The organism is Corynebacterium sp. 2571A, from assembly GCF_055700935.1.
In genome coordinates this window covers 1-56,020 of the sequence record NZ_JASTTE010000003.1, presented here as the reverse complement: position 1 = coordinate 56,020, position 56,020 = coordinate 1, and the positions used below count along the sequence as shown (strand labels likewise).

At 66.4% G+C, this 56,020-nt stretch carries 55 protein-coding genes and 1 tRNA gene (1 of these 56 cut by a window edge); 29 read left to right on the top strand and 27 right to left on the bottom strand.

The window, feature by feature from the left end; genetic code table 11:
- The 4 genes from QQS53_RS06725 to QQS53_RS06710 form a co-directional block, all read right to left on the bottom strand.
- Positions 1-185 carry the 5' portion of a HAMP domain-containing sensor histidine kinase gene (locus tag QQS53_RS06725; protein ID WP_472775111.1) on the bottom strand. The gene continues 1,366 nt to the left of window position 1, outside the view, so the window shows 185 of its 1,551 coding nt (coding positions 1-185); the start codon lies at positions 183-185; the stop codon falls past the left edge of the window.
- Entirely contained in the window at positions 182-880 is a 699-nt protein-coding gene (locus tag QQS53_RS06720) for a response regulator transcription factor (RefSeq protein WP_472775110.1), read from the bottom strand. The genes QQS53_RS06725 and QQS53_RS06720 overlap by 4 nt, the downstream gene beginning before the upstream one ends.
- A 241-nt stretch (positions 881-1,121) precedes the next feature.
- The gene (gene rpmF, locus QQS53_RS06715; RefSeq protein ID WP_070767890.1) at positions 1,122-1,295 is read right to left on the bottom strand and encodes a 50S ribosomal protein L32; all 174 of its coding nucleotides are present in this window, start codon (positions 1,293-1,295) and stop codon (positions 1,122-1,124) included.
- A 15-nt stretch (positions 1,296-1,310) separates the two neighbouring features.
- Positions 1,311-1,580: a type B 50S ribosomal protein L31 gene (locus QQS53_RS06710; RefSeq protein WP_070767891.1), complete on the bottom strand. Its 270-nt coding sequence runs from the start codon at positions 1,578-1,580 to the stop codon at positions 1,311-1,313.
- A 647-nt stretch (positions 1,581-2,227) separates the two neighbouring features.
- Here QQS53_RS06710 and rpmB point away from each other — a divergent pair.
- The 6 genes from rpmB (at position 2,228) to QQS53_RS06680 (ending at position 5,009) form a co-directional block, all read left to right on the top strand.
- Entirely contained in the window at positions 2,228-2,464 is a 237-nt protein-coding gene (gene rpmB, locus QQS53_RS06705) for a 50S ribosomal protein L28 (protein WP_070767892.1), read from the top strand.
- A gap of 2 nt (positions 2,465-2,466) precedes the next feature.
- The gene (gene rpmG, locus QQS53_RS06700; RefSeq protein WP_005279910.1) at positions 2,467-2,631 is read left to right on the top strand and encodes a 50S ribosomal protein L33; all 165 of its coding nucleotides are present in this window, start codon (positions 2,467-2,469) and stop codon (positions 2,629-2,631) included.
- A gap of 3 nt (positions 2,632-2,634) precedes the next feature.
- Entirely contained in the window at positions 2,635-2,940 is a 306-nt protein-coding gene (rpsN, locus tag QQS53_RS06695; protein WP_070767893.1) for a 30S ribosomal protein S14, read from the top strand.
- Positions 2,941-2,955: 15 nt separating this feature from the next.
- Positions 2,956-3,204 (top strand): 30S ribosomal protein S18, encoded by a 249-nt coding sequence (rpsR, locus tag QQS53_RS06690; protein ID WP_070767894.1) that lies wholly within the window; start codon positions 2,956-2,958, stop codon positions 3,202-3,204.
- 218 nt (positions 3,205-3,422) lie between these two features.
- Complete coding sequence (locus QQS53_RS06685) at positions 3,423-4,196, top strand: hypothetical protein (protein ID WP_472775109.1); 774 nt, start codon at positions 3,423-3,425, stop codon at positions 4,194-4,196.
- Between the two features lie 87 nt (positions 4,197-4,283).
- Positions 4,284-5,009, top strand: a complete 726-nt coding sequence (locus tag QQS53_RS06680) for a TetR/AcrR family transcriptional regulator (protein WP_296204451.1) — start codon at positions 4,284-4,286, stop codon at positions 5,007-5,009.
- Here QQS53_RS06680 and QQS53_RS06675 read toward each other — a convergent pair.
- The 6 genes from QQS53_RS06675 to QQS53_RS06650 form a co-directional block, all read right to left on the bottom strand.
- The gene (locus QQS53_RS06675) at positions 5,006-5,860 is read right to left on the bottom strand and encodes a hypothetical protein (protein WP_472775108.1); all 855 of its coding nucleotides are present in this window, start codon (positions 5,858-5,860) and stop codon (positions 5,006-5,008) included. The genes QQS53_RS06680 and QQS53_RS06675 overlap by 4 nt on opposite strands.
- An 82-nt stretch (positions 5,861-5,942) precedes the next feature.
- Positions 5,943-6,782: a serine hydrolase gene (locus QQS53_RS06670; RefSeq protein WP_472775107.1), complete on the bottom strand. Its 840-nt coding sequence runs from the start codon at positions 6,780-6,782 to the stop codon at positions 5,943-5,945.
- Positions 6,779-7,471: a hypothetical protein gene (locus QQS53_RS06665; RefSeq protein ID WP_472775106.1), complete on the bottom strand. Its 693-nt coding sequence runs from the start codon at positions 7,469-7,471 to the stop codon at positions 6,779-6,781. The genes QQS53_RS06670 and QQS53_RS06665 overlap by 4 nt, the downstream gene beginning before the upstream one ends.
- A gap of 101 nt (positions 7,472-7,572) precedes the next feature.
- Positions 7,573-9,114: a bifunctional phosphoribosylaminoimidazolecarboxamide formyltransferase/IMP cyclohydrolase gene (gene purH / locus QQS53_RS06660; RefSeq protein WP_472775105.1), complete on the bottom strand. Its 1,542-nt coding sequence runs from the start codon at positions 9,112-9,114 to the stop codon at positions 7,573-7,575.
- 42 nt (positions 9,115-9,156) lie between these two features.
- Positions 9,157-9,825, bottom strand: a complete 669-nt coding sequence (gene purN, locus QQS53_RS06655; protein WP_472775104.1) for a phosphoribosylglycinamide formyltransferase — start codon at positions 9,823-9,825, stop codon at positions 9,157-9,159.
- Positions 9,826-9,865: 40 nt separating this feature from the next.
- Positions 9,866-11,521, bottom strand: coding sequence for a cell division protein PerM (locus tag QQS53_RS06650; RefSeq protein ID WP_472775103.1), 1,656 nt, complete (start codon positions 11,519-11,521; stop codon positions 9,866-9,868).
- Positions 11,522-12,015: 494 nt separating this feature from the next.
- Between QQS53_RS06650 and QQS53_RS06645 the strand changes: the two genes are divergently transcribed.
- On the top strand, positions 12,016-12,774 hold the full coding sequence (locus QQS53_RS06645; RefSeq protein WP_448872565.1) for a M23 family metallopeptidase: 759 nt from the start codon (positions 12,016-12,018) through the stop codon (positions 12,772-12,774).
- A gap of 345 nt (positions 12,775-13,119) precedes the next feature.
- Positions 13,120-13,881: a M23 family metallopeptidase gene (locus QQS53_RS06640; RefSeq protein WP_448872567.1), complete on the top strand. Its 762-nt coding sequence runs from the start codon at positions 13,120-13,122 to the stop codon at positions 13,879-13,881.
- On the opposite strand, the gene pcrA is transcribed toward QQS53_RS06640, so the two are convergent.
- Positions 13,878-16,415 (bottom strand): DNA helicase PcrA, encoded by a 2,538-nt coding sequence (gene pcrA, locus QQS53_RS06635; protein WP_472775102.1) that lies wholly within the window; start codon positions 16,413-16,415, stop codon positions 13,878-13,880. The genes QQS53_RS06640 and pcrA overlap by 4 nt on opposite strands.
- Positions 16,416-16,497: 82 nt before the next feature.
- Here pcrA and QQS53_RS06630 point away from each other — a divergent pair, with 82 nt between their 5' ends.
- The 3 genes from QQS53_RS06630 (at position 16,498) to pgi (ending at position 19,980) form a co-directional block, all read left to right on the top strand.
- Positions 16,498-16,815 (top strand): chorismate mutase, encoded by a 318-nt coding sequence (locus QQS53_RS06630; RefSeq protein ID WP_296204472.1) that lies wholly within the window; start codon positions 16,498-16,500, stop codon positions 16,813-16,815.
- Positions 16,816-16,867: 52 nt separating this feature from the next.
- Complete coding sequence (locus tag QQS53_RS06625; protein WP_472775101.1) at positions 16,868-18,220, top strand: Na+/H+ antiporter family protein; 1,353 nt, start codon at positions 16,868-16,870, stop codon at positions 18,218-18,220.
- A gap of 89 nt (positions 18,221-18,309) precedes the next feature.
- A complete protein-coding gene (pgi, locus tag QQS53_RS06620; protein ID WP_472775100.1) occupies positions 18,310-19,980 on the top strand; it encodes a glucose-6-phosphate isomerase in 1,671 nt (556 codons plus the stop codon).
- 8 nt (positions 19,981-19,988) lie between these two features.
- Here the strand turns inward: pgi and QQS53_RS06615 are convergent, their stop codons facing one another.
- The 3 genes from QQS53_RS06615 to QQS53_RS06605 are packed head-to-tail and all read right to left on the bottom strand — an operon-like array spanning position 19,989 to position 26,092.
- Positions 19,989-20,402, bottom strand: a complete 414-nt coding sequence (locus tag QQS53_RS06615) for a YccF domain-containing protein (protein ID WP_472775099.1) — start codon at positions 20,400-20,402, stop codon at positions 19,989-19,991.
- A 60-nt stretch (positions 20,403-20,462) separates the two neighbouring features.
- Positions 20,463-21,284 carry a DNA-formamidopyrimidine glycosylase family protein gene (locus QQS53_RS06610; RefSeq protein WP_472775098.1) on the bottom strand — a complete coding sequence of 274 codons (822 nt, stop codon included), beginning with the start codon at positions 21,282-21,284 and terminating at the stop codon, positions 20,463-20,465.
- Between the two features lie 14 nt (positions 21,285-21,298).
- Positions 21,299-26,092, bottom strand: coding sequence for an ATP-dependent helicase (locus QQS53_RS06605; RefSeq protein WP_472775097.1), 4,794 nt, complete (start codon positions 26,090-26,092; stop codon positions 21,299-21,301).
- Positions 26,093-26,127: 35 nt separating this feature from the next.
- Here QQS53_RS06605 and QQS53_RS06600 point away from each other — a divergent pair, with 35 nt between their 5' ends.
- The 4 genes from QQS53_RS06600 to QQS53_RS06585 are packed head-to-tail and all read left to right on the top strand — an operon-like array spanning position 26,128 to position 28,528.
- Positions 26,128-26,886 carry a 3'(2'),5'-bisphosphate nucleotidase CysQ gene (locus QQS53_RS06600; protein ID WP_472775096.1) on the top strand — a complete coding sequence of 253 codons (759 nt, stop codon included), beginning with the start codon at positions 26,128-26,130 and terminating at the stop codon, positions 26,884-26,886.
- A gap of 9 nt (positions 26,887-26,895) precedes the next feature.
- Positions 26,896-27,693, top strand: coding sequence for a thymidylate synthase (locus tag QQS53_RS06595; protein ID WP_472775095.1), 798 nt, complete (start codon positions 26,896-26,898; stop codon positions 27,691-27,693).
- Positions 27,694-28,239: a dihydrofolate reductase gene (locus QQS53_RS06590; protein WP_472775094.1), complete on the top strand. Its 546-nt coding sequence runs from the start codon at positions 27,694-27,696 to the stop codon at positions 28,237-28,239.
- 1 nt (position 28,240) lies between these two features.
- Positions 28,241-28,528 (top strand): glutaredoxin domain-containing protein, encoded by a 288-nt coding sequence (locus QQS53_RS06585; protein ID WP_296204492.1) that lies wholly within the window; start codon positions 28,241-28,243, stop codon positions 28,526-28,528.
- Between the two features lie 10 nt (positions 28,529-28,538).
- Here the strand turns inward: QQS53_RS06585 and QQS53_RS06580 are convergent, their stop codons facing one another.
- Complete coding sequence (locus QQS53_RS06580; protein ID WP_472775093.1) at positions 28,539-28,856, bottom strand: cg0963 family protein; 318 nt, start codon at positions 28,854-28,856, stop codon at positions 28,539-28,541.
- 59 nt (positions 28,857-28,915) lie between these two features.
- Between QQS53_RS06580 and QQS53_RS06575 the strand changes: the two genes are divergently transcribed.
- The 3 genes from QQS53_RS06575 (at position 28,916) to QQS53_RS06565 (ending at position 31,171) form a co-directional block, all read left to right on the top strand.
- Positions 28,916-28,988 (top strand) — tRNA-Arg (locus QQS53_RS06575).
- 192 nt (positions 28,989-29,180) lie between these two features.
- A complete protein-coding gene (locus QQS53_RS06570; RefSeq protein ID WP_472775092.1) occupies positions 29,181-30,086 on the top strand; it encodes an ornithine cyclodeaminase family protein in 906 nt (301 codons plus the stop codon).
- A gap of 86 nt (positions 30,087-30,172) precedes the next feature.
- A complete protein-coding gene (locus QQS53_RS06565; RefSeq protein WP_472775091.1) occupies positions 30,173-31,171 on the top strand; it encodes a DUF1906 domain-containing protein in 999 nt (332 codons plus the stop codon).
- 71 nt (positions 31,172-31,242) lie between these two features.
- Here the strand turns inward: QQS53_RS06565 and QQS53_RS06560 are convergent, their stop codons facing one another.
- The 6 genes from QQS53_RS06560 to QQS53_RS06535 all read right to left on the bottom strand — a co-directional run bounded on the left by QQS53_RS06560 (position 31,243) and on the right by QQS53_RS06535 (position 37,744).
- Positions 31,243-32,589, bottom strand: a complete 1,347-nt coding sequence (locus QQS53_RS06560; RefSeq protein ID WP_472775090.1) for a hypothetical protein — start codon at positions 32,587-32,589, stop codon at positions 31,243-31,245.
- A gap of 75 nt (positions 32,590-32,664) precedes the next feature.
- The gene (locus QQS53_RS06555; protein WP_472775454.1) at positions 32,665-34,299 is read right to left on the bottom strand and encodes a solute symporter family protein; all 1,635 of its coding nucleotides are present in this window, start codon (positions 34,297-34,299) and stop codon (positions 32,665-32,667) included.
- 15 nt (positions 34,300-34,314) lie between these two features.
- Positions 34,315-34,602 carry a DUF485 domain-containing protein gene (locus QQS53_RS06550; RefSeq protein WP_448872638.1) on the bottom strand — a complete coding sequence of 96 codons (288 nt, stop codon included), beginning with the start codon at positions 34,600-34,602 and terminating at the stop codon, positions 34,315-34,317.
- Between the two features lie 351 nt (positions 34,603-34,953).
- Positions 34,954-35,817 (bottom strand): aldo/keto reductase, encoded by an 864-nt coding sequence (locus tag QQS53_RS06545; protein WP_472775089.1) that lies wholly within the window; start codon positions 35,815-35,817, stop codon positions 34,954-34,956.
- Positions 35,818-35,929: 112 nt separating this feature from the next.
- Positions 35,930-36,289: an FKBP-type peptidyl-prolyl cis-trans isomerase gene (locus QQS53_RS06540; RefSeq protein WP_070769354.1), complete on the bottom strand. Its 360-nt coding sequence runs from the start codon at positions 36,287-36,289 to the stop codon at positions 35,930-35,932.
- A 138-nt stretch (positions 36,290-36,427) separates the two neighbouring features.
- On the bottom strand, positions 36,428-37,744 hold the full coding sequence (locus QQS53_RS06535; RefSeq protein ID WP_472775088.1) for a citrate synthase: 1,317 nt from the start codon (positions 37,742-37,744) through the stop codon (positions 36,428-36,430).
- A 237-nt stretch (positions 37,745-37,981) separates the two neighbouring features.
- Between QQS53_RS06535 and serC the strand changes: the two genes are divergently transcribed.
- The 3 genes from serC (at position 37,982) to QQS53_RS06520 (ending at position 41,242) form a co-directional block, all read left to right on the top strand.
- Complete coding sequence (serC, locus tag QQS53_RS06530; RefSeq protein ID WP_472775087.1) at positions 37,982-39,136, top strand: phosphoserine transaminase; 1,155 nt, start codon at positions 37,982-37,984, stop codon at positions 39,134-39,136.
- A 72-nt stretch (positions 39,137-39,208) separates the two neighbouring features.
- A complete protein-coding gene (gene sepH, locus QQS53_RS06525) occupies positions 39,209-40,354 on the top strand; it encodes a septation protein SepH (RefSeq protein ID WP_472775086.1) in 1,146 nt (381 codons plus the stop codon).
- Positions 40,355-40,369: 15 nt separating this feature from the next.
- The gene (locus tag QQS53_RS06520) at positions 40,370-41,242 is read left to right on the top strand and encodes a DUF6928 family protein (protein ID WP_472775085.1); all 873 of its coding nucleotides are present in this window, start codon (positions 40,370-40,372) and stop codon (positions 41,240-41,242) included.
- Here the strand turns inward: QQS53_RS06520 and QQS53_RS06515 are convergent.
- From QQS53_RS06515 to QQS53_RS06505, 3 genes are all read right to left on the bottom strand, one after another.
- The gene (locus QQS53_RS06515; RefSeq protein WP_472775084.1) at positions 41,212-42,015 is read right to left on the bottom strand and encodes a TrmH family RNA methyltransferase; all 804 of its coding nucleotides are present in this window, start codon (positions 42,013-42,015) and stop codon (positions 41,212-41,214) included. The two genes, QQS53_RS06520 and QQS53_RS06515, sit on opposite strands and share 31 nt — an antisense overlap.
- 20 nt (positions 42,016-42,035) lie before the next feature.
- Positions 42,036-43,460 carry an NCS2 family permease gene (locus tag QQS53_RS06510; protein WP_472775083.1) on the bottom strand — a complete coding sequence of 475 codons (1,425 nt, stop codon included), beginning with the start codon at positions 43,458-43,460 and terminating at the stop codon, positions 42,036-42,038.
- A gap of 191 nt (positions 43,461-43,651) precedes the next feature.
- The gene (locus QQS53_RS06505; protein WP_472775082.1) at positions 43,652-44,314 is read right to left on the bottom strand and encodes a DUF3027 domain-containing protein; all 663 of its coding nucleotides are present in this window, start codon (positions 44,312-44,314) and stop codon (positions 43,652-43,654) included.
- A 39-nt stretch (positions 44,315-44,353) separates the two neighbouring features.
- On the opposite strand from QQS53_RS06505, the gene QQS53_RS06500 reads away from it, so the two are divergent.
- Both QQS53_RS06500 and QQS53_RS06495 read left to right on the top strand, forming a co-directional pair.
- Positions 44,354-45,235: a glutaminyl-peptide cyclotransferase gene (locus tag QQS53_RS06500; protein WP_472775081.1), complete on the top strand. Its 882-nt coding sequence runs from the start codon at positions 44,354-44,356 to the stop codon at positions 45,233-45,235.
- 11 nt (positions 45,236-45,246) lie between these two features.
- Positions 45,247-45,822: a DUF2771 domain-containing protein gene (locus QQS53_RS06495; RefSeq protein WP_448872604.1), complete on the top strand. Its 576-nt coding sequence runs from the start codon at positions 45,247-45,249 to the stop codon at positions 45,820-45,822.
- Positions 45,823-45,878: 56 nt separating this feature from the next.
- On the opposite strand, the gene QQS53_RS06490 is transcribed toward QQS53_RS06495, so the two are convergent.
- A complete protein-coding gene (locus QQS53_RS06490; protein ID WP_472775080.1) occupies positions 45,879-46,262 on the bottom strand; it encodes a cold-shock protein in 384 nt (127 codons plus the stop codon).
- Positions 46,263-46,642: 380 nt separating this feature from the next.
- Here QQS53_RS06490 and QQS53_RS06485 point away from each other — a divergent pair, with 380 nt between their 5' ends.
- A complete protein-coding gene (locus tag QQS53_RS06485) occupies positions 46,643-47,263 on the top strand; it encodes a resuscitation-promoting factor Rpf1 domain-containing protein (protein WP_472775079.1) in 621 nt (206 codons plus the stop codon).
- Positions 47,264-47,479: 216 nt separating this feature from the next.
- Here the strand turns inward: QQS53_RS06485 and QQS53_RS06480 are convergent, their stop codons facing one another.
- The gene (locus QQS53_RS06480; RefSeq protein ID WP_070769344.1) at positions 47,480-47,671 is read right to left on the bottom strand and encodes a hypothetical protein; all 192 of its coding nucleotides are present in this window, start codon (positions 47,669-47,671) and stop codon (positions 47,480-47,482) included.
- Between the two features lie 65 nt (positions 47,672-47,736).
- Between QQS53_RS06480 and QQS53_RS06475 the strand changes: the two genes are divergently transcribed.
- The 5 genes from QQS53_RS06475 (at position 47,737) to QQS53_RS06455 (ending at position 54,393) form a co-directional block, all read left to right on the top strand.
- Positions 47,737-49,821 (top strand): helicase-associated domain-containing protein, encoded by a 2,085-nt coding sequence (locus QQS53_RS06475; RefSeq protein WP_472775078.1) that lies wholly within the window; start codon positions 47,737-47,739, stop codon positions 49,819-49,821.
- 135 nt (positions 49,822-49,956) lie between these two features.
- Positions 49,957-50,850, top strand: coding sequence for an ABC transporter ATP-binding protein (locus tag QQS53_RS06470; RefSeq protein WP_472775077.1), 894 nt, complete (start codon positions 49,957-49,959; stop codon positions 50,848-50,850).
- 4 nt (positions 50,851-50,854) lie between these two features.
- On the top strand, positions 50,855-52,033 hold the full coding sequence (locus QQS53_RS06465; RefSeq protein WP_472775076.1) for an ABC transporter permease: 1,179 nt from the start codon (positions 50,855-50,857) through the stop codon (positions 52,031-52,033).
- An 85-nt stretch (positions 52,034-52,118) separates the two neighbouring features.
- Positions 52,119-53,768, top strand: coding sequence for a DNA repair helicase XPB (locus QQS53_RS06460; RefSeq protein WP_472775075.1), 1,650 nt, complete (start codon positions 52,119-52,121; stop codon positions 53,766-53,768).
- The gene (locus tag QQS53_RS06455) at positions 53,755-54,393 is read left to right on the top strand and encodes a DUF3239 domain-containing protein (RefSeq protein WP_472775074.1); all 639 of its coding nucleotides are present in this window, start codon (positions 53,755-53,757) and stop codon (positions 54,391-54,393) included. Before QQS53_RS06460 ends, QQS53_RS06455 begins: the two co-directional genes overlap by 14 nt.
- 30 nt (positions 54,394-54,423) lie before the next feature.
- On the opposite strand, the gene QQS53_RS06450 is transcribed toward QQS53_RS06455, so the two are convergent.
- Positions 54,424-55,674: a lyase family protein gene (locus tag QQS53_RS06450; RefSeq protein WP_472775073.1), complete on the bottom strand. Its 1,251-nt coding sequence runs from the start codon at positions 55,672-55,674 to the stop codon at positions 54,424-54,426.
- Between the last annotated feature and the right edge of the window lie 346 nt (positions 55,675-56,020).

Here is a 56,020-nt window from a genome sequence, read left to right as displayed (position 1 = left end):
GAACCGGCGCAAATGATCGCCGAAGCCACCGCGACGATGAGCCCAGTCAGGATCGCTAGTCGCCAGCGCAGGGAGGCGCGAGAGGCCCACGGGCGTGAGCTTCCCGTGTAGACGGTCGGCTCATCGGAGGATTTGTCGGGCGGAGCGGAAGCCTGCGCCCGAGACACCGGCTTCCGAGAACTCACGGGGTGTTCTCTCGCAGGACGTAGCCGACGCCGCGGACGGTGTGGATGAGCCGTGACTCGCCTTCAGCTTCGGTCTTTTTGCGCAGGTAGCCGATGTAGACCTCCAGCGCGTTGCCCGAGGTGGGGAAATCATATCCCCACACGCTTTCTAAGATCACGTCACGGGAGAGCACCTTGCGCGGGTTTTCTAACAGCAGCTGCAGAAGAGCGAACTCGGTGCGAGTCAGCGAGATTATGCGCTTGCCGCGCCAGACCTCGCGGGTATCGACGTTGAGGTAAAGATCCTCGAAGGCCAGCTTCGACTCCTTTTCCGGCATGTCCTGGATGGGCTCGGCCGCCGCGCGCCGCGCCAGTGAGCGCACGCGGGCTAGCAGCTCCTCAAGCGCGAAGGGCTTAGGCAGGTAATCATCCGCGCCGGCGTCCAGCCCTGCCACCCGGTCGGAAACGCCGTCGCGGGCGGTCAGCACGAGGATCGGGCGCTCCCAACCTTCACTGCGAAGTGAACGGCACACTTCCAGGCCGTCCATGTTCGGCATCATCACATCAAGGATCATCAAATCCGGGGATTCCCGGTGCACCGTCTCGACCGCCTCAACGCCGTCCGCGGCCAAGATGACCTGGTAGCCGTTGAAGCTCAGCGAACGGCGAAGCGATTCACGCACCGGCTGTTCGTCGTCCACCACGAGAATTTTCATGACTCAATTATGTCCTAAGATAAGTCTTTCCAGAAACCCAGAAAGTAAAAGTAATTTTATTAAGGTTCAGAGCCTAATTAAGGATCGAACAGGGGTACATTTAGCTGCAAAAACAACGCAACGCCCCCACAAACCTGAGGGAAAGATAATAAAGAAAGCGCCCCGGCTACCCTTATTCGGGGTAACTCGGGGCGCGAGGGGCCGGGTAGCTACCGGCCCGGTCTTAACGACCTAGAAACTCTTAGAACTGCTCCACGTCGACTAGGCCGAGCTTAGCGGCCTTGACCAGGCGGCGCGGGATACGCACGGTCTGGCCGTCGATGGTGACTTCCTGGAGGTCAACGTTGTCGGCCTTCCACTGGGAGCGGCGCGAGCGGGTGTTCGCGCGGGACATCTTGAACTTAGGAGTTGCCATTTTCTTCTATCCTCCTTACGCGTTCTTCTTCTTGCGGCGAGCCATGCCACCGAAGCGCTGGTTGAAGCGCTCGACACGGCCGGCGGTGTCCATCACGCGCTGTGCACCGGTCCAGAACGGGTGCGACTCGGCGGTAACGTCGACCACGATGAGCGGGTACTCGTTGCCGTCCTCCCACTCAACGGTGCGCTCGGAGGAGGCGGTGGACTTGGTCAGGAAGCGGGTACCAGTACCGGCGTCCTGGAAGACCACCGGGTGGTAATCCGGGTGGATATCTTTCTTCATGCGAATTCCCTCAGGGTTGAAACTTCGGGTCGGTTCCCCACTATCGCCGGAGCCTAAAAACTAGGCCTAGGCGGCGGGGATCGTGCCCGAGTTGGGTTTTCTAACGGACAAACAGCTACCGGCGGAGCCAGCCCGCGCGATAGCAACTCGAATTATCATACAGCCGACCTGCCCTTTTCCCAAATCTCCCCCGGCGCCAAACAACATGCCGCCACAGCAATCACAATCACCCCGCCCACCACCGCCGTACAGCAGGCTTGTGCAGCTGGCCCATGCAACTGGCCTCACCGGGCGACAGGACCCGCGAGCAGCCGTGCGACGAAAAAGGGCACGGAACCGTCGGCAAACTAATGTCGGAGAAGAGATAAAAAGAAATAGAGGTATAGCGGGAACGTCTAAGCCCCGAACACGCATTAATCTGGAGCCGGAGGAAGGCTCGCACGAGGCGATTAGGAAATTCGGGCGCTAGGAGGTAAGGTTTTCCCTTGCTGTTGTCACAATGTACGTTTACGCCCCGTCTACTGCAATGAAACGGCGTGATTTTTTAAATCGCTCATCCTCACATTCCGAGCGGAGCAAGCCTTTGAGGCGCTCGATCACGTGGTTTTAATTAGCCAAGATGTGGGCGGCTAGGAGAAAGAAGACCCATGTCGGCTATTTGCCAGGTAACGGGCCGCAAGCCGCAATTCGGCAAGCAGGTCTCGCACTCGCACCGCCGCACCTCGCGCCGTTGGAACCCCAACGTGCAGCGTCGTCGGTACTACCTGCCCTCTGAGGGCCGTACCATCACCCTGAATGTCTCTACCAAGGGCATGAAGATCATCGACCGCGACGGCATCGAGTCCGTCGTCGCCAAGATCCGAGCACGTGGGGAGAAGATCTAAAGATGGCACGTAACGATATTCGCCCGATCATCAAGCTGAAGTCCACCGCGGGCACTGGTTACACCTACGTGACCCGTAAGAACAAGCGCAACAACCCGGATCGCATCACCCTGAAGAAGTTCGATCCGATCGCCCGCAAGCACGTCGAATTCCGCGAGGAGCGATAATCAATGGCTAAGAAGTCCAAGATCGCTAAGAACGAGCAGCGCAAGGAAATCGTCGCCCGCTACGCGGAGCGTCGCGCTGAGCTCAAGGCAATCATCAAGAACCCGAACACCTCGGACGAGGACCGTTTGGAGGCACAGTTCGAGCTGAACCGTCAGCCGCGCGACGCCTCCAAGTCCCGCATCCGTAACCGCGACGCCCACGATGGCCGTCCGCGCGGTTACCTCCGCAAGTTCGGCCTGTCCCGTGTCCGCATGCGCGGCATGGCTCACCGCGGTGAGCTGCCGGGCGTTCGTAAGTCCAGCTGGTAAAGGGGAATTGCAACAATGAAGCGCAATAACCACAAGAAGTTCCGGATGGAGCAGACCCGCCGTCCGAAGAAGAACCCGTTGAAGGCAGAGGGCATCGAGAAGGTGGACTACAAGGACACCAAGACCCTCCGTCTGTTCATCTCTGACCGCCACAAGATTCGTTCGCGTCGCGTCACCGGTCTGACCCCGCAGCAGCAGCGTCAGGTTGCTACCGCGGTCAAGAACGCTCGCGAAATGGCTCTCCTGCCGTTCACCACCCGCTAAACAATTAAGTAGCAGGGTTTCAACAGCGCACTTTTGCCGCTGGCAAGTGTGACACGGTAAAAGAATCTTAACCCAAACGCCGTCGCCGGCACCCCGCCCTTCACGGGCACGGGGTCGCCGCGGCGGCGTTTGGCGTATCCGGAGCGCATCCCCGCCGCGGCCACCCGTTAGACTGTAGGCAGATTTCATCCACCCCGCATAAGAAAGGCGCGTTGCTTATGGCCTTGCACCCGTCACTAGTCGAACTCGCCGAGGAGGCGGGGCGCTGCGAGTCCCTGCCCGCCGCGCGCGGCATCCTGGCCGAGTCCCACGAGCTCGCCCGCAACGCCCTCCACCACCGCGCGGACGCGCAAGAGCTGGCCGCCTGGTACTCCCGCGTGGTCCACGGCGTGGTCTACTCCCCCGCGGTCGACTCCCCGGTCCGCCTGACCGGCCCCATCGCCCGCGGCGACGGCCTGCCGGGCCTGCCCGTGGACTACCTGGGCCCGGCTAACGCGGACTTGGACGACCTATTGTCCTCGGTCGACATCGAGCCGCGTGCCGTAGAAGACGCCCTGATCTACCGCGCGGATGCGGGCCTGACGTTGCCGGAGGAGGCATCGGCAGCGCTGCTGCGCCAGGCGCTGGGCACGCAGCCACCGGCGCTGCAGTTGGTCAACGGCCTGCCGGACCCCGATGCGGCCGTGGACATCCAGAACTTCCTGCTGGTGCCCATCGCGTCCGTGGCTCGCTGGGCAGCACCGGCGCCGCGGCCGACGGCGGACCGGCTGGCGATCGGCACGGAGAAGCAGCTGCTGACCCCCGCCGAGGGCGAGGCTCTGACACTGGCCTGGCGCACGGGCCTGGAGCTGTATCTGCGGGCCTGGCTCAACCACGCGGGCACCCGTAGGCAGCGCCTGGCGGACCTGCCGCCGTTGGACCGCACGGCCTACGGCTCGGCGTGCCGGACGGTGTCGGCAACATTACAGGGTATTGCCGCCCGCGCGTCCTAGCGCGATGGCCTTTAAGATATAAGGTTGATATGTTCTTCGGTTCGTTGATGTCCGAGTCTCAGGCGAAAAGGAAGGTGTTTTAGGTCTATGGCTGGTGCAGTTGGCAGGCCGCGGAAGAATTCTCCGCGACGTCGGGGTAGCACCGCGCGCGAAGAGATCCTGGACGCCTCCTCCGAGCTGTTTACCACCCAGGGCTTCGCCACGACCTCGACCCACCAGATCGCCGAAGCCGTCGGTATCCGGCAGGCCTCGCTCTACTACCATTTCCCGTCGAAGACCGAGATCTTTCTGACGCTGCTGAACTCGACCATCGAGCCCTCCCTCGACCTGGCCGATGATCTCGCTCAGCTGGAGACCACCCCGGAGCTGCGCCTGTGGGCGCTAGTGGCCGCGGAGTCCCGCCTGCTTTTGACCAGCGGCTGGAACGTCGGCCGGCTCTACCAGCTGCCGGTGGCGAACTCGGAGGAATTCGCCGAGTACCACCAGTCCCGCGCGCGCCTGGAGCACCATTTCCAGACCTTCGCCGCGGCGTTGGTCGGCGAGCAGGACCCGCGCATCACCCTGCCGTTCCACATCGCACTGTCGGTTATTGAGATGCGCGGCAACGACGGCACTCCCCCGTTCGCGGCCTCCGACCAGACCGTGCCAGAGACCGCCGTCATGCTTGCCGATGCCTCCTTGGCCGTCCTCGGTGCCGAACTTCCCGATGACCGCGTCGCGGCCACCCTGAAGCTGCTCGAGTCCCGCTCGGACTCCATCTCCGCGGCCGCCGCCGCTGCGGCCGACCGGCGGAAGAAGAAAAAGAAGCGCTAGTCCCGCGGCCCCTCGACCACTTCGTGGGTCTGGATCTCACCCTTGCACCAGCGCCCCACGGCCCCGCTCAACAGCAGGGCACCGACGGCGCTATGGGCGACAAACGGCAGCGTGAACATGACCCAGTCCGCGGCGCCGAAGCCGACCATCACGAAAAGCTCCACCACCGCAAAGCCGAGGGTTTCCACCGCCAGCAGCACGTTTTGGCCGCCGCGGGCAGGATAAAGCACGTCGTGGAGCACGCGCCCGGCCCAGAGGATGTTAACCAAGACGAAGACGGCCAGCACCAGCAGGTAGAGGCTGTTGAAGGACGTGTCCAGCAGCGCCGCGAACTCGTCGAAGACCCCGCCGCGGCTATAGGCGGTGCTGCCGGCGCTGTCGACGGCGAAGATGACGGCCATGCACACGAAACCAACCAGCAGCACCGCCGGCACGACGGCCGCAATGGCCAGCACGGTCTTGACCACTCCCGGCGCAGCACCAAAGCGCGCCAGCGGCGCCCCGGTGGGCTCAACCTCGGCGACCCGGCGGGTTACGGTGGACAGGGTCTGATACCGCGGCTTCTCTTCCGGGGCGTCCGGGAATTGACCGCGCTCAGCCAGGTGGATGAGGTCCCCGATGCCCATCGGGCGGGCCGCGCTATCGGCGAGCCGGGCGTCGTACTGGGCGCGCCGGCGCTCCTCGCCCAGGATGGCCCGGGCGGTGGCGGTCTCGTGGAAGCGCGGGTCGGACATCCCGGCGCCTTGGTCCTCGAGAGCCTGCAGAGCGGCGCTGAGCTCGGCGTTAAGCTGGTCCGAGGACTCGGCCGGGTTAAGGCCCAGGCTCTCGTAGAGGTTATAGTGCTGCGTCATGCCGTGTGGGCCTCCTTAAAGCTCGTCTTTCCTCCCTACAGACTAGGCCTTAAGCCTTATGCGTCCTGCACCCGGGAGGAGGCTAGGCCGCCGAGTCGGTCTTCTCCCCGGTCAGCAGGTAGACCAGGTAGTCGAGCTGCTCCTGGGCGGCCTCATAGGTGCCGTCTGCGGGGCGGGAGAATACCGCCATGCCTATCTCCTTGCCGTCCAGCTTCACGTGGCCGAGCTGCACGACGCTGTAGAAGCCGTCATCATCCGGCCCCCAGCCGCCCTTGATGGCCGCGCCCGGGATAGCCCGCAGCCCGTAGTCCTGCAGGGGGTCCGGGGTCTGCATGGCCTCGATGACCGAGTCCGCGTCATCGACCTCCGGCAGCTGCGCGGCGAAGGTGGCCTGCTCTTTCAACCCCCACTCGGTCTGGCCGAAGGGGGTAAACCCGTCCCGGGTTATCTTGCCCTGGACCTTAGTGACGGTGTCGCCGCCCTCGCGCAGCACCGCCTGGGTCTGCTCCACGGCGGTCTCGGCCGCTCCCAGGCTGCCCCAGAGCGCCTGCGCGGAGTCGTTGTCGGAATAAGTGATGGCGGCCTCGACGAGGTCAGGGTCCGCGGTGCCGGCCTGGCAGGCGGCGATGGCAATCGGCACCTTTGCCGTCGACCAGGCCGCAAACCCCGTGGTGGTGCCGGCGCTGATGAGCTCGTCGGGGGTGGCCACCGCGACGCCGACGTCGCCGCCGAATTTGTCGGTGGCGGCGGCTACCGCGCGCTTGAGCGCTTTTTCGTCGAGGCCGTCAGGGAAAGCCGCAGCGCGTGCCGCGCTGGTATTCCGCGTCGGCGGCGCCGAATCCTCAACCTCGCCGCCGCTGCAGGCTACCAGCAGGGCGCTGGCGGCGAGACCGGAGACGGTGGCGGCCGAGTGCTTGTTCACGAGATATTCACCACCGCGCCGTCACCGCCGCGGCAAATAACCGCGGTCGCGTCGCCGGTGCACTGCATCTTGTACCACTGCCCCGTGACAGGGCTGTAGGCCTCCACCGGCGTGTTCGGGTCGCCGGACTGGGCAAAAGCTGCGCTAAAAGCGGAATAGACCGAGTCCGCAAAGGCCGCAGAGGTCTGGTTGTTACCAGGCGCGGCGGAGCGGTATCCCTCAGGCGCCGGCGTCTCACGGGTCGGCTCACTGGCGCGCGTCGCCGGCGCGGCCGCGGCCGCCCGGTCGCTCGAGCGGGCCCCCGATGAGCGCGCGGAAGACCGCGCGGAGGACGAAGCCGAAGACGATGCAGACGAACTCGACTCCGCGGCGGAAGAGGCGGCGCTAGAGCTACTAGTTTCCGAAGAGGTCTCCGAGGTCTCGGCCGGGCTCGAGGAACTGGCCGCGGGCGCGGGCGCGGGCTCGTCTTCGTCGGTGGACGACATACCAAGCCACCCGCGCTGGAGGCTCAGCGCGGCGATAATAGCGACCACGATGATGGCCGCAAGAATTCCGAAGGCACCGATGAGCGCGCCTCGTCCCGGAGCGCGGCGCGGCTCCTCGCCCGCGCTCACCACCGGCAGCTCCGCGGTGACCGGCTCCTGAGGATCATTCCCCGGGCCGGGTCCCGCTCCTTGCGTGTCCGCCATGTTTCTCCCTTGTCTAGGTCTGCGATTAGTAAATCTAACACGTACCTCGAGCGCCGGTGCGGCCTGCCGGGGCCCGGGGAGAAAGCCAACGCCTTAAATGCCTAGTGTGCGAAGTGGCGGGTGCCGGTGAAGTACATCGTCACGCCGGCCTCCTGGGCGGCGGCGATGACCTCCTCGTCGCGGATGGAGCCGCCCGGCTGAACGACGGCGGTCACGCCGGCATCAATGAGCACCTGCAGGCCGTCAGCGAACGGGAAGAAGGCGTCGGAGGCAGCGAAGGAACCGCGGGCGCGTTCCTCGCCGTCCTCGGCCAGGGTGTTGGCGCGCTCGACGGCCAGCTTGGCCGAGTCCACGCGGTTGACCTGGCCCATGCCCACGCCGACGGTGGCGTTGTCGCGGGCCAAAAGGATGGCGTTGGACTTGACCGCGCGGACGCTGCGCCAGGCGAATTCCAGCTGGGACAGGGCCTCGGAGTCGAGCTCCTCGCCGGCGGCCAGGGTCCAGTTCTCCGCCTGGTCGCCCTCGGCCTGGTAGGCGTCGACGTCCTGGACCAGCACGCCGCCGGAGATCGGGCGCTCCTCCTCGGCGGCCTCGTCGCGCTCGGCGCGCAGGATGCGCAGGTTCTTCTTGGTCTGCAGCAGCTCCAGGGCATCGTCAGCGTAGCTGGGGGCGATGACGACCTCGGTGAAGACCGGCTTGATCTGCTCGGCCATCTCCAGGGTGACCTCGCGGTTGGCAGCGATGACCCCGCCGTAGGCGGACATCGGGTCGCAGGCGTGGGCGGCCTTGTGCGCGGCCGCGATGTTCTCGTCGTCGGCGCCAATGCCGCAGGGGTTGGCGTGCTTGATGATGGCCACGCACGGGCGCTCGTGATCCCAGGCGGCGCGCCAGGCGGCGTTGGCGTCCTGGTAGTTGTTGTAGCTCATCTCCTTGCCGCCGAGCTGCTCCGCATTCGCCAGGCCCTTGCCGTCGCGGTTACGCACCACGCGGGCGGCCTGGTGCGGGTTCTCGCCGTAGCGCAGGGCGGTCGTGCCAGAATCCGCGTCCGCGCCCTGGGTGCGGAACCAGCCGGCAACGTCCGCGTCGTACTGGGCGGTGTGGGAGAAGGCCTCGGCGGCGAGCTGGAAGCGCTCCTGCTGGTCGAAGCCGCCGTTGGACAGCGCGTCGATGACGGAGTCATAGCGGTTCGGGTTGACCACGACGGCGACCGAGGCGTGGTTCTTCGCCGCGGCGCGCACCATGGACGGCCCGCCGATGTCGATCTTTTCCACGCAGGCGTCGTAATCCGCGCCGGAGGCCACCGTCTCCGCGAACGGGTACAGGTTCACCACGACCAGCTGGAAGGGCTCGATGTCCAGGTCCTTGATCTGGGCGAGGTGGTCTTCCTTGCGCGTGTCGGCCAGGATGCCGGCGTGCACGCGCGGGTGCAGCGTCTTCACTCGGCCTTCCAGGCACTCCGGGAAGCCGGTCAGCTTCTCGACCGGGGTCACGTCGATGCCCAGGTCGGCGATCCGGCTGGCGGTGGAGCCGGTGGAGACAATCTCCACGCCGGCATCGGCTAGGGCGCGAGCCAGGTCTTCCAGCCCGGTCTTGTCGTAGACGCTAATCAGCGCGCGTTTGATGGGCTTGCGTTCGTCGCTCATGGATTCGTCTTGCCTTCCTGACAGAAAAATAGACACCAAAATTTAGCAATCAAAGGTTATGCCGCCCGCGGCGGCGTCCGCGCCGCGCACCGCAGCGCGCAGCACGCGGACAATCAGCTGCCGTTCCACGACCTTGATCCTCTCGTGGAGGCTGGCCTCGTCATCATCGGCCAGCACCCGCACGGGCTCCTGGGCGATGATCTGGCCGGTATCCACGCCAGCATCAACGTAGTGAACGGTGGAGCCGGTGACTTTCACCCCATACGCCAACGCATCCCTGACACCGTGCGCGCCTGGGAAGGCGGGCAAGAGTGCGGGATGCGTATTAATGATGCGGCCGGCGAACTGGTCGAGGAAGTCCTTCCCCAGAATCTTCATGAACCCGGCGGAGACCACCACGTCGGGCTGGCCCACCGCGGTGGCAAGCGCCTGGTTCCAGGCGTCTCGGTCCTGCCCCAGCGGCACGACCTCGCTGACGATGCCGGCTGCTTCCGCGCGTTCCACGCCCTGGCAGGGCTTGTCGGCGACGACCTTGACCACGCGGTAGGACTCGTCCTGCGAGTCCAGAATGGCCTGGAGCAGTGAGCCGGTACCGGAGACCAGCACGACGACGCGCAGGGGCCCCGATGCCGCGGCGTCAGTCACGCCCGCCGGCTGGGCCTGATTGTCGGAGTCAATGAAATCAACAGAAGCATCTGCGGGTGAAGTCACGCCTAACAGACTAGCCCCATAGGGTAGGCCCGCGGAACTTTCAGTCCTTTTGACTTCCCCCACGCGCCACCCCATCGGCCGGATCAGCAGCCTCATCCAGGCCCTTATCGGCACTACCCTCGGCAGCAACCTCCTCGGCGTCGATGTTGTCCGGAGCAGCATCCGGTTCGGACTGCGCCGCGTCTTCCGCGTCGGCGTTCACGGCTTCCGCGTCGTCGGCGTCGTCGGGATCTACAACCTCCGCGTCGGCAGCAACGTCCGCGTCGGCAGCGGTGTCCGCGCCGGAGCCGGCTTCTTCCGCGCTGTCCGCGCTATCCGCCCCGGTGGGGTCCTCTGCGCCGGACTCCACCTCCGCGGCGTCCGCTTCACGGGCGCGTGCCTCATCGGCGCTCGGGGAGGCGGCATCGGCAGCCGGTGCGGCAGCCGGCGCGGCAGCCGGTGCTTCGGCTCGGCGGTTCTGCCACAGGCCAATGCCCCAGGCGGCCAGGCCGATGACCAGGACCCAGACGACGGCCAAGGCGCCGGCCATGGCGACCATGATGCCGGTCGCGCCGTAGACGCCGACCTCGCCGGTGGTAAACGCGGCGAGCAGCGCCACGCTGAGGCCGGCCAGCACGGAGGCCTCCACCGCGGTGCGCGGGCTGGGGTTCTTGCCCCGCCACGCCCAGGCGGCGGCCACGCCGGCCAGGACCAGTAGGACCAACGCCCAGGCGGGCGCGCTGCCCGGGATAACGCCCACGAGCGGCAGCGGCGGCAGCGGCACCAGGTGGATGCTAAACAGTGAGACGCTCGCCTGCCCCATGTGGAACTCCGCCCCCAGCAGGTTCGCGCCGGCCACCAGCGCGGCGTTGGGCAGGTAGAGCAGGCTCAGGCCGTAGAGGGCGGCCGCGCCGGCCGCGGGCAGGTCCGGGTAGGAGTTTAGGATTTCGCCCTGGCGCTGCCAGCCGAGCAGACCGACGACCAGCAGCAGGGCCAGGCCGGCCACGAGCAGCGCGCCGATGAAGCGGAAGGCGACCCGGGCGCTAGCCACCACCGTGACCGGCAGGCCGTAGCGCTTCAGCAGCGCGGTCCACAGGCGCGGGCCCATACCCAGCGCGAGCGCGACGAGGTGGATGACCGCGACGCGCAGCACGGCGACGGCCAGGTTCGGGGCGGCAAGATCGTAGACCTTGCCGGCGTCCCAGAGCATGAACCAGGCCACGAGCGTTATCAGGACCGGCACACCCACGGCGCAGGCCAGCAGCAGCAACAAGTCATTGACGCTGACCTTGTGCTTGACCGCGCGGTGGATGCGACCGGCCAACAACCACACCAGGCCGATGGTGGGCAGGAAGGGCAGCACGGAGATGGTGTTGCCCCCGGCGTGCACCGGCACGAGGTTGAGCACCATCCAGGCCTGACCGATGATCGAGGGCAGCCAGGCCAGCGGCGCGCTGGAGAGCAGGACCGAGGCCAGCGCGATGACCACGATGGTGCCGATAACGGCCAGGTTCGGCACGCCGACGGTCAGCAGCATGCGGATGAGGCGGGCCTTGGTCCCCGTCGCCTTCGGGGCGGTGCGAGACCGAGCTTGCGCACCAGCGCGGGAGGCCACGCGGGCAGCCGGCTGGGCGGCACTGGAGGGGCTGGTGCGTCCGCGGGCCTGGCTGCGCGGGCCCGACGACGACCGCGAGTGGGGGCTGGTGTTCTTATTCATCGCCTCTACCTTGCCACGCCACCGGCGCCTTTTCGGGTTGGCACGGCCCACCGGCGGCGAATCCCCTGCCCCGACGGGGCACCGGCGGCAGGGCGCAGCGAGGGTCTTATATATACTGTATTAACCCTCACGTAGAACTTTAGAGATTTCGGGTTTTCAGTATCGCTTAGTACCTGCCCACAGCGGCCCGCCGAAACAAGCTTCCGCCCCGTTATCGACCCGCCGGCGGGTTCCGGTAGTGTTACGGAAGGGGCGGGAGTCATCATTGCCCGACGCACGCCCCCGGCGGTGTGACTTAGAAATTTCCTGCATTGACGTGTGAAAACCCCCTCACGGCTGTTTTATAACATCGATTTAGCTTGCTTGACCCTGTGCGAACCGCTATTGTTACCAGACGTTGGTAACAAGAAGGTCACAATCGTGTAACCTTGAGCGAGATTAAGTAACGCGGAAGCAGCGTTACACGATTTAAGACAAGTACGGGAAGAAGTTTAATGCGAAGCAAGACCCAGCGGGCTGGCGTGGGACGCCACCGCAAGACCACTACCTCGCAAACTGCCAAGGGACGCATCGCCCTGGTAACCGTGGCTGCCGGTGCGGCCTCCACTGCGGGCGTTGGTGGCGCCGCAGCTGCTCAGCTGCAGGCTAACGCCGATCACGAGACCAAGGCCCAGAGCGTCGACTACGATCTGACCACGGACTCCAACGAGCTGGCCGAAAACGGCGCAGCCGCCGTGGAAAACGCCGCCCCGCAGATCCTGGCGATCGCCGAGTCCAAGCCGGTCGACAACCTCTCGGAGCAGCTCAACAAGGCCATCGAGGCCGCCGACGCCCGCATCGCCGCGGACGCCGCCTCCCGCGCCCCCTCCATCGTCAAGCCGGCCGAGGGCGCCTACACCTCCGGCTTCGGCGCCCGCTGGGGCGCCATGCACAACGGCATCGACCTGGCTAACGCCATCGGCACCCCGATCGTCGCCGCCATGGACGGCATCGTCATCGACTCCGGCCCCGCCTCCGGCTTCGGCAACTGGATCCGCATCAAGCACGAGGACGGCTCCATCGCCGTCTACGGCCACATGGAAACCCTCGACGTCGCCGTCGGCGACCAGGTCCACGCCGGCCAGAAGATCGCCGGCATGGGTTCCCGCGGCTTCTCCACTGGCTCCCACCTCCACTTCGAGATCCACCCGGACGGCAACACCCCGGTCGACCCGATCCCGTGGTTCGCTGAGCACGGCATCAACATCTCCTAGAAGCCGCCAACTTCTTTCCCACCGCAACGCCCCTCGCTGCACCGCGCAGCGAGGGGCTTTTCGCTACCCCCAGGCACCACCCCCACGTTCGCCATATTAAAAACATCTGTAACTTTAGCCGCAATTACAACACGCGTAACACGCTGGCATGTTCGATTATTTTCGAACAAACGTGGCCTTCTACCTGCTCTTTTTGGCGTTGCGCTCCCCCGCCAACCGGGCTAACTTTTAGTTCGTTGCCTTTCGGCGGCCCCGCCGGCCCCTGTGCTGGAGCGTGCCCCTCGCGGTACTGCCCGCTGACTGGCTCGCCACCACATACCCTCACGCTGATAAAGGACGTAGTCTATGAAGCGCACTCATCGCGCCCGCCGGGCCGCTATGGCCGGTGCCCTGGCACTGACCACCGGCCTGGCCGCCACGCTTGGTGCCACGGCCGCCAGCGCCGCCCCCGCGGCGACGGTGAACGTGTCGGACGGTTCCTCCGAGCCGACCGTCAGCGACGTCAACCACGACGCCCTCACCGATGCTCTCTTCGGCCTCGCTAAATCCACTACCCAGTTGTTCAACGGCACGATCACCCCGTCCGTCAACCAGACCGAGGGCGGGCTCAACATCGTCCTCGACCCGTCTGCCGTACCGGGACTCGAGGACGCCTTCGCACCCGAGGGTGACCACTCCGGCCTGCGCGCCACCCACTCCCAGGACGCCAACGGCAACACCGTCGTGTTCCCGACCACCGGCACCCTGACGTCTGGCTTCGGCTCCCGCTGGGGCGCGATGCACAACGGCATCGATATTGCCAACCCGGTAGGTACCCCGATCTACGCCGTGATGGACGGCACCGTGATTTCCTCCGGCCCGGCGCAGGGCTTCGGAAACTGGATCCGCATCCAGCACGACGACGGCACCGTGAGCGTCTACGGCCACATGGCCGCCAGCTCCCTGCTGGTGGGTGTCGGCGAGCGAGTCACCGCCGGCCAGCAGATCGCCTCCATCGGCAACGAAGGTGTGTCCACCGGCCCGCACCTGCACTTCGAGGTCCACCCCGGCGGTGGCGGCCCCGTGGACCCGGTTACCTGGTTCGCAGAGCGCGGTATTTCCGTCTAGAGCTTTTCCATGGGAAGTCCGCCAATCAGCATCAGGCGGACTTTCCCGGCAGAGCCGAAATCCACGGTGACGGTCGCCCGCGCGCCCGAACCGTCGGAGCTAATGACCGTTCCCAGGCCATACTTGGCGTGGTTGACGCGGTCCCCCACGGCCAGGTTGAGATTCTTGTTCTTCGGCATGGACGTAGCAGCCGCCGGCTTTTTCCGTTGCGATGGGGAAGACGCAGCGGAGCCGGACTTGCGCGACCATCCGGACCAAGACGAACCGAAGTTGCGCCCGTACTGATAGCTATCATCACCCCACCCGGAGTTGAGGGAGCTATCGTTTTCCTCCCGCCGCCAGTCGATGAGATCCTCTGGGATCTCGGCGAGGAAGCGACTGGCGGGGTTGGTCATCGGGTTGCCCCAGGAGGAACGAATGATAGCGCGGGTGACGTAGAGCTGCTCCCGCGCGCGGGTAATGCCCACATACGCTAGTCGGCGCTCTTCGCTCAGCTCCTTCGGGTCCCCCAACGAGCGCATGTGCGGGAACTGACCGTCCTCCCAGCCGGTAAGGAAGACCACTGGGAATTCCAGGCCCTTCGCCGTGTGCAGGGTCATCAAGGTGACCACGCCGGAGTCTTCATCCGGGATTTGATCGGCGTCAGCGACCAGGGAGACCTTTTCCAAAAACGCCTGCAGGGAGCCCGGCGCTGCCTGCCCGTCGTCGGCCGGGTCGGCCTCCGGCGCGGCATCGGAGCCGTCGAAGGCCATCTGGTTGGCCGCCTCCGAGGAGAACTCCCGCGCCACGGAGACCAGCTCGTTGAGGTTGTCCAGGCGCGCGCCGTCCTGCGGGTCGTTGGAGTTTTCCAGCTCGGCCCGGTAACCCGTGGCATCGAGCAGCAGGGAGATAAGCTCGCCCAGGTCCGGCTGCCCGGTGACCTGGTTGGTTATGCCCGGCAGCTGGGACTGGATGCCGTCCATCATCTCGGTGAACTTGCCCACGGCATTGACCGCGCGCGTGCCCAGGCCGTTTACCTGGCCGGCTGCCCCGTCGAGCAGGGCCTTGCCGAAGCTGACCCCGAGGTTCTCCGCATGCAGCGCGATCTGGGCCTGGGCCTTGTCTCCGATGGCGCGCTTGGGCACGTTGATGATGCGCCGCAGGCTCACCGTGTCGTCCGGGTTGTCCAGGATCCGCAGGTAGGCCACGATGTCGCGGATTTCCTTGCGCTCGTAGAAGCGCGTGCCGCCCACCACGCGGTAGGCGATCCCGGAGCGGATGAAGATATCCTCCAGCGCGCGGGAGGCGTTGTTGGTGCGGTACATGATGGCGATGTCGTTGAGGTTGCGGCCGCCATCGACCAGCTTGTCGATCTCCGCGGCGATGAAGCGGGCCTCGTCGTGCTCATTGTCCGCGACGTAGCCAATGATCTTCTCGCCCTGGCCGTGGGCGGTCCACAGGTTCTTCTCCCGCCGGTTTTCGTTCTTGGCGATGACCGCGTTCGCCGCGTTCAGGATGGTCTGCGTCGACCGGTAGTTCTGTTCCAGCAGGATTGTCCGGGCCTGCGGGTAGTCCCGCTCGAATTCCTGGATATTCCGGATGGTGGCGCCACGGAAGGCGTAGATTGACTGGTCCGAGTCACCGACCACGCACAGCTCCGGCGCTGGGACCGCTTGGTCCGGGCTCCCCTGCCCGTCGCCCGTGGCGGCGCCGTTGCCCTGGCCGACCAGCGCGGCGACGAGCGCGTACTGGGCGTGGTTGGTGTCCTGGTACTCATCAATGAGCACGTGGCGGAAGCGGCGGCGGTAGAACTGCACCACCTGCGGGTGCTGCTGGAAAATCCGGACGACCTCTCCGATGAGATCATCGAAGTCGACCGCGTTGGCCGCGCGCAGGCGACGCTGGTATTCCGCGTAGACCCCGACGACGGTCGTGTCGAACGGGTTCTTGGTGGCCGCGGCCTGCTCCGCGGCGCGCTGCGGGCCGATGAGCTCGTTCTTGTAATTCGAGATCTGGTTGGCTAGCACCCGCGGGGTGAACTTCTTAATATCCAGCTGCTGGTCCTTGGCGATCATGGACAGAAGGCGGCGGGAATCATCCCCGTCGTAGATGGTGAAGTTGGTGTTCAGCCCCGGCACCAGCTGCGCCTGGGCGCGCAGGATCCGCACGCAGATGGAGTGAAAGGTGGCCACCCACATCCGCTCCGCGACGGGGCCGACCAGCTGGCCGACGCGCTCTTTCATCTCCGCGGCGGCCTTGTTAGTAAAGGTAATAGCCAAAATCTCCCAGGGCGCCACGTTCCGCGAGCGCATCAGGAAGGCGATCCGGCGGGTCAGCACCGCGGTCTTGCCGGAACCGGCGCCCGCGACGATAAGCAGTGGCGAGCCGGTGTGGGTCACCGCCGCGGCCTGCTGCGGGTTCAGGCCCTCGACGAGCGGGTCTACGTCAGGCTGCGGGGCCTGGCCGGGCTGGGACGCGGCCGGGGGCGCGGCCGCGGCCGGCCGGCCGAAGGGGTTGCGGTCTGCGGGCTGGGAAAATGGCGAGGAATCATTCATGATGACTACCAACCTACTAGCCGGCCCCGACACACAGCCGAGCGGAGTTACTTTTTGGCTGCCCAGGTGGCACAATTGGGTTATGTCAGACGCGGTACACAACGAGCTCGCCAACCTTGAGGTCCGGACGCCCTCGGGCACAGACGATCCCCTCTCGGATCAGGAAATCCAGAAATACCGGGAAGAGATCAACCGGATGGACCAGATCATCCTGGAGGCCATCAAGCACCGCACCGCGGTCTCCCAAGCCATCGGCCGGACCCGCATGGGGTCTGGCGGCACCCGGCTGGTGCACACGCGGGAGATCGCCATCCTCAACCAGTTCCGTGACGAGCTGGGCGAGGAGGGCCCCGCCATCGCCTCAGCGCTGCTGCGCATGGGCCGCGGCCGACTGGGATAATCGTCCCTACCCCCGCGCCCGTTTTGGGCAATCCGTACAGTAATCTATACGCATGAACGCCGTCTTAATAGCCGTCATCGTCATGCTCGTCCTCGCGCTCCTGCGAGTCCATGTGGTCGTTGCGCTGTTCCTGGGCGCCCTCACCGGCGGGCTCATGGCCGGCATGGGGCTGGACGATACCATGCTCGCCTTCCAGGACGGCCTCGGCGGCGGCGCCAAGATCGCCCTAAGCTACGCCCTGCTGGGCGCCTTCGCCATGGGCGTGGCCTCGGCCGGGCTCCCCCGCCTGCTGGCCAACTTCCTAGTCAAGCGCCTGGGCAACCAAGACGGCGAGCTCAACAAGGCCGCCGTGGCCGCCACCAAGTGGATCCTGGTGCTGGGGCTTATCGCCATGGCCGTGATGAGCCAGAACCTCATCCCGGTCCACATCGCCTTCATCCCGCTTTTGGTCCCGCCGCTGCTGACCGTCATGAACAAGCTGCGCCTCGACCGCCGCCTGATCACCTGCTGCCTGACCTTCGGCCTGGTGACCACCTATTTCTTCGTGCCGGTGGGCTTCGGGTCCATCTACCTCAACGACATCCTGCTGTTCAACATCTCCGAGGCCGGCTTGGACACCAGCGACCTGTCCATCATGCCCATCATGGCCATCCCGGCCGTAGGCATGCTGGTCGGCCTGCTCATCGCCATCTTCTTTACCTACCGCAAGCCGCGCGACTACGCAGATACCCCGATTTCGGACGACGCCCCGGACTCTCAGGAAATCTCGCCCTACCGGGTGACCGTTTCCGTCATCGCGATCATCGCGACCTTCGCGGTCCAGGTCATCATGCAGGCGCTCGACTTCGAGGCCGATGGGCTGCTGGTCGGCTCCCTGATCGGCCTGGGCATCCTGCTCATTTCCGGCACGGTCAACTGGCGCCAGGCCGATGACGTGTTCTCCCAGGGCATGAGGATGATGGCGCTGATTGGCTTCATCATGATTACCGCCCAGGGCTTTGCCTCGGTCATGACCGCCACGGGCGAGGTCGAGACCTTGGTCGACGCCACCGCCGAGATCTTCGGCGAGCACCAGTTCTGGGCCGCCGGCGGCATGCTCCTGGTGGGCCTGGTGGTCACCCTAGGCATCGGTTCCTCCTTCTCCACCCTGCCCATCATCTCCGTTATCTACGTCCCGCTGTGCATGTCGCTGGGCTTCAGCCCCGCCGCGACCGTCGCCATCATCGGCACGGCCGGCGCGCTGGGCGACGCCGGCTCCCCGGCCTCCGACTCGACGCTCGGCCCGACCGCGGGCCTCAACGCCGACGGCCAGCACGACCACATTCGGGATTCGGTCATCCCCACCTTCCTCCATTTCAACATCCCGCTGCTCGTGGCGGGCTGGACGGCCGCTCTCATCCTCTAGCCACGCCCGCAGAAGTCTTCGACTACGGTTGTGGTTAGCACTTAGCACGCGTTTAGACACCGGAAGAAAGGCCGCAGAAGCCAATCGTCATGGATTATTCCAACACCGCCTACGCCACTGGTTCGACCATCACCAGCACTGCCGAGTGGAAGGCACTTGCGCAGCTGGCCGACGGGGAAACCGCCCTGAACCTCCGCGAGCTCTTCCGGGCGGAAGAATCCCGCGCGGATAACCTCTCCTTCGCCGCCGCGGGCCTGCACGTCGATCTGTCGAAGAACCTGGTGGATCAGGAAATCCTCGGCGCCCTCATCGCCCTGGCGGAGGCAGCCGGCGTGGAGCAGGTGCGCGAGGCCATGTTCGCCGGCGCCCACATCAACAACACGGAGGACCGCGCGGTGCTGCACACCGCGCTGCGCCTGCCGGCCGAAGAAGACCTCACTGTCGACGGCCAGGACATCGCCGCCGATGTCCACGAGGTCCTGGGCCGGATGCGCGATTTCGCCACCGCGCTGCGCTCCGGCAAGTGGCTGGGGCACACCGGCCACACCATCAAGAAGGTCGTCAACATCGGCATCGGCGGCTCAGACCTGGGCCCGGCCATGGCGGCCCGCGCGCTGCGCTCTTACGAGGTAGCCGGGATTAGCGCGGAGTTCGTCTCCAACGTCGACCCGGCCGACCTGGACGCGGTCCTGGACCGCCTCGACCCGGAGTCGACGCTGTTCATCATCGCCTCGAAGACGTTTACTACCCAGGAGACCCTGGCTAATGCCCACGCGGCCCGGCGCTGGCTGCTGGAGCAGTTCGACGGCGACGAGTCGGCTATCCGCAAGCACTTCGTGGCGGTGTCGACCAACGCGGAGAAGGTCGCCGAGTTCGGCATCGACACGGAGAACATGTTCGGTTTTTGGGAATGGGTCGGCGGCCGATACTCCGTGGACTCGGCCATCGGGCTGTCGTTGATGTGCGCCATCGGGCCGCTGGACTTCATGCGCTTTGTGGAAGGCTTCCGGGCCATGGACGAGCACTTCGCCGAGGCACCGCTGAGCACCAACGTCCCGGTGCTGATGGCGCTGCTGGGGATCTGGTACACCAACTTCCTAGGAGCCGAGTCCCACGCGGTGCTGCCCTATTCGGAGGATCTCTCCCGCTTCCCGGCCTACCTGCAGCAGCTAACCATGGAATCCAACGGCAAGTCGGTGCGCCGCGACGGCTCGGCGGTGGACACGGCCACCTCGGAGATCTACTGGGGCGAGCCGGGCACCAACGGCCAGCACGCCTTTTTCCAGCTGCTCCACCAGGGCACCCACCTGGTTCCGGCGGACTTCATCGGCTTCGCCCAGCCGCACCGGGATTTCCCGACGGCTAACGGCACCGGCTCCATGCACGATCTGCTGATGAGCAACTTCTTCGCCCAGACCAAGGTGCTGGCCTTCGGCAAGACCGCCGAGGAGCTCGCCACGGAGGGCGTCGATACCGAGCTTATCCCTCACAAGGTCATGCCCGGCAACCGCCCGAGCACCACCATCTTGGCCGAGAAGCTCACCCCGCACGCGCTCGGCGCGCTCATCGCGCTTTACGAGCACATCGTCTTTACCCAGGGCGTCATCCTGGGGCTGAATTCCTTCGACCAGTGGGGCGTGGAGCTCGGCAAGCAGCAGGCCAACGACCTGGCCGCCGCCGTGCGCGGCGAGGACACCGCCGCCTCGGGCGACGCGTCCACCGACGCGCTCATTCGGTGGTACCGCACCCACCGCGGCTAGCCCGCTAACTACATCCGGATCATCGGCTCGAAGCCGGCGGGGATGCGGTCGTTCGGCACGATCTGCTTGCCGAACGGGAAGCAGGTGATCGGGATGAGCTTGAGGTTGGCGATAGCCAGCGGGATACCGATGATGGTGATCGCCTGGGCCGCGGCCGTGGTCAGGTGGCTCAGCGCCAGCCACACGCCGGCGACGATGAACCAGACGACGTTGGAAAACGTCGACATGCCGCCGGACCCGCCCACCGGCTGGACCACGGCCCGGCCGAACGGCCAAATCGCGTAGGCCGCCATGCGGAAGCTGGCCACGCCAGCCGGGATGGTGACGATGAAGATGCAGGCCAGAACGCCGAAGATGAAATAGGCCAGTGCGAGCCACAGGCCGCCGAACAAGAACCAGATGATATTGAGTAGCAAACGCATACCCGCGATCCTAGCGCGCTCGCGGCCGCCGCGCCGGCCCTTAAGCGCGCCCCGCTTGCCCTAGTATTTCGGCTGGCAGTGCGGGCAGAACCAGATGACCCGCTCCAGTTCCCCCTCGTCGCCGCCCTGGTCCGGCCCGCCCAGGAATCCTTTCTCGATGCGGGTGCTGCACCGCCGGCAGCGCGCCCGGTTGCGGCCGAAGACGTAGGTGGTCTCGCCCGCCCGGCGCACGCCGGTGGTCACGCGGATGGGGCTGTCGCGGTTGGCCCACATGATGCGCCGGGCAATATCGATGACGGCCTCCAGGTCCACCCGCCCCACGGGCGTGGCCGGGTGGAGGCCGGCCAGGAAGCAGATTTCGGCGCGGTATTCGTTGCCGATGCCCGCCACGTTGGACTGGTCCAGCAGAGCGGTCCCGATTGACCGCTCCGGGCGGGCCGCCAGCCGGCACAGCGCCTCGTCGCGCCCGCCGGCCCCCTCCCAATCCGGGTCCAAAATATCCGGGCCCAGGCCGGCGACCCAGCCGGCGTAGTCATCAGCGGCCATCACCTCGACCAGGCCCAGCCAGTGGCCGACGAGCTCGATATCGCGCGGGTGGTGCGCCAGCTGCAGGACCACCCGCGCGCTGTGGCCCGGCTTGCGCCAACGCTGGCCCACATAATGGATGGCCCACTGCCCCTCCATCTTCAGGTGCGTGTGCAGCAGGCGCTGCCCGAACTGCATGAACAGGTGCTTGCCGTAGGGCCACACGCGCTCGCAGGTCTCCCCGTCAAAGCGCACGGTGGCATACCGCGGCACCCGCAGGGAGCTGCGCGTGACCTCCCGGCCGCGCATGAACTGCAAGCGGTTGGATAGCTGCAGGACGGAATCACCTTCGGGCATCTCGCCTCCTTAATTTAGTAATCCTCTTCCCCATTGTCTGCCTCGACCGCGTCGTCGTCGAAGCTGGCGAGCACGTCGGTCACCCGCCGGCCCCGCCGCGACGGCACGGATCCTGACCGGGGGCTGTGCTGGGCCCGGCGGCTGCCGCGGGGCGCACCGGTGCGGGGCGCGGCGGCGGTGGCGGCGATCCGCAGGCCGCGGGGGCTCAGCCCCGCGCCGGCGGCGCGCAGCGCCTCAGCCTCCGGGGCCTGGAAGGCGGCCACGCCGTTGACCTTTTCGACGACCAAGGGCTGGAGGCGGCCGGCGGCAATGAGCTCCCGCAGCCCGTCTAACGCCCGCTGCACTGCTTCGGCCGGGTCGACGCCGTCCGGCAGCACGTGCGGGAAGGTGGTCAGGGATTTGCCGCCGCGGCTTAAGTGCACGATGGGCAGCCCGTCGACCAGCGCCACGAGGGCGCCGGCGGCGCGGTTGGGCTTGCCGGGGGTCTCCGGCCAGGCCAGGGCCGCGCCATAGGGGTTGGCCGGGTCGCAGGCGGCGAGCACCACGGTGTCCGGCTCGTGGCCAGACGGCCAGCCGGTGACGTCGGGGCTGTCCTGCTGACCGCGCAGGCGGTCGATGACCGCGGGTACGGAGAACTGCGCCGCGCCGAGGCCCTCAATGACGTAGCCGCGCATGGCCTTGCCGGATTCCTCGAAGCCGGACAGGACCTTGTAGGCCAGGGCGAAACCGCCCAGGACGTCCTCGGCCACGACGCTGCCGCGGGTGACCACGCCGTAACGGTCCAGCCAGGCTTCGCCGTGCGCGACCGAGCGCGCCGTCGGGTCCTGCGCGGCCGGCGGGGTGAGCGCCCAGCGCCCGCCCACGTCCGGCGGGGTGCTCACGCGCTGCGCTTGCGCAAAGGAGGTCCGCCCCATCCGCAGGCGCGATCGGTTGGGCCGGCGCTTGGCGCGGTGGGCTGCCTTGCCGCCGGTCTTGCCGGCCAGGCGGGCGCGCACCGGGGCGAAGGAATCCGGGGAGACCGCGCCGGCCTCCACCAGCTGCCACAGCGCTTGGCGGACCTCCTCCTCGGTGCCCGGCGCGTCGGCGGCCAGCTCCCCGAAGTGGAAGGCCCCGCCGGTGCCCAGGTGTTCCAGGAGCGCACGCTCCAGGATGGAATAGCCTTCCGGCTCGGTCTGCGGCAGCAGCTGGGCGGCGTAGTCCGCCGGCAGGAGCATGATCCAGGGATCGGCCGAGCCGGCCTTGCCCGCGCCGACGATGAGGACCTCGCCGGATAGCGTGAGCTCGTCCAGGTGGGCGGGCGAATAATCCCCCACCCGGGCCGGCAGGATGAGGCTCTCCCAGGCCGAGGCCGGGGCCTTGGCCCCGGCAAGCTGTTCGATGACCGCCAGGACCCCGTCGGCCCCGCGCAGCGCCGCGCGGGTGCCGGCCGGGGCGACCTGCTGCCAGGCGGGCAGGAAGCGGGCGAAGGCGGTGGCGCTCACCGGCTCGGTCGCCGCGCGGGCGGCGGCCAGGGAACGGCTGCGGATTACCTTGAGGACCTCGGCCGCGCAGTACTCGGTCTCCTCCACCCCGGCGCGGTAGTGGCCCTCGACCACCTTGTCCAGGCCGGTGATGACCCCATAGACCGCAGAGACCGACAGCCCGAAGGCGGCCGCGGCCTCGCTGATGAGGAACGGCCCGCGGGTGCGCGCCCAGCGGCTGAGCAGCTGCGGCAGCGCGTCGGTGACCGTGTCCACCTGGGCCGGCACCCCGGGCGGGACCGGGATACCCAGGCCGTCGCGCAGCAGGGCGGCGTCGTTAACCTGCGCCAGGTGCTCGGTCCCGGCGATGCGCACGTGCATCACGCGGCCGGCCAGGGCGGCATCGATAGCGCTTAACGGAACGTCCGTGTGCGCCGGCAGATCCTCGATGGCCACCGGGCCCAGGGTACGCAGCAGGTCGGCCACCTCCTCGGTGGTGCGGGCCCGGCGGTCGGGGGCGGTGCGCTGGAGCTGGGCGTGGACTTCGGCGATGATGTCGGCATCCAGCAGCTCGCGCAGCTCCACCGTGCCCAAAAGCTTGGCCAGCAGGGACGGGTCCAGGGCCAGCGCCGCGGCGCGCTTTTCCGCCAGCGGCGAGTCGCCCTCGTACATGAAGGCGCCGGTGTAGTTAAACAGCAGGGTCGAGGCGAACGGCGAGGGGCTGTCCGTGGTGATTTCGGCGATCCGGATGCGCCGGTGGCCCAGCTCCCGCATGACCTCCTGCAGGGCGGGCAGGTCGTAGACGTCCTGGAGACATTCGCGCACGGTCTCCAGGATGATGGGGAAGGACGGGTACTTCCGGGCCACGTCCAGCAGCTGCTCGGCGCGCTGGCGCTGCTGCCACAGCGGGGCGCGCTTGCCGGGGTTGCGGCGCGGCAGAAGCAACGCGCGGGCGGCGCACTCGCGGAAGCGGGAGGCAAAGAGCGCGGAGCCGCCGACCTGCTCGGTGACGATGTCGGTGATGTCGTCGGCGTCGAAGTTAAACAGGCTGGCGTCCGGTTCCCGGTCGGCCTCCGGCAGGCGCAGGACGATGCCGTCGTCGCCGGCCACGGCTTGGGCGTCCATGCCGGTGTTCTCCGCCACGCGGGCGCCGACCGCCAGCGCCCAGGCGGCGTTGACCCCGCGGCCAAACGGGGTGTGCAACAACACGCGCCAGTCGCCTAGCTCGTCGCGGAAACGCTCGAGCAGCAGTGTCGTATCATCCGGGATGAGCCCGGTGGCCTCGTACTGCTCGCCCAGGTAGGAAACGATGTTGTCCCGCGCGCGGGCGTCGACGTCGGCGAGGATTCCTGGATCCTGGTGGACGTCCCGGCGCCAGGCACCCAGCGCCCGGCCGAGCTCGTAGGGGCGGCCGGCGGCGTCGCCGTTCCAGAAGGGCAACCGCCCGGTGTGCCCCGGCGCGGGGCTAACGCGCACCTGGTCGCGGGTGATGTCCTCGATCCGCCAGGAGCTAGCGCCCAGGGTGATGATGTCGCCCACGCGGGACTCGTAGACCATCTCCTCGTCGAGCTCGCCCACCCGGCGCGGGGCCTGGTTTTCGGCGCCGGAGACCAAAAAGACGCCGAACATGCCGCGGTCCGGGATGGTGCCGGCATTGGTCACCGCCACGCGCTGCGCGCCCGGGCGCGGGGTGAGCACGCCGCCGACGCGGTCGTAGACTACCCGGGGTTTGAGCTCCGAGAAATCCGTCGAAGGGTAAACGCCGCTGACTAGATCGAGCACGGCGTCGAAGACCTCACGCGGCAGGTCCCGGTAGGGCCAGGCCCGCCGGACCGTGTCGTACCAGTCCTCCACCCCGAGCCCGTCCGGGGCGGCGGCGACGGCGGCCACGGTCTGCTGCGCGAGCACATCCAGGGGGTTGGACGGGGTGTGCAGGCGCTCGATGAGGCCTTCGCGCATGCGCTTGGTGGTCAGGCTGGCCTGGACCAGGTCGGCGCGGTGCTTCGGGTAGAAGGAGCCGGTGGACACGGCGCCCACGGTGTGCCCGGCGCGGCCGACGCGCTGCAAGCCGGAGGCCACCGACGGCGGGGATTCGACCTGGATGACCAGGTCGACCGCGCCCATGTCGATGCCGAGTTCCAGCGAGCTGGTCGCCACCACCGCCTTGAGCGTGCCCTCCTTGAGCATGGTCTCGGTCATAGCGCGCTCGTCCTTGGACACGGAACCGTGGTGGGCGCGGGCGATAACGGCCGGGGCCTTGCCCGCGACGTCGACCTGCTTCATCAGCTGCGCCGGGTCCCGGCGCGTGGGCGCGGACAAAGACTCCGGGTCGTGTTCCTGCGCGTAGAGCTCGTTGAGCCGGCTAGTCAGGCGCTCCGCGGTACGGCGCGAGTTGACGAAAACTAGGGTCGAGCGGTGCGCCATGACCTCGGCGTAGACGTCCTGCTCGATGAAGGGCCAGATGGACTTCGCCGTCGGCAGCGCGGATTCTTCCAGCAGGTCGTCCCCGCTGGTAATGCCGATGGAATCATCCACGGTCAGCTCCCCGATGGGCGAGCCCTGCTCCGGGGTGGGCAGGTCCGCCATGTCGTCCACCGGGCAGTGCACGGCCAGGTCCCAGCGCTTGCTGGCCGGCGGGGCGATGATCTCGACGGGGCGGGACCCGCCCAAAAAATGTGCCACCGTCTCCAGCGGGCGCACGGTGGCGGACAGCCCGATGCGCTGGAAGTCCCCGGCCAGCAGCGCCAGCCGCTCCAGGCTCAGCGCCAGGTGCACGCCGCGCTTGGAGCCGGCCAGGGCGTGGATCTCATCCACCACGACGGTCTCGACCGAGCTCAAGATGCCCGCGGCCTTGGAGGTCAACATCAGGTAGGCCGACTCGGGCGTGGTGATTAGGATGTCCGGCGGGCGGCGGACCTGGCGGTTGCGCTCGGCCTGCGGGGTGTCCCCGGAGCGCACGCCCACGGAGATGTCCGGGTGGTCCAGCCCTAGCCGCTCGGCCACGCGGGCGATGCCGGCCAGGGGCGCGCGCAGATTGTGCTCCACGTCCACGCCGAGGGCCTTGAGCGGGGAAATATAGAGCACTTTCACCCCGCCATGGGTGGAGGTGCGGCTGGCCTCCTGCCCGATAGGCAGGCTGGTCTGGCCGTCGCGCTCGACCAGGCCGTTGAGCGCCCAGAGGAACGCCGCCAGGGTCTTGCCGGAACCGGTCGGCGCGACAACCAGCGCGTGGTCGCCCTGTGAAATAGCCGACCATGCCTCCTGTTGCACCTCGGTGGGCTGCGCGAAGACCTCGGTAAACCAGTCCCGCACCGGCGGGCTGAAGCGCGACAGGATGTTTTCGGCCATGCCTTACTTTAACGCGGCGGCTAGACTCTACGGGTATGACCGTCCAGCTAGATGATGCCCGCCTGACCAACATGATCGCCGAAGGCTGCGGCGAGATCCTCAAAGGGGTCCGCAAGGGAGGCCTGCTGCGCAGCCGCGCCTTAGGCGACGCCGGGGACGAGCTCGCCCAGGAGTGGATCTCCCGGGTGCTGGCCCAGCACCGCCCCGACGACGGATTCTTGTCGGAGGAGGCCACCGACAACCCGGATCGCCTCTCCAAGGACCGCGTCTGGGTGGTCGATCCGCTCGACGGCACGAAGGAATTCGCCACGGGCCGCCAGGACTGGGCCGTGCACATCGCCCTGACCATCGACGGCCGCCCCGCGCACGCCGCGGTGGGCCTGCCGGACCTGGGCGTGACGTTCAAGTCCTCCGACGTCCGCGCGGTCACCGGCCCGCTCTCCCACAAGTTCGTGGTCTCGCGCAACCGCCCGCCGCAGGTGGCGGACTATATCTCCGAGAAGATGGGATTTGAGACCGTCGGCGTGGGCTCGGCCGGCGCCAAGGCCATGCACGTGCTGCTGGGCGACTACGACGGCTATATCCACTCCGGCGGGCAGTACGAGTGGGACCAGGCCGCCCCGGTGGGCGTGGCGCTGGCCGCCGGCCTGCACGCCTCCCGCCTGGACGGCAGCCCGATCACCTTCAACAACGAGGACACCTTCATCCCGGACCTGCTGGTCTGCCGCCCAGAGCTAGCCGACGATATCCTGGCCCACGCGGCGGACTACGCCAAAGAAAACGGAGGGTTCTAAACTAGCGCTATGGCATACACCCCGTACGAAGACCTGCTTCGCGACATCCTCGACCACGGCTCCCCCAAGGGCGACCGCACCGGCACGGGCACGACCTCGTTATTCGGCCGGCAGCTGCGCTACGACTTGTCCGACTCCTTCCCCCTGCTGACCACCAAGAAGGTCTACTTCCACGGGGTCATCGGCGAGCTGCTGTGGTTCCTGCGCGGCGACTCCAACGTCAAGTGGCTACAGGACAACCGCGTGCGCATCTGGAACGAATGGGCGGACGGCAACGGCGATCTGGGCCCGGTCTATGGCGTGCAGTGGCGTTCCTGGCCCACCCCGGACGGGTCCCACATCGACCAGATCTCGCAGGCGCTGGAAACGCTTAAGTCCGACCCGGATTCGCGCCGCAACCTGGTCTCCGCCTGGAACGTCGCGGAGCTCGACAAGATGGCGCTGATGCCCTGCCACCTGCTCTTCCAGCTCTACGTGGCGGACGGCAAGCTCTCGCTGCAGGTCTACCAGCGCTCCGCCGATATGTTCCTGGGTGTGCCGTTCAACTTGGCCTCCTACGCCGCCCTGACCCACATGTTCGCCCAGCAGGCCGGCCTCGAGGTCGGCGAGCTGGTCTGGACCGGCGGGGATTGCCACATCTACGACAACCACCGCGCCCAGGTCGAAGAGCAGCTCTCGCGCACTCCCCGGGACTACCCGCAGCTCAAGCTACACAAGGCGGCGTCCATGTTCGACTACGACTTCGACGACTTCGAGGTCATCGGCTACGACCCGCACCCGACCATCAAGGCCCCGGTGGCGGTTTAGATGACAAGCTTGGGCGCAATCTGGGCGCAGTCCCTGGACGGCATCATCGGCGATGGCACGGACATGCCGTGGCACGTGCCGGAGGACCTGGCGCATTTCAAACAGACCACCCTGGGAAGCCCGGTGGTCATGGGCCGCAAGACCTGGGAGTCGCTGAACCCGAAGTTCCGCCCCCTGCCGGGCCGGGAGAATTTCATCATCTCCTCCCGCGCCCCCGGCGAGTGGTCCGCCGGCGGGGAGGTACTGGCCGGCATCGATAAGCTGCCGGAGCTCGACTCCGCCTGGGTGATGGGCGGTGGGCAGCTCTACGCCGCCACGATCGACGGCGTCGACGTCATCGAAATCACCTTGATGGGCGTTAACATCGGTAGTATCTACGGCGACGAGGCGGTCTTTGCCCCCGCGGTGCCTGCCCACTTCGGGCTCAGCCGCGACAGCGACTGGCTCACCTCCGACAAGGGCCGGCTGACCATCCCGGGCACCCCGCCCGCCGATCTTCCCATGAAGTACCGCTTTTTAACCTACGAACGAAAGGACGCTGCTTAGCATGAGCGTTAAGACCCCGGAAACCAACGATCACGTCACCATCTTCTACGCGGACTGGTGCCCGTTTTCCGCCCGCCTGATTAAGCGCCTCGACCGCACGGAGACCCCCTACACCCTGGTCGACGCTGAGGCCGAGGGCACCGAGGACATCAACGAGTGGATCAAGTCCGTCAACGACGGCAACCGGATCGTGCCCACCGTCCTCTACTCCGACGGCACCCACGAGACCAACCCGGAGGCCTCTGCCGTGCGCGCCAAGCTGCGCGAGCTCACCGGCGAGGAAGCCTAGTCTTCGTCGCCTAGTTCTCTACGTCCTCTTCTTCCCCGAAGAGCTCCACCATATCTGCCGGGGACAAGGTCCCGGCCATCCCGGCCAGCTCCTTGCTGTAGATGGTGTTGAGGTAGGTCTCTAGCACCGCGCGCAGGCGCTGCGCATCATACTTGTTGAGCAGCAGCACGCGCTTGCGCTCCCCGCCCGGCATGGCCTTGTCCACGGCGAGGACCTCCACCCTATCGCGCTGGATGATCTGGGTGAAAATCTCCCGGCGCTGGACGTCCACGAATTCCGCGTCCGCCCGCCGCGGCGCGCCGCCAACCTCACTGCCTTGGTGTTCCATACCGCCAACGCTAGCCGATTTCCGCGCCTCGCGCGCCCTCGGGTAACCTAGCTTCCTAGGCCCCAGTAGCTCAGGGGATAGAGCACGGCTCTCCTAAAGCCGGTGTCGGTGGTTCGAATCCACTCTGGGGCACTGCCTAGCAATTGACTCAAAGCCCGAACCGTTGTATTTTCCACTGAAATGGGCAACTAAGTTGGGTGCGCTGTGGCAACAAATAACCGGAACGGCTCTCATCTTGATCGGGGTCTCCTACTTTTCGCGGCGCTAAAGGCTTTCGCTGCGACAAAGGCCCCGACGAAGGTCATTCTTTGCCATCATTGAGGCATGGATTTCCTCGATTATGACACCGTCTTTGACCGTCTCGACTACCCGTGCGCGGTGGCCGCCTTGCGGGGTGCGCTGCAGGAAGGCTTCGACCCGGCAGAGGATCTCGCGCGCCAGGCCATCGACGTCCCCGGCGGGGAGTTTCTGCTCATGCCCTCGGCCACCCCGGCCGGGTTCGGGATTAAGTTGCTGTCGGTCAACGCCGAGGCCCGCGGCAACAACCCGCGCATCCAGGGCACCTACGTGCTCTTCGACCGGCAAACGTTCGCGCCCAGGGCAACCATCGACGGCATCGCGCTGACAAACCTGCGCACTCCGGCGGTCTCCCTGGCCGGTATTGCGGACGTGTTAGAGCCAGGGTCCACCGGCCCCCTGTCCGTCGCTATCTTCGGTACCGGCCCGCAGGCGCGCGCCCACGCCACGGCGGTGCGCGAGGTCTACTCCAGCCGCGAGGTCGAGGTGACCTTCCTCAGCCGCAGCCAGCCGGAGGATCTAGAGCCGTGGACCCAGGCCGGCACCGAGCAGGCCGACAAGGTGCTTCGCGGCGCGGAGCTCATCATCACGACCACCACGGCGGCCGAGCCGGTGCTGGAGGATGCCGCGGTGCGCGACGACGCCGTCGTCGTAGCGGTCGGCTCCCACTCCCCGTCCGCGCGAGAGCTGCCCGGCGCGCTGCTGGGGCGTTCCCAGGTCATCATCGAGGACCCGGAGACCTGCTTCCGGGAGGCCGGCGACGTCATCCAGGCCGTGGACGAAGGCGCCCTCGAGCGCGAGCGCCTGGTCACCTTCCGGGACGTCGTGCGCGGCGAAGTTCACCTAGACCGGACCCGGCCGGTGGTCTTCAAGTTCACGGGCATGCCCTGGGAGGATTTGGTCCTGGCTGAGGCCGTCGCTAGCGCGCGTTAGCCTCGACGGAACAGGGCGGGCGTGATATGGTACCCCTGTTACAGATGTGACTATTGTGGTCAATTCTAATTCTTGCGAGGTCTCCTATGCCCACCCCATCTATCGGCAACCGTTCCCTGTCCCGGCGCGGCCTCTTTAAGGCCGGCGCTCTGACCGCCGCCTTCGGCGCTTTCGGCGCCTACAACCTGCAGGCTGCCCCGCAGGCCCAGGCCCTGGGCCCCATCCTGGGCACCGTGCTGGACTATTCCGCCGGCGTGCCCTCCGCCGCCGCGGTCAAGGCCGCCGGCCACCTCGGCGCGGTGCGCTACGTCTCGCAGCGCCGCCCCGGCGCAAACTGGATGCTGGGCAAGCCGGTCAGCCTGAAGGAAACCAAGGACTTCGCCGCCCACGGGCTGGCCACCGCCTCGGTCTACCAGTTCGGCCGGGCCGGCAACGCCGACTGGCTGGCCGGCGCCGCCGGCGCCGCCACCCACGCCCCGCAGGCCATCGCCCTGCACAAAGCGGCCGGCGGCCCGACCGGGCGCCCCATCTACATCGCCATCGATGACAACCCGACCCGCGCCCAGTACACCAACCAGATCAAACCCTACCTGCAGGCCTTTTCCGCCGCGCTCAAGGCCGCCGGATACCAGACCGGCGTCTACGGCAACTACAACGTGATCGACTGGGCTAGCAAGGACGGCATCGGCAGCTTCTTCTGGATGCACGACTGGGGCTCGGGCGGAAAGATCCACCCGCGCACCACCATCCACCAGCTGCCCAAGGCCCAGCAGCGCAACGTCGGCGGCGTGGTCGTGGACATCAACCACGTCTACGCCAAGGACTGGGGCCAGTGGACCCCGGGGCAGGCGGCCGGCAAGCGGCCTGCCCAGAACCGCCCCGCCACCCCGGCGCCGCAGGCCCCGGCGGGCAATTCCACGACCGACGCCATCAACCACCTGAGCTCCCGCCTGAACGAGACGGTGCCGAACATGCCGAACCTGCCGCGCGTGGACGGCAACAGCATCAGCTACAACGGCTCCTCGGTCTCCATGGATCAAATCCAGCAGGCCGCGGACTTGGCCAAGCGCTTTAGCGGCCGCTAAACCTCACTAGCAATCAGGGGCAGAAGAACACCTTCTGCCCCTCTTTTTATGGCCCTAGCCGCCAGGAGAGCCTACGTGTCCTTGGAATTTTTATCCTGAGAGTCATCGGACTTTTCTGACTTTTTCTTGTCGTCTTTGTCCTTCTTCTGGTCCTTCTTCTGGTCCTTCTTCTGGTCCTTCTTGCCGGACTTGTCTTTGGCCTTTTCCTCGCTGTCTTTCGACTCGGACCCGGACTGCTCGGCCGCACCCTGCGGGTCTTCGGTCACGGTCACCGGCGCAGACTTCCGGGCGGCGGCGCTCGCCTGCTCCAGGTAGTCGTCGGTGACGTGGTCGGTGACGAAATCGGTCAGTTCGTCGGCGTCGCCGTAATAGTTGGCCGCGACCACGAAGTCGTGCCCGAAGGAGACGGTCGAATGCATGTCGTGCTCGTTGGACCAGCCGAACTTCGTGCCCACCACGTCGTCGAGCTGCGAGGTCCCGTAGTCCTGGGCGTAGCCGTCCTCGGCAAAGCGGTCGCTGTGCGACATCGCCACCAGCACCGGGTGCAGCGGGTCCTTGTCCATCAGCTGGGCGATAAAACGGGCCACGTCAAAGGTCGAAGTCGTCGAGTATCCCCAACGCTTATCCGGCTGGGTGGACTTGAGGGAGTAGCGCTCCGCGACGTCTTCGATGGAGTCCGGGTATTTTTCGTAGAGCTCCTCAGCGCTTTCGTCCGAGGAGTTGGCCACCATATCCAGGGCCTCAAACTGCTCTTCGGGCTTGCCGTTTTCCACCACGTATTCGGCGATGTAGAGCTTGATCAGGCTCAGCGCCGGCCGCGACTCCCGCTCATTGGCGGTGGCCATGTGCATGCCATCGCTCAGGCGCACGTAGGTCAGCTGACCGGGCTGGTCCGGGAAGGCATCGGCAGCGGCAGGCTCTTCGGCACCCGCGGCGCCCGAGGTAGTCGTCTCCCCCGCCGAGGTCTTCTCCGCCTTGCTTGAGCCTTTGCCAGTGCCGCCCTTGTCTTTTTCGCCCTTGTCGCCCTTGCCGCCCTTTACGCCCTGGGAGTCTTGAGAGCCCTTGGCGTGGGATTCTGCGGTCGAGGGCTTGGTGGTCTGAGGGCTCTTGTCTTTCGAGCGCGGAGAGTCTTTGCTGTCCTTGCCGCTGGTGGCTTCGGTGGTCGCGGTGGCCTCCGAGGACTCGGTGGTTTCGGAGTCTGCGGCGAAGACGAGGTCGGGGCGGTCGCTTTCGCCTAGGATCCGGGTTTCCTGCCAGGCGTGCAGGTGCGGGATTTTGTCTTTACTAGCGCTGGCCTGGGCGGGCGTGTTCTGCGCGTCGAAGCGCCCCAGCGCCCACGCGGCTGCGGCCAAGGCGACGATGACCAGCACGGCGATGGCAGGTAGCAGCAGGTGGCGCGAGGAGGATTTAGTGGACACGGATTACATAATACAAAGAGGCGCCGCGGGGGTATTGACCGCGGCGCCTGACTGGACTAGTTGCCAGATTCTGTTTTAGTGATCGACCGGGGCTTCCACGCCCACGCCGGTCAGGGAGCGAACTTCCATCTCGGCGGCGAGTGCTTCCAGGCGATCCGGCTTGCCCACCAGGGTGCCGATGTACCCGGCCAGGAAGGCCAGCGGGATGGAGACCAAGCCCGGGGAGCTCAGCGGGAAGATGGCCCAGTCCGCGCCCGGGAACATGGAGGTCTCAGAGCCGGAGACGGCCGGCGAGAAGAAGATGAGCACCAGGCAGGAGACCACGCCGGTGTAGATGGAGGCCACCGCGCCGGTGGTGTTGAAGCGGCGCCAGTACAGCGAGTACAGGATGGTCGGCAGGTTGGCGGAGGCGGCCATCGCGAACGCCAGGGAAACCAGGAAGGCAACGTTCTGGGTCATGGCCAGGATACCCAGGATGATGGAGGCGATACCCAGGATCACGACGGTGATCTGGGAGACGCGCACCTGCTCTTCCTCGGTGGCCTGGCCGTCGCGCAGCACGGCGTCGTAGACGTCGTGGGCGATGGAGGCCGAGGCCGTAATGGCCAAGCCAGCGACCACGGCCAGCACGGTCGCGAACGCCACCGCGGAGATGATCGCCATGAAGATGGAACCACCCAGCTCCAGGGCGAGCAGCGGGGCCGCCGAGTTCGCGCCACCCGGCGCGTTGAGAATCCGGTCCGGGCCCACCAGGGCGGCCGCGCCGTAGCCCAGGATGAGCGTCATCAGGTAGAAGGCGCCGATGATGACAATCGCCCAGGTCACCGAGCGGCGGGCTTCAAGGGCGGTCGGGACGGTGTAGAAGCGCATGAGCACGTGCGGCAGGCCGCCCACGCCCAGCACGAGCGAGATGCCCAGGGAGATGAAGTCCAGCTTGGTGGTCAGCGTCGCGCCGTATTTCAGGCCCGGCTCCAGGATCTGCTCGGCCTGGTAGCCCTCCTTGGCGAGGTTCTCCGAGCCGGCGTGCATGTCGATGGCGTCTTGGAAGAGGGTGTTGAACCCGCCGCGGATGGAGATGAAGACCAGCGCGCACATGATGACCACGCCGGTCACCAGGAGCACGGCCTTAATCATCTGCACGTAGGTGGTGCCCTTCATGCCGCCGATCAGGACGTAGATAATCATGATGATGCCCACCACGCCGACCACGACGGCCTGCCAGACGAATTCGTGGATGTCCAGCAGCACGGCCACCAGGGAGCCGGCGCCGGCCATCTGCGCGACCAGGTAAAACAGGGAGACAAACAGCGTCGCAATGGCCGCGGCGACGCGCACCGGCTTCTGCCGCAGGCGGAAGGACAAAACGTCGGCCATGGTGAACCGGCCCACGTTACGCAGGGGCTCAGCCACCAGCATCAGGGCCACCAGCCAGGCCACGAAGAAGCCGACGGAGTACAAGAAGCCGTCGTAGCCGGTCAGGGCCACCGCGCCCACGATGCCCAAAAAGGACGCCGCGGACAGGTAGTCGCCGGAGATGGCCAGGCCGTTCTGGCGCCCGGAGAAGCTGCCGCCCCCGGTGTAGAAATCAGAGGCTTCCTTGGTGGACTTGCCGGCGCGCAGCACCAGCCACATGGTCACCACCAAGAAGGCGAGGAAGATGGCGATATTCAAAAGCGGGTTGCCGGCCGAGGTTTCCTGGGCCACAATCATCGTCGAGTTCACGGTCTAGCCCTCCAGTTCTTCGCGAATAGCGGCCGCGCGCGGCTCGATGTTCTTATTGGCGTACTTGACGTAAATCCAGGTGATCAGGAACGTGGTCGCGAACTGCAACAGCCCAAAGACCAGACCGACGTTCCAGTTGCCGCCCAGGGATTGCCCCATAAAGTCCGGCATGAACACGGCCATCACCACGTAGAGGACGTACCACACGAAAAACGCCACCGTCATGGGGAAGGCGAACTTCCGGTAAGAGCCGCGCAGTTCAGAAAACTGCGGCGACTTTTGCATCTCCATGAAGTCTTCCGCTGTGGGTTCGCGCCGTTGGGTCGGCGAAGTACCTACTTCAGACACTGCTTTCTCCTTCACTAAACGTACTTCCTCGTCCGCGGTCCCAGCCGCGGACTTGCATACACGCTTCACAGATAACCGGCATTGAGTTACCCGTCACATTTGCGTTGCCAGGTAAGTTACCTTAGTCACACTGCAAGGTTGCGAAATCGGCCAACTTTTTCGCCTTAGCAGAACTTAGCTACCCCCACTCACCTTCGTGACCTGCGCCAGTATTGCTTAGCAAATTACCCCCAGATACGGGAAAACCCCCGCCTGCAAAGGTTGCAAACGGGGGTTATGGCAGGAGTCTTAGACTTAAGCGCCCTCTCCCGGGAACTCGCGCGGATCCTTAAACATGCGGCCGAAGCCCGGCTGGCCCTCCAGGCCGTCGATGGCCTCGATGTCGGCCGCGTCCAGCTCGACGTCGACCGCGCCCAGGTTCTCCTTGAGGCGCTCGGACTTCGCCGACTTCGGGATGACCGAAATCCCCTTGTCCATCAGGTAGGCCAAGGCGACCTGGCCGGGGGTGGCGGAGTGCTTGCGGGCGGCCTCCTCGATGACCGGGTTGCCCAGCACCACACCGCGGGCCAGGGGCGACCAGGCCTCGGTAATGATGTCGTGCTCGGCATGGAAGCGGCGCAGCTCCGGCTGGGTAAAGCCCGGGTGCAGCTCCACCTGGTTGACCACCGGCACCACGCCGGTCTGGTCGATAATCTGCTGCAGCGGCTCCTCGTAGAAGTTCGCCACGCCCACGGAGGCAATCTGCCCCATGCCCTGCAGACGGGCGATGGACTCGAAGGTCTCCACGAACAGCCCGCCCTGCGGCCAGGGCCAGTGGATCATGTACAAATCCAGGTAGTCCAGGCCCAGCTTCTGCAGCGACTCGGTGAAAGCCTCCTGGACCTTCTCCGCACCGTGGTGATCGTGCCACGCCTTCGATGTCACGAACAGCTCATCGCGGGTAACGTCGCCAGCGCTGATGGCGTCGTTGAGCGCCTTACCCAGCGCTTCTTCGTTCTCGTAGAGGGTGGCGGTGTCAAAATGACGGTAGCCCAGCTCGATGGCCTCGCGCACCACGGAGATGCACTCCTCACCGTAGAGCTTGTAGGTGCCCAGGCCTAGCTGCGGCATAGAGCGGTCGTCGTGGAAGTTAACTGATGGAACTGTCATAGTCTCCATTGTGCCTCGAAACCCCGCGCCCGTGTGGGCTAAGCAGAAGAAAATTCCCCTTCCCAGAGTCTCCGGGAAGGGGAATGCACGGAATACGCGGCGGGCCGCGGGTGCGCCTTAGTTAGGAGGCGCGCAGCAGGTCAATGATGAAGACCAGCGTGCGACCGGACAGCGGGTGTCCGCCGCCGGCTGGGCCGTAGGCCTTCTCCGGCGGGATGATGAGCTGGCGACGCCCGCCCACCTTCATGCCGGGGATGCCTTCCTGCCAACCGGCGATGAGGCCGGTCAGCGGGAACTCGATGGACTGGCCCCGGTCCCAGGAAGAGTCGAATTCCTGGTTGGTCTCGTAATCCGCGCCCACGTAGTGAACCTCGACCAGCCCACCCGGCTGTGCCTCCTCTCCGTCACCGACGACGATGTCCTCGATGACGACGTCAGTCGGCGCCGGCTCCGTGTGGGCTTCGATCTGTGGCTTATCCATGGGGAGTTCTCCTTGGGAGTATTGGGAAGATTTGGCATGTTCAGCGCAGTGAGCCCTGAACCAAATATTCCCTAGTATAAGGCAACTGCCCGCCCAGCCGAAGCCGGGCCGGGCAGCCGTCCTGCGGAATTGTGGGTTTTAGCGCTCTGCGCGCGGGGAAACCTTGCGCAGGGTTTCGCCGGTGTAGACCTGACGCGGGCGGTTGATCTTGGTGTTGATCTCCAGCTGCTCGCGGTACTGGGCGATCCAGCCCGGCAGGCGGCCGATGGCGAACAGGACGGTGAAGAAGTCCGTCGGGAAGCCCATGGCGCGGTAAATCAGGCCGGTGTAGAAGTCCACGTTCGGGTACAGCTTGCGCTGGATGAAGTAGTCGTCGTTCAGGGCGATCTCTTCCAGCTTCACGGCCAGGTCCAGCAGGTGGTCGCCGCCCAGGTGCTCCAGGATCTCGTGCGCGGTGTCCTTGACGATGGCCGCGCGCGGGTCGTAGTTCTTGTAGACGCGGTGGCCGAAGCCCATCAAGCGGACGCCCTTTTCCTTGTTCTTCACGCGGTTCATGAAGTCGGTGGCGTCGCCGCCGTTGGCGTGGATCTCCTCCAGCATCTCCAGCACGGCCTGGTTAGCGCCGCCGTGCAGCGGGCCGGACAGGGCGTTGATGCCGCCGGCGATGGAGACGAACATGTTCGCCTGCGCGGAAGCAATCATGCGCACGGTGGAGGTGGAGCAGTTCTGCTCGTGGTCGGCGTGCAGGATGAGCAGCTTGTCTAGGGCCTTGGCCACGACCGGGTCAACCTCGTAGGGCTCGGTCGGGTAGCCGAACATCATGCGCAGGAAGTTCTCACGGGCGTTCAGCGCGTTGTCCGGGTACATGTAGGGCTTGCCCTGGGAGGCGCGGTAGGCGTAGGCGGCCAACATCGGCACCTTGGCCAGCAGGCGGACCGTCGCCTTGTCCAGCTGCTCTCCGTCCAGCGGGTTCAGCTGGTCCTGGTAGTAGGAGGACAGAATGTTAACCGAGGAGGCCAGCACGGCCATCGGGTGCGCGTCGCGCGGGAAGATGTTGAACTGGGCCTTGAAGTCCTCGTCCAGCAGGGTGTGGTGGCGGATCTCCTGGTTGAAGTGGGTCAGCTGCTCCTCGGTCGGGAGAGCGCCCTTGATAAGGAGGTAGGAGACCTCATTAAAGGTGGCGTTTTCCGCCAGGTCCGCGATGTCGTAGCCGCGGTGGCGCAGAATGCCCTCTTCGCCGTTAATAAAGGTGATCTTGGACTCGGTGGAGCCGGTGGAGGCATAACCCGGGTCAAAGGTGACCAGGCCGGTCTCGTTGCGAAGTTTGGAGATATCGAAACCGGAGTCGCCTTCGGTGGACTGCTTGATGTCCATCTCGTACTCGCCACCCGGGTAGTGCAGTACAACCTTGTTGTCTTCAGAAGCCACGTGCTTGTCCTTTCTGTAATCCTTCATGCGCTTGGGAGCCAGAGAAAAAGATGCGGTCGGCTTTACCCAGCGATACTATGCCCTAAAAGCGTTCGGGCATACCAGGCACCACTTTACCAATTATCTGTGACCCCAACTACACCAACCGGACAAGCGTCCTGTTAAATGCCCTTACCGCCTTGTTTCCCGTTACGGGTACACCCATTCTAGGTTAAATTCTAATAACTGACAGAAAATAGCCTGGTCGCCGTTTAGGCTATGCGCATGACGACGCCCGAGTTAACTTTGCCAACTGAACTTCTCCCGACCGATGGACGCTTCGGCTGCGGCCCGTCCAAGGTGCGCCCCGCCCAGATCGACTACCTCGCCCGGCACGGCCAGGACATCATGGGCACCTCCCACCGCCAGCCCGCGGTAAAGAATCTGGTGGGCTCCATCCGGGACGGCCTGAGCGCACTCTTCCAGCTGCCGGAGGGCTACGAAATTATCCTGTCGCTGGGCGGGGCCACGGCCTTCTGGAATTCCGCGGCCTTCGGGCTCATCGAGCGCCGCAGCGCCCACCTGACCTACGGGGAGTTTTCCGCCAAATTCGCCAAGGCCACGGCCAAGGCCCCGTGGCTGGAGGAACCGCTCATTACCGACGCCCCGGTCGGTACCGCCCCCGATCCCCACCACGCGGACACCACGGACTGCGACTGCGTGGCCTGGGCACATAACGAGACCTCCACCGGCGCGATGGTCCCGGTTAGCCGGCCGGAGGCTAGCGGAGACCAGCTGGTGCTGGTCGATGCCACCTCGGGTGCCGGCGGCCTGCCCGTGGACGTCAGCGCCGCGGACGCCTATTACTTCTCCCCGCAGAAGTGCTTTGCCGCCGACGGCGGCCTGTGGCTGGCGGCCTTCTCCCCCGCCGCCCTCGAGCGGGTCGACAAGATCGCCGCCACGGATCGCTACGTCCCGGAGTTTCTGGATCTGAAAACCGCGGTGACCAACTCGCGCAAGAATCAGACCTACAACACCCCGGCCATCGGCACGCTGCTGCTTCTGGACGAGCAGGTCCGCTGGATGAACGACAACGGCGGCCTGGACGGTATGACGCAGCGCACCCGCGCCTCCTCCGAGATCCTCTACGCCTGGGCGGACGGCCACGCCCTGGCCCAGCCCTTCGTGCAGGACCCGGCGGCCCGCTCGCTGGTGGTCGGCACCATCGACTTCGACGAGACCGTCGACGCCGCCCGCCTAGCCGCCGTCCTGCGCGCCAACGGCATCCTGGACGTGGAGCCCTACCGCAAGCTGGGCCGCAACCAGCTCCGGGTGGGCATGTTCCCCGCCATCGAGCCGGACGACATCCGCACCCTAACCCAGGCTATTGACTACTGCCTGGAGGCCGGTGCCGCCAACATACCCACTGACTTGGCATAAATTCCGCCTTGGGTCGACTACAGTGGAGCCCATCACAAGTAACCCTGTCCTCCACGGCTGAAGGAGACTCGCATGCGCGAGCTGTTTTTAGTTAACAGCGACTCAACCGAATCATCCCTGGTGCTGCGCGCCGACGATGGGGAGGAGTTCTTCCTCGCCGTCGACGACGCGACTCGCTCCACGCTGGCCTCGACCATCCGGCAGACGGATACCGAGACCAGCGCCGGGGACGTGAGCGCTGACAGCTCGCCAGAGACCTCCACCGGCGGCAGCGAGTCCGGCGAAGGCTCCGCCACCGGTCAGGACCACGGCCCCGCCGATCACGCCGGCGCTGGTGCGGCGGCGGCCAGTACGCCGACGCGCCTGCATGCGGCGTCGCCGGCCGGGACCTCCGGCACGGGGCGGGCCCGGCCGGCCACGCACGCGGAGTCCAAGAAGGCCCTGCCGCTGCGCCCGGCGGAGATTCAGCACCGCATCCGGGCCGGGGCATCGGTCGCCAGCCTAGCCGAGGAGCTGGGCGTGGACGAGTCCCGCCTCGAGTCCTTCGCCCACCCGGTGATGCTGGAGCGCTACCGGGTGGCGGACCTGGCCAAGCAGGCCCACCCGGTCCGCGAGGACGGCCCGGCCAAGCTGACCCTCTGGGAGGTGTTGGCCACCGCCTTCGCCGCCCGTGGGCACACCCTGGCCGAGGCCGAGTGGGACGCCTACCGCGAGAAGGGCGAGCCCTGGGTGGTCTGCCTGCGCTGGCGGGCGGGCCTGTCCGATAACGAGGCCGAGTGGCTGTTCAAGCAGACCATGACCTCCGAGCCGACCGTCGAGGCCCGCAACTCCGTGGCCGCAGACCTGACCGACCCGGACTTTGCCCAGCCGGTGCGCTCGCTGACCTCGGTCGGCCGCGGCAACCGCTACGAGACCGCGGTGCTGGGCGACGACTGGGACGACGAGCACGACGCCGCGGCTGTCTCCGCCGCCAACGGTGAGTCCCTGCACGACGCCTCCGCGCCCGCGGAGCCCGCCACCGCGGACCCCGGCGACGCCGGCCGCGACCGCTCCGGCTCCGCGGAGCACAGCGGTGCAGAGGAAAACTCCCCGGAGGAATTCCTCCAGAACCCGGATCCGGAAAAGAAACCGACCAAGCGCCGCCGCAAGGCCGTGACCCCGCACTGGGAGGACGTGCTACTCGGCGTGCGTGCCAACACCAAGCGCCCGAAAAACTAAGCGACTACCAGGACCATGGATATTTCCCGCGCCGTCATTACCTTGTGGTACGTGACCTCCCCTAACCCCGCCGCCGTACTCGAAGCTGAGCCCAAGGCCGACCGCGGCTATGGCCGCAAATTCCTGGCCCAGCTCAACCCGGCCTTCCCCATCACTCCCATCGGACAGTTCCCCTTTAACCGCTCCGCCCCCGCGGACAGCGCCGAGTACTACATCGGCGGCTACCCGGGCGTGACGGTGGTCCAGACGGTGATTGAGGGCGAGGGCATCATCCTCTCCCAGCTGCCGCTGGCCCTGCGCAAGGCGGCGCCGTGGGACAACCTCTACGCCTTTGTGCACCACGACGAGGACACCTACGCCGGCTTCGCGCACTTCCAGGACAGCGAGCTGAAGCGCTCGCTGTGCTGCACCCGCACGGAGGTGCTGGAAGACTCCGGCCTGCCCGAGCCCTTCGAGGGCCCCTACTGGGCCGGCGAGCACAACGACTCCACCGGCGGCATCGCCCTGCCCTTCCGCCCGCGCGATCTGATGGAGGAGGCCCAGCGCGCGTGGCTGGGCGTCGACATCAGCGCCCAGGGCCCGGACCTGGACGTGGTGGGCTACGCCGTGGACGGGCGCCCGGAGCCGAAGATCGACAAGCCCCAGCGCCCCACCATCGCGCGGGTGACCTCCGCCTCGGCCGCGAAGCTGGGCATCGGGCCGGGCAACACGGACTACGACGACTACGAGGACGCCGCGGCCGAGGAGGAATCCACCGGCGACGAGTTCCGCGCCCTGGCGCAGGCCTCTGCGGCCGCCGCCCGGCGCGTGGGCGCCACCGCGAGCAAGTGGTGGTCCAAGGCCTCACGCAAGGTCTCTCAGTCCCTCAAGGACCGCTGGCGCTCGTAGAAGGCCACGGCCGCGGCGGTGGCCACGTTGAGCGAATCCGTGTGCTGCGCCATGGGGATGGACGCGCGCACGTCGGTCGCGCGCATCGCGTGCTCGGTCAGTCCCGGGCCCTCCGCGCCGACGAGCAGCGCCACGTTCTCCGCCCCGGTGACGGCGTCGGCGATGTGCGTGTCCCCGCCCGGGGTCAGCGAGACCAGCCGGAAGCCGGCCTCGCGCAGCACGTCCAGGGAACGCTGCCAGGTGGTGTACCCGCCCTCGAAGCGGGCGAACGGCAGGCGCAGCACGTGCCCCATGGACACGCGCACGCTGCGGCGGTAGAGGGGATCGGCCGCCCCGCTGCCCAGCAGGACCGCGTCCACGCCCAGGCCCGCCGCGTTGCGGAAGATAGATCCGATGTTTTCGTGGTCGCCCACCCCCTCGAGCACGACCACCGTGCGCGCCTTTGCCACCACGTCCCCGACTGCCGGCAGCGGCGCGCGGTCCGCGGCGGCGACGAGCCCGCGATGCATATCGAAGCCGGCGACTTGGGCCAGCGTGTCCCGCTCGACCTCGTAGACCGGGCAGCCGGGCTCGCCGTAGGCCTCGACGTACTGGTCGATCTTGCCAGCAAAGCCCACCAGGCAGCGCACCGGGAACGGGGATTCGACCAGGCGGGAGACCACCAGGTGGCCCTCCGCAATGACTAAACCCTCGCCGGACTTGTCGGACTTGTTCAAGTCCCGGATATCGTCCAGGCGAGGGTCGTTCGGGTCGGAGATGAAAGTTCTATCCATGCCCCCTAATCTAGCGCACGCTATTCCACCAGACTCATGATGGGATCCATGGCGAAGTAGACCACGAACAGGCCGGAGATGAGCCACATCAGCCAGTGGATCTCCTTGGCCTTGCCGGCGAAGGTGGACATCAGGGCAAAGGAGATGAAGCCGATGCCGATGCCGTTGGCGATGGAGTAGGTAAACGGCATCACGACGATGGTGAGGAAGGCCGGGATGGCCACGTACATCTTGTTCCACTCGATAGCGGTGAGCTGGCCGGCCATCATCACGCCTACCACCACGAGGACCGGGGAGGCGGCCTCGATGGGCACGACCTCGTAGAGCGGGGTCAGGAACATCGCCAGGATGAACAGGACGCCGGTGGTGATGTTGGCCAGGCCGGTGCGGGCGCCGTCGCCGATACCGGCGGAGGAATCCGCGAAGACGGTGTTTGACGAGGCCGAGCCCAGGCCGCCGACGACGGCGCCGAAGCCCTCGACGACCAGCGCCTTCTTCAGGTGCGGCAGGTTGCCCTCGGAGTCGGTCAGGTTGCCGTGCCGGCCGAGTGCCGTCATGGTGCCCATGGCGTCGAAGAAGTTGGTCAGCACCAGGGCGAAAACCAGGAGGGTCGCGGCGACCACGCCGATGCGGCTGAATGCCCCCAGCAGGTCGACGGCGCCGACAATCGACAGATCCGGCAGCCCGCCCAGGGAGTCCGGCACTTCCGGCACCGCCATGTTCCAGCCGCCGGTGTTCTCCGCGGCGGAGCCGGCGCCGGTGAGCGCCTCGACGACCATGGCGATGATCGTGGTGGCGATGATGCCGATGAACAGCCCGCCCGGCACGTTGCGGATGACCAGGGCCGCGCAGATAATAAGCCCCAGCACGAAGACCAGGCTCGGCCACGTGGAGATGGAACCGTTAATACCCAGGCTGACCGGCACGGTGGTGTTCGCCGCGTCCGGCACGCGAGTGACGAAACCGCCGTCGACGAAGCCGATCATGGCGATGAACATGCCGATGCCCACGCCCATCGCCGCCTTCATCGAGGCGGGGATGGCCTTGAAGACCGCCGTGCGGAAGCCGGAGACGGCCAGGATGACAATGATGATGCCGTCGATAACCACCAGGCCCATGGCCTCGGACCAGGTCAGGCCCTCCGTGGCCACGAGGCTGACCGCCACGAAGGTATTCAGCCCCAGCCCGGCCGCGAAGGCGAAGGGGTAGTTAGCGATGGCGCCGAAGGCGATGGTCATCACGCCGGCCACGAGCGCGGTGGCGGCTGCTACCTGGGGCACTCCCAGGGTGTTGCCCTCTACGTCCTGGGAGGTGCCCAGGATGAGCGGGTTGAGGAGGATAATATAGGCCATCGCGAAGAACGAGACGGTACCGCCTCGAATCTCGGCGCCTATGCTGGATCCGCGTTCGGAGATTTTAAAATAGCGATCGAGCGTCGCGCGCATGGAGCTGACTTCCCTTTACTAATGTCACCGTGCCCTATTGATTTACCGCTAACAGTTTCATACTTGACAGCCCCGCGCACAAAATCCTCCACCCCCGCCCGGCTCCGGCGCGCCCGGCCCACAGCGCCCGTCGCGCGCCGCGCCTACTACCGCGGGCGAACAGCAAACCGCTAGTAAAACAGAGCGAGCCGCTAGTAGAAGGGAGCTTCGTCGTCGAAGACGGTGTCCGGGTCCACAGCCGGCTCCGGGGCGATGGTGGTCTGGGAGTGGGCGCCGCAGCCGTAGCGGGCGTGGACGGCGCGCCCGTCGGCGGAGTACTCGTTGGCGCACACGCCGAAGCTGTCCTTCAGCGGCAGGAAGAACGCGCAGGTCGCGCACTGCAGGTGCGCCTGGGCGGCCATGGGTGCTTCCGGCCCGTAAGAAGCCAGCCAGCGCTGGGCCGCCTCCTTCCAGCCCGCCTGGCTCAGCGTGCCGTCCTCGCTCAGGCGGCTATCCCCCGGCGCGGGCGGCATGACGTCGCCCGGCTCCAGGTCCCCGGGGCGCACCCGGTCGGTATAGGGCACCCAGTCCGGCGCCTGCAGGGCCTCCCCGCCGGGGACGAGGGCCAGCTCGCTGACGGTGACCTCGTCGCTGCCGGCGGCGCACGCCAGGACCGCCTGCCATTCCCACCCGTGGTAGCCGGGCACGTCGGCGGCGAAGCGGTGGGTGACCGCGTGTGGGCTCAGCCCGCCGACGCCGATGTGGCGGCCGACGTCGCCGTCGCCTAGTTCTTCCAGGGCCCAGCGAGCGGTGTCGACGGCCGCCGGGCCCAGCAGCGGGTTGGTGGAGGTGGATTGGCGCTTTTTAGAGGACACATCGAATCATTATGGTGCATATGGGGCACAATATGGTGTATGGGTTCCCTCTTGTCGCCAGCACGTCACCGCCAGCGCCCCCGCAATCGCCAGCGAACGCGCCGGTGGGGCGCGCTTCTGGCCTGCGCGGGGCTGGCCTTAAGCGCCTGCAGCAGCACCCCTGACGCTGACCGCGACGCCGACAGCGCTGCCTCCGCCCCGGAAGGCGGGGCCACCACGGCCGCGCCCGCGGTCGAGCAGCTCAAGGCGCGGGTGGTCGATCGCCTCGACTACGACGAGAGCCTGTTCACGCAGGGCCTCGAAGTCGACGAGGACGGCACCCTGCTGGTGGGCACCGGGCGCTACGGCGAATCCGGCGTGCACAGGCTGGCCCCGGGCGAGACCTCCCCGCAGCAGTCCACCGCGCTGGCTGGCGATCAGTTCGGCGAAGGCATCACCCGTAGCGGCGACACGCTCTGGCAGCTGACGTGGAAGTCGGGCACCGCGCTGTCCTTCGACGCGGAAACCCTCCAGCCCACCGGCTCCGCGGAGTATGCCGGGGAGGGCTGGGGCCTGTGCGATATGGGCGACCGGCTAGCGCTTTCCGACGGCACCTCCACGCTGCGCTTCGTGGACCCGGAAAGCTTCGACGAGCTGGACCGGGTCACGGTGACCTTGGAAGGCAAGGAGGTTGATGAGCTCAACGAGCTCGAATGCGTCGACGGGCAGATCTACGCCAACGTCTGGTTTTCCACCGATATCCTGCGCATCGACCCGTCCACCGGGATGGTCAACGCCGTCATCGACGCCTCGGGGCTGGACAATAACGCCGCGGCGAACCCCGACAACGTGCTCAACGGGATAGCGCATATCCCGGGCACCGACGAGTACTACCTCACCGGTAAGCGGTGGCCGGATCTGTACCGCGTGACCTTCGAGTAAGATCTATGCCCATGGCCACCCGCAAAGAGGCAAAACGCAAGCAACTGATCCAGGTCTTGGCGCTGATCATCGCCGTCATCGTCATTGTGGTAGCGGTGGTGTTGTTCCAGAATTGGTGGAACAGCCGCCCGGGCCCGGAGCCGGAGGATGTCGCGGTTACCGCCCACGTCGGCGACAAGGAGCTCGAGGTCCATCCCTATATGTCCTGCGAGCCGGGCACGGAGTGCGAGGAAAAGGACGTCCCCAACCTGGAGGTCGGCCCAGACGACAAGCTCGTGCTGGACATCCCGGAGGCCATCCACAACCACGAGTGGCGGGTGCTGAGCATCTACGACGACCCGGCCGCCAACGATGAGACCACCCACGGCGCCTACGACACCGAGACAGTAGAAATCCCCGGGTCCGTGGATCCGATTGAGGAATCCACGTCCGGGGAAAATAAGGAGCGCCCGAAGCTGATGGTGGTGGAGGTCTCCTCCATCATGATTGGCACGGACGCAGACGGGGAGGAAACCCCCTACACCACGGTCTGGTCGCTATCGACGATGTCCGACGCCGAACGCGCCGCGCAGGAGCAGCAGAACTAGCCTCCCAGGCGCGGGACGATCCGTCCCGGCGCGGGCCTAGCTGTCCAGCCGCAGGCCTAGCTGTCCAGGTCCTTGGCGATGGCGCGCAGGATCTCTGCGACCTGCCGGCCGGTCTTGCGCTCCGGGTAACGCCCGGCGCTTAAGGCCGGCTGTACTTGTGTTTCCAAAACGGTCATCACGTCCGAAATCATGCTGCCGAGCTCTTCCGGCTTGCGGCCGGGGCTGCTGCGGCGGCGCGGGCTATCCAGCACTTTCACGCGCAGCGCCTGCGGGCCGCGGCGACCGGCCGCGAAATCGAATTCAATACGCTGACCAGGGTGCAGCTCGGTCACGCCCTTGGGCAGCACGTTGCGGCCGATGTAGACGTCCTCATCCCCCGGGTTGGAGGCAAAGCCGAAGCCCTTCTCCGCGTCAAACCACCTGACCTTACCGATGGGCACGTTGGTTCACCACTTTCTTCTTCTCATAATGGAACTAACCATTTTAACCCCTGGCGGCACCAAAAATGAAGTCAATAATCGGACCACAATAACACCGTAGTGATCCATCTCACATGGATAAATTTCCTCTGGGAGCCGATCGCCTCACCTGCAGTTTCCGCTTTAAGGTTTTCACACGCGCCACTCGGGGCCCGTCGATGTGTGTCGAAAAGTGTCAAGAACGTGACACTTTCGTTATAAACCGATACTCTGTCTGCTAGGCACTTGGCCGCCGCGTTGGTCGAAGACATCCCCGACTAACCGCCTTCCCGCGCTGGCGGCCAGATTTTTACGTGCAAAAGAATTGTAACCGACCGGGGAAATAGAGAGGACCTTCAACAATGGGACGCCACTCGGCAAAGACTACTTCCGTAGCCACCAAGTTCGCCGCTAGCACCGTCGCTGTCGGTGCCGCCGCCGCCATCATGACACCGACCGCCTCGGCCGCTCCGGACTCCGACTGGGACCGCCTGGCTCAGTGCGAGGCCGGCGGCAACTGGAACATCAACACCCGCAACGGCTACTACGGCGGCCTGCAGTTCAACGCTGGCACCTGGCAGGCCTACGGCGGCAGCGAGTTCGCCCCGACCGCCGATGGCGCTACCCGTGAGCAGCAGATCTTCGTCGCCGAAAAGGTCCTGGCTAACCAGGGTTGGGGCGCATGGCCGGCCTGCTCCGCTAGCCTGGGCCTGAACTCCGCCCCGACCGACCGCTCTCACCCGAACGCTGCCCCGGCTCCGGCCGCTCCGGCTGACGCCCCGGCCGCCGTTCAGGAGGCCGCCAACGCCGGCTCCAGCGAGCTGGCCGTCGACGCCCTTTACAGCGCCGTGAAGTCCAAGCTGGCCACCTACGGCATCCAGGTCCCGGCCCCGATCCAGCAGTTCTACGAGGCTAACCGCCACGACTTCAACGCTTTCTACACCGCTAACCGCGGCCAGATCGACTCCATCCTGAACCTCTAAGAAAGTTCCCCGCCGGGTCCCGCCCCGGTCGGAGTCATCTCCCACAAGCTAAGGAAAGGCGCCACCCACCCCGGGTGGCGCCTTGTGGTATCTCTACTGCAGCGCGTTGAGCCAAGCGCCCAGATCAGAGCCCGCGCAGGGCCCACACCGCCGGCGCAGGGGTGGTTAAGGCATAGAAAATGCCCGGTCGCCAGACCGGGCATTGCTGCGGGTGAACTACTTGTTGATGCGCGTGTAGGGGTGCACGTAGTTCAGCTTGTCCGCCGGCAGCGGCAGGACGGTGTCGTCACCGTACGGGCTGGAGGCACCCGCAAACGGAGCGGTAACTTCGGTAATGGCGTGTTCGCGGCCTTCCATGTTCTGCGGCCAAGCCGGAGAAACAAAGCCCTTCTTCTCTACATTCGACATACTCCTTATTGTGCCAAACCCGCGCGAAAAAAGTAACTCAAATGGCACTAAACTTGTCTTCTACGATGAGTATCACCCCTTCTGGCCCCAGCCGCACCGCACAGTACCGGGATTTCCTCGCTAATTTGGATGCGGATCAGCTCACTACTTTGTTCGGGCACCGCCCCGACGCCGCGGTCCCTCCCCCGCCGGGGCCGGCGCCACTGGCCACCCGCTTGCTGCTGCGGGCCTCCATCGCCCGCGCGCTGGGCAACTGCTCGGCTGACCTGCTGGCGGCCCTCGAACGCGCGGCCAACCTCGGCGCGGAGCTAGAAGAGGTTGACGCCGACGAGGTTGCGGCACCGGAAGTCACCGACGCGCTGTGCGAGCGCGCCCTGCTTTACCGCACCTCCCCCGGCAAGGTGATGCTGCCGGCCGAGGTGATGCCGGCGCTGCCGACTGGTTGGTCGTTGCTCAACCAGGTGGAGGTTACCCCCGCGGACCTGGCGCAGCTGCCGGAAGAACAGCTCGCGGTCCTGGAAGGGATTGCGCACGCCGGCGGCGCCAGCGCGGCCAGCACGTTCGCGGAAGGTCCCGTGGCGCGGCTTGAAGAGCGCGGGTTCCTCCTCCGCCCCGAGCCGGGCACGCTGCGTCTGCCGCGTGCGGTCTTGGGGGCCGTCCACGGGCGCGAGCACCCGGTCATCCCGTTGGAGCCGGCCGCCCCGCCCGAGGCGCCGCGTCCGGATTCGGCTGCCGATGCCGCCGGGGCTGCCAGCGGCCTCGACGTCGCCCGCGAGCTAGAGCGCTTAATCGAGCACCTGGGCCGCAGCCCGGTCAGCCTGCTCAAGGACAAGTCCGTGGGCAAGGCGAGCGTAAAACAACTGGCCAAGGCACTATCACTACCTGAGCCGGACATCACCCGGCTGATCCACCTGGGCTATAGCGCGGGTCTGCTCGGCCGCGGCGAACCCACCGGCTACGAGGGCAACTTCCTGGCCCCCACCGCGGCCGCAACGGATTGGCAGGACCTGGCACTGGGCGAGCGCTGGCAGGCGCTCATCGAGGCGTGGATGGCCAGCCCGTGGCAGTCGTGGTCGGCCGAGCGCCCCTTAGTCAAGGAGGCTTGCAACCCGCGCCTGCCCGGCTACCGGCAGCGCGTCCTGCAGGTTTACCGGCACCGCGCGCGTGCGCTCAGCGCGGAGGAATTCTCCGCCGATCTGCGCTTTTCCTCGCCGCTTTTCGCGCACCTAACCAGCCAGGAGACCATCGCCGCCCTCGCCGCGGAGGCACAAAAGCTGGGGCTTATCGCCCGCGGGCGCGCCACCACCGCGCTGACCGGTAACGCCACCGATCTCGCGCCGGAGGAGATTTCCTATTTTCTCCTGCAGGGGGACCTCAGCGTCATTGCCCCGGGACCGCTGACCAGCCCCGTCCAGGCGAAGCTGGCCCTGATTGCCGATCTCGAGTCACCCGGTCTGGCCAGCACCTACCGGCTGAGCGAGGAGTCGCTGCGCCGCGGCTTCGACGCGGGCTGGTCGGCCGCCGATTTCCAGGAATTTCTGGCCGAGTACTCCGCGGGCGAGGTCCCGCAGCCGGTGAGTTACCTAGTTCAGGATAGCGCCCGGCGCCACGGCGCCCTTCGCGCCGGCACGGCCAACGCATACCTGCGCAGCGACGACCCGGCGGTGCTCGCCCAGGCGGTGGGCGCCGTGCCGGAGCTGCGCCTGCTCGCCCCCACCGTGGCCGTATCCCAGGTGCCGCTGCGCACGCTGCTAGACAAGCTCCACCGCGCTGGCCTGAGCCCCGCCGCCGAAGATGCCGCCGGCGCCACGGTGCAGGTCGCCCCGCCGCGGGCGACCGTGCCCCCACCCAAGGCCTTCCACCCGCCGGCGGACCAACTCGCCCCGGCCGCCCTAAACGCCGCGGTCGACGCCGTCCGCGCCGGCAGCCCCGACGAGCCGACGGCGGCAACCGGCCCCGACCTGGATCTACTGCAGGCGGCCGTGCGCTCCGGGCGGGCCGTAGTCATCGGTTATGCCACCAAGACCGGGGCGCAGAAATCTTTGCGGGCCACGCCGCTAACGGTCTCCGGCGGACAGGTCGACGCCCGCGCCCAAGCGCGGACCGTGCGTATCCCGCTGTCCCGTATTACCTCGCTCACCCTGGACTAATCGGGCCGGTCCGGCCCTCTCCGCGAGGCACGCGGCGGGGCTATTCCGTCGGTAATATCGCAAGTGCCCTTGACGCAATATTGTGTTTATGCAATATTTTACAACGAACACCGCCCCGACCCGGAAGGCCCCCTTGTGCCACGACTGGAAATAGACCAACTCAACAAGTCCTACGGTGACCACCGCGTCCTCCACGATCTTTCGCTCAACGTGGGTGCGGGCGAGATCTACGGCTTTGTCGGCTCCAACGGCGCCGGCAAGTCCACCACCATGCGCATCGCGCTGGGCGTGCTGTCCACCGACTCCGGCCAGGTCCGCCTGGACGGCGAGCCGCTGGATGACAGCAACCGCCGCCGGATCGGCTACATGCCGGAAGAGCGCGGCCTCTACGGCGAGGAGTCGCTTCTCAGCCAGCTGACCTTCTTCGCCTCACTGCACGGCATCCCGGCCGGGGAGGGCAAGGCCAAGGCCGGGGAGCTGCTCAAGCGTCTCGGCCTGGGCGAGCGCAAGGACGACAAGCTGGATGATCTGTCGCTGGGCAACCAACAGCGCGTCCAGCTGGCCGCCTCGCTGATCCACTCCCCGGACGTGCTCATTCTGGACGAGCCCTTTTCCGGGCTCGACCCGGTGGCCGTGGAGGTCATGAGTGAGATGCTCGTGGAGCGCGCCCGCTCCGGCGTGGCCGTGCTCTTCTCCTCCCACCAGCTGGACCTGGTCCAGCGCTTGTGCGACCGCGTAGGGATCCTCTCCCACGGCCGGCTCGTCGCAGAAGGCGGCGTCGAAGAGCTTCGGAACTCCGGCCCGGTGCGCTACCGCGTGGCCACCGAGGCCCGCGGCTGGTGCCCGCCCGGCTGCGAGGTCGTCGAGGAAGGCCCCGAACACGTGGTGCTCACCGCCGAGGACGTGGACGACCAGACCATCCTCCGCGCCGCCCTCCAGGCCGGGCCCGTCCACGCCTTCGGCCGCGTGGTCCCTGACCTGACCGAACTGTTCCGCGACGTCGTCTCTTCGACCAACCAGGAGGCCTAAACCCATGCGCTATTCTTCCCCCGCCACCATCTGGACCGTGGCCAAGCGCGAGATGGCCATCACGGCCAAGACCCGCGCCGTCCAAATCACCGTCGCCCTCCTGCTGCTGGTGACCATCGGAGGCATCACCGCCGCTAACTTCTTCTTGGGCTCCGATGACGAGGCCGACACCGTCGCCGTCGTCGAGATGCCCACCGAGGCCTTCGACAACAGCGGGCTTGATGCCCGCGAGGCTGACGATGCCGACCAGGCCGCCGAGTTGGTCCGCAACGGCGACGCCGAGGCCGCCCTGGTGCCCGGCGACGAGGGCTGGGACCTCATCAGCCAGGACGGGGATCCCAGCCAGCCCGTGACCGCCACCATCAACCAGGTGGTCGAGGCCTACGCCAGCCAGACCGCCCTGCAGGAGCTTGGGGTCAGCCCCGCCGACTACGCCCAGGCGCTGCCGGAGACCACGGTCAACGTCGTCAGCGTGGACGAGGCCGACGGCACGGCCAGCAGCGAGGACGACATCGTCTCCGTGCTGACCGTGCTGGCCGCGGCGATGATCATCATCTTCTCCGTCATCACCTTCGCCAGCCTGGTCGGCGGCCGCGTGACCGAGGAGAAGTCCTCCCGCGTGGTGGAGATCATCCTCTCCTCCGTCCGCCCGCTGGACTTTTTGGCCGGCAAGATCTTGGGGGTTACCATCTTCGGCTTCGTGACCACCCTGGTGCTCGTCGGCGCCGGCGCCGCCGCCCTGGCGTTTACCGAATTCTCGGACCATTTCTCGCTCAACTGGGGCCTCTTCGCCGTTATGCTGGTCGGCTGCCTGCTGGGCCTGCTCTTCTTCGGCAGCCTCTACGCCGCGGCCGGCTCTCTCATCCAGCGCACCGAGGACCTCCAGTCCACGCAGACGCCGATCCTCCTCCTGCTCATCCTCACCGCCTACGTGCCCGCCTTCGGCTGGAACAGCCTGGACTCCACGCTCATGCAGGTAGCCGGCTGGCTGCCGCCATTTTCCATGGTGACCGCCCCGATGCAGTACGCCGTCGGCAACTTCGGCGCCGCCCAGCTGGCCCTGTCCTACCTGCTCTTCGCGGTGACCACCGCTGGGGTCATCTGGTTGGTTGCCCGCATCTACCGCGGCGCTATCCTCAATAACGGAAAGAAAATGACCTGGCGCGCTGCCCTCAAGGGCTAAGCCGACCTCAAAGGCGAAGCAAGCCACAAAGGCTGAAGCCGCGCTGGGTTGTCCCCGACCGTTTTTCGAGGAGAACCACCGCCCTATGCCCGGACCGCTCATCGTCCAATCCGACAAGACCGTCCTGCTGGAGGTCGATCACCCGGAAGCCGATAGCGCCCGCCGGGCGCTTGCCCCCTTCGCCGAACTCGAGCGCGCGCCGGAGCATATCCACACCTACCGCATCACGCCCCTGGCGCTGTGGAACGCCCGCGCCGCCGGCCACGACGCCGAGCAGGTCGTGGACGTGCTGGAAAGCTACTCCCGCTTCCCCGTCCCGCAGGCGCTGCTCGTCGACGTCGCGGAGACGATGTCGCGCTACGGCCGCGTCGGGATCGATAAGCACCCGGCCCACGGCCTCATCCTTACCTCGGCGGAGCCAGCCATCCTCGCGGAGCTGGAGCGCCACAAAAAGGTCGCCCCGCTACTGGGCGCCCGGATTGATGAAAACACCTTCGCTGTGCCGCCGTCCCACCGCGGGCGCCTGAAGCAGGCGCTGCTGCAGGTCGGCTGGCCCGCCAGCGATACCGCCGGCTACGTCGACGGCGAGTCCCACCCGATTGCCTTAACCGAGGACGGCTGGCAGCTGCGCGACTACCAGCGCCAGGCCACGGATTCCTTCTGGGAGGGCGGCTCCGGCGTGGTGGTGCTGCCCTGCGGTGCGGGCAAGACCCTGGTCGGCGCGGCCGCCATGGCCCGCGCGCAGGCCACCACCCTGATCCTGGTGACCAACACGGTGGCCGGGCGCCAGTGGCGCGACGAGCTCCTGCGCCGCACGAGCCTGACCGCCTCGGAGATCGGCGAGTACTCCGGCGAGAAGAAAGAGATCAAGCCGGTGACCATCGCGACCTACCAGGTGGTCACGCGCAAGACGCGCGGGGAATACGCCGCGCTGGACCTGTTCGACTCCCGCGACTGGGGCCTTATCATCTACGACGAGGTCCACCTGCTGCCCGCGCCGGTCTTCCGCATGACCTCCGACCTGCAGTCGCGGCGCCGCCTAGGGCTGACCGCCACCCTCATCCGTGAGGACGGCCTGGAGGGAGACGTCTTCTCGCTGATCGGTCCCAAGCGCTACGACGCCCCCTGGAAGGACCTGGAAAACGCCGGATATATCGCCACCGCAGAGTGCACCGAGGTCCGCGTGGAGATGACTCCTGAGGAGCGCATGACCTACGCGACCGCGCCGACGCGGGACCGCTACCGTCTAGCAGCCAGCGCGGAGGCGAAATACCGCGTGGTCGACCAGCTCGTCGCCTCCCACCCGGGCGTGCCGACGCTAATTATCGGCGGGTTTATCGACCAGCTCAAGACCATCGGTGAGCGCCTCGGCGCGCCCGTTATTGACGGCCGGACCTCGACCGCCAAGCGCGAGGAGGCCTTCCGCTCCTTCCGCGCCGGTGAGACCACCACCCTGGTGGTCTCCAAGGTGGCAAACTTCAGCATCGATCTCCCGGAGGCCGCCCTGGCCATCCAGGTCTCCGGTACCTTCGGCTCGCGCCAGGAAGAAGCCCAGCGCCTGGGCCGCCTGCTGCGCCCCAAGGCCGACGATAACGAGGCCGAGTTCTACACCGTGGTCACCCGCGACAGCGTGGACGCTGAGTTCGCGCTCCACCGGCAGCGATTCCTCGCGGAGCAGGGATATGCCTACCGCCTGGTCGACGCAGTAGACTTGGGTAGCGATGAAGATCTTTAAATTTGAGGTCGATGAGGCCTTCGCGAAAAAGCACAACGAACTGCTCCGAGACTCCAAGCGACTGTTGATGTCCGGGCTCATCATGGGCGTGCTCCTGGTGATTATCGGCGCGGCCCTTTGGTACTTCGTCGAGTCCGCGTGGGGCTTTACCGTCGGGCTCGGCATCATCCTGTTCGGCATCATGTGTGCCGTGGTCGGCGTTCTCTCCTCCCGCAAGGTGGGCACCGCCCAGCAGCTCTACGACTCCTACCCGCTGGCCCCCGGCGTTATCGCCGAGGTCACCGACCGGGAGATGTACCTGCTGGCCCTAGTCAACACCAACGTCGATCCGGAAGCCGAACCCCGCTGGGGCGCCGCACTGCGCCGGGTGAATTCCATCCCGGGCGTGGACCGCAAGGTCGGCACCAAGGTCCCCGTTGCCGCGATTGGCGGGCACCACACCAACTCGGACAAGAACCACTGGCAGCAGATCTCCCCGATGCCCATCGCCTGGGGCACCCCGGACCAAGACGTCGTCGCCATCGCCCGCAAGTCCATCCCCCAGGACCAGTGGCAGCGCCTCGAGCGCGCCCGCAAGCGCCTGAGCGACGTCAAGGCCACCAAGTTCGACCTGTTGGTCCTCTAGTTGACTAGCTCCCAATCATCGCCCGTGCTATTAAATGGCACGGGCGATTTCGCTTGCTAGGCCCGTGTAATTTTCCGGCCGTTGGATTTCCGTGAGATCCACAAACTTCAGTTGGTCTGCGACCTCGGGGCGGCCAGCGATATAGTTTTCCAGGCTAATCCCCGTGTCCCGGTACTGGGTGGCAAAGTCCTGGACCAAGTCGTGGGCCGGACCGTGGCCGATAACCTTGGCAAACTCCATCATGATGGCTTCGGTCATGGTCAAAACGCCCTCGGCTTCGACATTGGCGCGCAGCGCATCGGCATCGAAGGAAAGGTTGCCGAGGAGTTTTTCCAGCTTACGGCCGGCGCCTTCCACCGCGGCGAAGATGCGCGGCAAACAATCGCGCTCGACCTCGATGGCGCGGTGGTCGCGCTCATCCGCGCTAGGCGTCTGGGTGAGCATAGTGGACGCCGCCCCTGCCGCCATACGAGCGGCGGCAGAGACCTTCATAGTTGTAAACGGGTTTCGCTTTTGCGGCATGGTGCTCGAGCCCGAAAAATGCGGGTCGAGTTCTTCCTCGGCCTCGCCGGTGTCGGAGCGCTGCATCTCAAAAAGGTCTTCCGCGATCTTGGCCAAGGTCTGGCCGTAGATGCTGACGATGCAAGCAAGCTCCGTGATCGTGTCTCGCTGCGCGTGCCAGGCGATTTCCTCGAACTCGAGCCCCAGACGGCGGGCGACCAGGCGTGCGACAGTCGAGCCGTACTCTCCCATCGCTGCATAGGTGCCCACCGCGCCGGAGAATTGCACGAGCAAGACGTGATCGCGAGTGTTCTGCAGGCGCCCGTAACAACGGCGCAGCGCCTTGACCCACGTAGCCACCCGGTAGCCCAACGTAGTCGGCAAGGCATACTGTCCGTTTGTGCGAGCGACCATAACCGTATCCGCGTGCTCGTGCGCCAGGTCCACGAGTACGTCGATAAGGCGACGCAGGGTATGCATGATCAGTTCCAGGCTCGCCTTGATCTGCAACGCGCGCCCGGTATCCAGGATGTCTTGGGTCGTCGCCCCGAAGTGAACCCAGCCGCGGGCGTCCTCGGGTAGCTCCACGCGGAGCGCATCCAGGCCCAGGGTGAAGGGGTTGCCCATCGCACCGCGGCTGATAGCCTCCTCAACCTCAGTGCTCACCGACGCGTTGTCCACGATGGCAGCCGCCGCGGATTCCGGGATCATCCCCACCTGTCCCTGTGCAGCCGCCAACGCCGCCTCCACGGCGTACCAGCCGGCGATGGTCTCCCTCACCGACCACACTTTCTCCATCTCAGGAGTGACGTAGCCGCGGCTGCTGATCGCATTGTCAAAAGAACTAAAGGGCATGGTGCAATTCCGAACTTTCTAAGCAAGTAGACAATAGTTCGTCATTCTAGACCCGCTGATGACAGCGACCACAATCGGCAAGGCTCGCATGCCCAAAACCGGGCTGGCGCCCTCCTTTGGGCATGCGGAAGCACCCGGTAGAAAACCTTGGTGGTGGTTTCTACCGGGTGCTTTGTTGGTTATTGAATTATATGTTGTTGTTTGGTGTCGGCGGTAACCTACTCTCCCACAACCTCCCGGTTGCAGTACCATCGGCGCGACGCAGGCTTAG

Coding starts and splice junctions, on each gene's coding strand:
- QQS53_RS06720 (WP_472775110.1), bottom strand. CDS start 880: ATGAAAATTCTCGTGGTGGACGACGAACAGCCGGTGCGTGAATCGCTT.
- rpmF (WP_070767890.1), bottom strand. CDS start 1,295: ATGGCAACTCCTAAGTTCAAGATGTCCCGCGCGAACACCCGCTCGCGC.
- QQS53_RS06710 (WP_070767891.1), bottom strand. CDS start 1,580: ATGAAGAAAGATATCCACCCGGATTACCACCCGGTGGTCTTCCAGGAC.
- rpmB (WP_070767892.1), top strand. CDS start 2,228: ATGTCGGCTATTTGCCAGGTAACGGGCCGCAAGCCGCAATTCGGCAAG.
- rpmG (WP_005279910.1), top strand. CDS start 2,467: ATGGCACGTAACGATATTCGCCCGATCATCAAGCTGAAGTCCACCGCG.
- rpsN (WP_070767893.1), top strand. CDS start 2,635: ATGGCTAAGAAGTCCAAGATCGCTAAGAACGAGCAGCGCAAGGAAATC.
- rpsR (WP_070767894.1), top strand. CDS start 2,956: ATGAAGCGCAATAACCACAAGAAGTTCCGGATGGAGCAGACCCGCCGT.
- QQS53_RS06685 (WP_472775109.1), top strand. CDS start 3,423: ATGGCCTTGCACCCGTCACTAGTCGAACTCGCCGAGGAGGCGGGGCGC.
- QQS53_RS06680 (WP_296204451.1), top strand. CDS start 4,284: ATGGCTGGTGCAGTTGGCAGGCCGCGGAAGAATTCTCCGCGACGTCGG.
- QQS53_RS06675 (WP_472775108.1), bottom strand. CDS start 5,860: ATGACGCAGCACTATAACCTCTACGAGAGCCTGGGCCTTAACCCGGCC.
- QQS53_RS06665 (WP_472775106.1), bottom strand. CDS start 7,471: ATGGCGGACACGCAAGGAGCGGGACCCGGCCCGGGGAATGATCCTCAG.
- purH (WP_472775105.1), bottom strand. CDS start 9,114: ATGAGCGACGAACGCAAGCCCATCAAACGCGCGCTGATTAGCGTCTAC.
- QQS53_RS06650 (WP_472775103.1), bottom strand. CDS start 11,521: ATGAATAAGAACACCAGCCCCCACTCGCGGTCGTCGTCGGGCCCGCGC.
- QQS53_RS06645 (WP_448872565.1), top strand. CDS start 12,016: ATGCGAAGCAAGACCCAGCGGGCTGGCGTGGGACGCCACCGCAAGACC.
- QQS53_RS06640 (WP_448872567.1), top strand. CDS start 13,120: ATGAAGCGCACTCATCGCGCCCGCCGGGCCGCTATGGCCGGTGCCCTG.
- pcrA (WP_472775102.1), bottom strand. CDS start 16,415: ATGAATGATTCCTCGCCATTTTCCCAGCCCGCAGACCGCAACCCCTTC.
- QQS53_RS06630 (WP_296204472.1), top strand. CDS start 16,498: ATGTCAGACGCGGTACACAACGAGCTCGCCAACCTTGAGGTCCGGACG.
- QQS53_RS06625 (WP_472775101.1), top strand. CDS start 16,868: ATGAACGCCGTCTTAATAGCCGTCATCGTCATGCTCGTCCTCGCGCTC.
- pgi (WP_472775100.1), top strand. CDS start 18,310: ATGGATTATTCCAACACCGCCTACGCCACTGGTTCGACCATCACCAGC.
- QQS53_RS06615 (WP_472775099.1), bottom strand. CDS start 20,402: ATGCGTTTGCTACTCAATATCATCTGGTTCTTGTTCGGCGGCCTGTGG.
- QQS53_RS06610 (WP_472775098.1), bottom strand. CDS start 21,284: ATGCCCGAAGGTGATTCCGTCCTGCAGCTATCCAACCGCTTGCAGTTC.
- QQS53_RS06605 (WP_472775097.1), bottom strand. CDS start 26,092: ATGGCCGAAAACATCCTGTCGCGCTTCAGCCCGCCGGTGCGGGACTGG.
- QQS53_RS06600 (WP_472775096.1), top strand. CDS start 26,128: ATGACCGTCCAGCTAGATGATGCCCGCCTGACCAACATGATCGCCGAA.
- QQS53_RS06595 (WP_472775095.1), top strand. CDS start 26,896: ATGGCATACACCCCGTACGAAGACCTGCTTCGCGACATCCTCGACCAC.
- QQS53_RS06590 (WP_472775094.1), top strand. CDS start 27,694: ATGACAAGCTTGGGCGCAATCTGGGCGCAGTCCCTGGACGGCATCATC.
- QQS53_RS06585 (WP_296204492.1), top strand. CDS start 28,241: ATGAGCGTTAAGACCCCGGAAACCAACGATCACGTCACCATCTTCTAC.
- QQS53_RS06580 (WP_472775093.1), bottom strand. CDS start 28,856: ATGGAACACCAAGGCAGTGAGGTTGGCGGCGCGCCGCGGCGGGCGGAC.
- QQS53_RS06570 (WP_472775092.1), top strand. CDS start 29,181: ATGGATTTCCTCGATTATGACACCGTCTTTGACCGTCTCGACTACCCG.
- QQS53_RS06565 (WP_472775091.1), top strand. CDS start 30,173: ATGCCCACCCCATCTATCGGCAACCGTTCCCTGTCCCGGCGCGGCCTC.
- QQS53_RS06555 (WP_472775454.1), bottom strand. CDS start 34,299: ATGATTGTGGCCCAGGAAACCTCGGCCGGCAACCCGCTTTTGAATATC.
- QQS53_RS06550 (WP_448872638.1), bottom strand. CDS start 34,602: ATGGAGATGCAAAAGTCGCCGCAGTTTTCTGAACTGCGCGGCTCTTAC.
- QQS53_RS06545 (WP_472775089.1), bottom strand. CDS start 35,817: ATGGAGACTATGACAGTTCCATCAGTTAACTTCCACGACGACCGCTCT.
- QQS53_RS06540 (WP_070769354.1), bottom strand. CDS start 36,289: ATGGATAAGCCACAGATCGAAGCCCACACGGAGCCGGCGCCGACTGAC.
- QQS53_RS06535 (WP_472775088.1), bottom strand. CDS start 37,744: ATGAAGGATTACAGAAAGGACAAGCACGTGGCTTCTGAAGACAACAAG.
- serC (WP_472775087.1), top strand. CDS start 37,982: ATGACGACGCCCGAGTTAACTTTGCCAACTGAACTTCTCCCGACCGAT.
- sepH (WP_472775086.1), top strand. CDS start 39,209: ATGCGCGAGCTGTTTTTAGTTAACAGCGACTCAACCGAATCATCCCTG.
- QQS53_RS06520 (WP_472775085.1), top strand. CDS start 40,370: ATGGATATTTCCCGCGCCGTCATTACCTTGTGGTACGTGACCTCCCCT.
- QQS53_RS06515 (WP_472775084.1), bottom strand. CDS start 42,015: ATGGATAGAACTTTCATCTCCGACCCGAACGACCCTCGCCTGGACGAT.
- QQS53_RS06510 (WP_472775083.1), bottom strand. CDS start 43,460: ATGCGCGCGACGCTCGATCGCTATTTTAAAATCTCCGAACGCGGATCC.
- QQS53_RS06500 (WP_472775081.1), top strand. CDS start 44,354: ATGGGTTCCCTCTTGTCGCCAGCACGTCACCGCCAGCGCCCCCGCAAT.
- QQS53_RS06495 (WP_448872604.1), top strand. CDS start 45,247: ATGGCCACCCGCAAAGAGGCAAAACGCAAGCAACTGATCCAGGTCTTG.
- QQS53_RS06485 (WP_472775079.1), top strand. CDS start 46,643: ATGGGACGCCACTCGGCAAAGACTACTTCCGTAGCCACCAAGTTCGCC.
- QQS53_RS06480 (WP_070769344.1), bottom strand. CDS start 47,671: ATGTCGAATGTAGAGAAGAAGGGCTTTGTTTCTCCGGCTTGGCCGCAG.
- QQS53_RS06475 (WP_472775078.1), top strand. CDS start 47,737: ATGAGTATCACCCCTTCTGGCCCCAGCCGCACCGCACAGTACCGGGAT.
- QQS53_RS06465 (WP_472775076.1), top strand. CDS start 50,855: ATGCGCTATTCTTCCCCCGCCACCATCTGGACCGTGGCCAAGCGCGAG.
- QQS53_RS06460 (WP_472775075.1), top strand. CDS start 52,119: ATGCCCGGACCGCTCATCGTCCAATCCGACAAGACCGTCCTGCTGGAG.
- QQS53_RS06455 (WP_472775074.1), top strand. CDS start 53,755: ATGAAGATCTTTAAATTTGAGGTCGATGAGGCCTTCGCGAAAAAGCAC.